This window comes from Erwinia sp. ErVv1, assembly GCF_900068895.1.
In the GTDB taxonomy this organism is placed as follows: Bacteria; Pseudomonadota; Gammaproteobacteria; order Enterobacterales; family Enterobacteriaceae; genus Erwinia.
The window spans coordinates 375519-433189 of record NZ_CDPK01000002.1; the positions used below are offsets into that span (position 1 = coordinate 375519).

45 protein-coding genes and 3 pseudogenes are annotated in these 57671 nt (G+C 55.2%); 26 read left to right on the plus strand and 22 right to left on the minus strand.

What is annotated here, in order from left to right; genetic code table 11:
- Nucleotides 1-657 precede the first annotated feature (657 nt).
- Nucleotides 658-1263, minus strand: a complete 606-nt coding sequence (locus tag A1830_RS03240) for an FMN-dependent NADH-azoreductase (protein WP_067701672.1) — start codon at nucleotides 1261-1263, stop codon at nucleotides 658-660.
- Between the two features lie 234 nt (nucleotides 1264-1497).
- Between A1830_RS03240 and hrpA the strand changes: the two genes are divergently transcribed.
- Nucleotides 1498-5397: an ATP-dependent RNA helicase HrpA gene (gene hrpA, locus A1830_RS03245; RefSeq protein WP_067701675.1), complete on the plus strand. Its 3900-nt coding sequence runs from the start codon at nucleotides 1498-1500 to the stop codon at nucleotides 5395-5397.
- A gap of 140 nt (nucleotides 5398-5537) precedes the next feature.
- On the plus strand, nucleotides 5538-6473 hold the full coding sequence (locus A1830_RS03250; protein ID WP_067701677.1) for a pectate lyase family protein: 936 nt from the start codon (nucleotides 5538-5540) through the stop codon (nucleotides 6471-6473).
- Between the two features lie 124 nt (nucleotides 6474-6597).
- On the opposite strand, the gene A1830_RS03255 is transcribed toward A1830_RS03250, so the two are convergent.
- The 3 genes from A1830_RS03255 to A1830_RS03265 form a co-directional block, all read right to left on the minus strand.
- Nucleotides 6598-7407 carry a trypsin-like serine peptidase gene (locus tag A1830_RS03255; protein WP_067701693.1) on the minus strand — a complete coding sequence of 270 codons (810 nt, stop codon included), beginning with the start codon at nucleotides 7405-7407 and terminating at the stop codon, nucleotides 6598-6600.
- 282 nt (nucleotides 7408-7689) lie between these two features.
- Nucleotides 7690-8193 carry an acid resistance repetitive basic protein Asr gene (gene asr, locus A1830_RS21090; protein ID WP_073980945.1) on the minus strand — a complete coding sequence of 168 codons (504 nt, stop codon included), beginning with the start codon at nucleotides 8191-8193 and terminating at the stop codon, nucleotides 7690-7692.
- 242 nt (nucleotides 8194-8435) lie between these two features.
- On the minus strand, nucleotides 8436-9335 hold the full coding sequence (locus A1830_RS03265) for an NmrA family NAD(P)-binding protein (RefSeq protein WP_067701696.1): 900 nt from the start codon (nucleotides 9333-9335) through the stop codon (nucleotides 8436-8438).
- 145 nt (nucleotides 9336-9480) lie between these two features.
- Here A1830_RS03265 and A1830_RS03270 point away from each other — a divergent pair, with 145 nt between their 5' ends.
- On the plus strand, nucleotides 9481-10062 hold the full coding sequence (locus A1830_RS03270; RefSeq protein ID WP_156484928.1) for a TetR/AcrR family transcriptional regulator: 582 nt from the start codon (nucleotides 9481-9483) through the stop codon (nucleotides 10060-10062).
- Between the two features lie 48 nt (nucleotides 10063-10110).
- Here the strand turns inward: A1830_RS03270 and A1830_RS03275 are convergent, their stop codons facing one another.
- The 3 genes from A1830_RS03275 to rstA are packed head-to-tail and all read right to left on the minus strand — an operon-like array spanning nucleotide 10111 to nucleotide 13655.
- On the minus strand, nucleotides 10111-11601 hold the full coding sequence (locus A1830_RS03275; protein WP_067701701.1) for a carboxypeptidase M32: 1491 nt from the start codon (nucleotides 11599-11601) through the stop codon (nucleotides 10111-10113).
- 27 nt (nucleotides 11602-11628) lie between these two features.
- Nucleotides 11629-12930, minus strand: coding sequence for a two-component system sensor histidine kinase RstB (gene rstB / locus A1830_RS03280; RefSeq protein WP_067701703.1), 1302 nt, complete (start codon nucleotides 12928-12930; stop codon nucleotides 11629-11631).
- Complete coding sequence (rstA, locus tag A1830_RS03285; protein WP_067701706.1) at nucleotides 12927-13655, minus strand: two-component system response regulator RstA; 729 nt, start codon at nucleotides 13653-13655, stop codon at nucleotides 12927-12929. Before rstA ends, rstB begins: the two co-directional genes overlap by 4 nt.
- 177 nt (nucleotides 13656-13832) lie before the next feature.
- On the opposite strand from rstA, the gene A1830_RS03290 reads away from it, so the two are divergent.
- Complete coding sequence (locus A1830_RS03290) at nucleotides 13833-14246, plus strand: hypothetical protein (protein ID WP_067701709.1); 414 nt, start codon at nucleotides 13833-13835, stop codon at nucleotides 14244-14246.
- Here A1830_RS03290 and A1830_RS03295 read toward each other — a convergent pair.
- Both A1830_RS03295 and ydgH read right to left on the minus strand, forming a co-directional pair.
- Nucleotides 14243-15634, minus strand: coding sequence for an amino acid permease (locus A1830_RS03295; protein WP_067702217.1), 1392 nt, complete (start codon nucleotides 15632-15634; stop codon nucleotides 14243-14245). The two genes, A1830_RS03290 and A1830_RS03295, sit on opposite strands and share 4 nt — an antisense overlap.
- 234 nt (nucleotides 15635-15868) lie before the next feature.
- A complete protein-coding gene (gene ydgH, locus A1830_RS03300; protein ID WP_067701712.1) occupies nucleotides 15869-16819 on the minus strand; it encodes a DUF1471 family protein YdgH in 951 nt (316 codons plus the stop codon).
- Between the two features lie 519 nt (nucleotides 16820-17338).
- Between ydgH and pntA the strand changes: the two genes are divergently transcribed.
- On the plus strand, nucleotides 17339-18871 hold the full coding sequence (pntA, locus tag A1830_RS03305; protein WP_067701714.1) for a Re/Si-specific NAD(P)(+) transhydrogenase subunit alpha: 1533 nt from the start codon (nucleotides 17339-17341) through the stop codon (nucleotides 18869-18871).
- Nucleotides 18872-18881: 10 nt separating this feature from the next.
- Nucleotides 18882-20270 carry a Re/Si-specific NAD(P)(+) transhydrogenase subunit beta gene (gene pntB, locus A1830_RS03310; RefSeq protein ID WP_067701716.1) on the plus strand — a complete coding sequence of 463 codons (1389 nt, stop codon included), beginning with the start codon at nucleotides 18882-18884 and terminating at the stop codon, nucleotides 20268-20270.
- A gap of 203 nt (nucleotides 20271-20473) precedes the next feature.
- Here the strand turns inward: pntB and uspE are convergent, their stop codons facing one another.
- From uspE to dalD, 5 genes are all read right to left on the minus strand, one after another.
- The gene (gene uspE, locus A1830_RS03315) at nucleotides 20474-21424 is read right to left on the minus strand and encodes a universal stress protein UspE (protein ID WP_067701718.1); all 951 of its coding nucleotides are present in this window, start codon (nucleotides 21422-21424) and stop codon (nucleotides 20474-20476) included.
- A 165-nt stretch (nucleotides 21425-21589) separates the two neighbouring features.
- On the minus strand, nucleotides 21590-22345 hold the full coding sequence (locus A1830_RS03320; protein ID WP_067701719.1) for an FNR family transcription factor: 756 nt from the start codon (nucleotides 22343-22345) through the stop codon (nucleotides 21590-21592).
- 153 nt (nucleotides 22346-22498) lie between these two features.
- A complete protein-coding gene (locus A1830_RS03325; protein WP_067701721.1) occupies nucleotides 22499-23788 on the minus strand; it encodes an MFS transporter in 1290 nt (429 codons plus the stop codon).
- Between the two features lie 54 nt (nucleotides 23789-23842).
- Nucleotides 23843-25312, minus strand: a complete 1470-nt coding sequence (gene xylB / locus A1830_RS03330; protein ID WP_067701723.1) for a xylulokinase — start codon at nucleotides 25310-25312, stop codon at nucleotides 23843-23845.
- A complete protein-coding gene (dalD, locus tag A1830_RS03335) occupies nucleotides 25296-26717 on the minus strand; it encodes a D-arabinitol 4-dehydrogenase (protein WP_067701726.1) in 1422 nt (473 codons plus the stop codon). Before dalD ends, xylB begins: the two co-directional genes overlap by 17 nt.
- 172 nt (nucleotides 26718-26889) lie before the next feature.
- Between dalD and A1830_RS03340 the strand changes: the two genes are divergently transcribed.
- The 3 genes and pseudogenes from A1830_RS03340 to A1830_RS03350 all read left to right on the plus strand — a co-directional run.
- Nucleotides 26890-27843 (plus strand): sugar-binding transcriptional regulator, encoded by a 954-nt coding sequence (locus A1830_RS03340; RefSeq protein WP_067701729.1) that lies wholly within the window; start codon nucleotides 26890-26892, stop codon nucleotides 27841-27843.
- Between the two features lie 97 nt (nucleotides 27844-27940).
- Nucleotides 27941-28507 carry a DNA endonuclease SmrA gene (gene smrA / locus A1830_RS03345; RefSeq protein WP_067701732.1) on the plus strand — a complete coding sequence of 189 codons (567 nt, stop codon included), beginning with the start codon at nucleotides 27941-27943 and terminating at the stop codon, nucleotides 28505-28507.
- A gap of 129 nt (nucleotides 28508-28636) precedes the next feature.
- Nucleotides 28637-29241 (plus strand): annotated as a pseudogene (locus tag A1830_RS03350) (DUF4225 domain-containing protein); the annotation flags it as partial.
- 38 nt (nucleotides 29242-29279) lie between these two features.
- On the opposite strand, the pseudogene A1830_RS22070 reads toward A1830_RS03350, so the two are convergent.
- Nucleotides 29280-32257 (minus strand): annotated as a pseudogene (locus tag A1830_RS22070) (Tn3 family transposase).
- Nucleotides 32258-32424: 167 nt separating this feature from the next.
- Here A1830_RS22070 and A1830_RS03360 point away from each other — a divergent pair.
- The 6 genes and pseudogenes from A1830_RS03360 to A1830_RS21120 form a co-directional block, all read left to right on the plus strand.
- Complete coding sequence (locus tag A1830_RS03360) at nucleotides 32425-33075, plus strand: recombinase family protein (protein ID WP_067701738.1); 651 nt, start codon at nucleotides 32425-32427, stop codon at nucleotides 33073-33075.
- Between the two features lie 58 nt (nucleotides 33076-33133).
- The gene (locus tag A1830_RS21105) at nucleotides 33134-33655 is read left to right on the plus strand and encodes a PAAR domain-containing protein (RefSeq protein ID WP_073980954.1); all 522 of its coding nucleotides are present in this window, start codon (nucleotides 33134-33136) and stop codon (nucleotides 33653-33655) included.
- An 11-nt stretch (nucleotides 33656-33666) separates the two neighbouring features.
- Nucleotides 33667-34197, plus strand: a complete 531-nt coding sequence (locus A1830_RS21110) for a PAAR domain-containing protein (RefSeq protein WP_073980947.1) — start codon at nucleotides 33667-33669, stop codon at nucleotides 34195-34197.
- 2 nt (nucleotides 34198-34199) lie between these two features.
- On the plus strand, nucleotides 34200-35378 hold the full coding sequence (locus A1830_RS03375) for a hypothetical protein (RefSeq protein ID WP_067701740.1): 1179 nt from the start codon (nucleotides 34200-34202) through the stop codon (nucleotides 35376-35378).
- 2 nt (nucleotides 35379-35380) lie between these two features.
- Nucleotides 35381-35767 (plus strand): hypothetical protein, encoded by a 387-nt coding sequence (locus A1830_RS21115; RefSeq protein ID WP_073980948.1) that lies wholly within the window; start codon nucleotides 35381-35383, stop codon nucleotides 35765-35767.
- Between the two features lie 140 nt (nucleotides 35768-35907).
- Nucleotides 35908-36126: pseudogene (locus A1830_RS21120) on the plus strand (DUF4225 domain-containing protein); the annotation flags it as partial.
- On the opposite strand, the gene A1830_RS03380 reads toward A1830_RS21120, so the two are convergent.
- Nucleotides 36123-36437, minus strand: a complete 315-nt coding sequence (locus A1830_RS03380; RefSeq protein WP_067701742.1) for a hypothetical protein — start codon at nucleotides 36435-36437, stop codon at nucleotides 36123-36125. The pseudogene A1830_RS21120 and the gene A1830_RS03380 overlap by 4 nt on opposite strands.
- A 301-nt stretch (nucleotides 36438-36738) precedes the next feature.
- Between A1830_RS03380 and A1830_RS03385 the strand changes: the two genes are divergently transcribed.
- The 4 genes from A1830_RS03385 to A1830_RS03400 all read left to right on the plus strand — a co-directional run bounded on the left by A1830_RS03385 (nucleotide 36739) and on the right by A1830_RS03400 (nucleotide 43063).
- Nucleotides 36739-38061, plus strand: coding sequence for an MFS transporter (locus A1830_RS03385; protein WP_067701744.1), 1323 nt, complete (start codon nucleotides 36739-36741; stop codon nucleotides 38059-38061).
- 91 nt (nucleotides 38062-38152) lie between these two features.
- Nucleotides 38153-39526: a 2-oxoadipate dioxygenase/decarboxylase HglS gene (locus A1830_RS03390; protein WP_067701747.1), complete on the plus strand. Its 1374-nt coding sequence runs from the start codon at nucleotides 38153-38155 to the stop codon at nucleotides 39524-39526.
- A gap of 113 nt (nucleotides 39527-39639) precedes the next feature.
- Nucleotides 39640-41172 carry a carboxylesterase/lipase family protein gene (locus tag A1830_RS03395; protein WP_067701750.1) on the plus strand — a complete coding sequence of 511 codons (1533 nt, stop codon included), beginning with the start codon at nucleotides 39640-39642 and terminating at the stop codon, nucleotides 41170-41172.
- A gap of 229 nt (nucleotides 41173-41401) precedes the next feature.
- Nucleotides 41402-43063, plus strand: coding sequence for a methyl-accepting chemotaxis protein (locus A1830_RS03400; protein WP_067701752.1), 1662 nt, complete (start codon nucleotides 41402-41404; stop codon nucleotides 43061-43063).
- Here the strand turns inward: A1830_RS03400 and A1830_RS03405 are convergent.
- Nucleotides 43060-43911, minus strand: coding sequence for a LysR substrate-binding domain-containing protein (locus tag A1830_RS03405; protein ID WP_067701760.1), 852 nt, complete (start codon nucleotides 43909-43911; stop codon nucleotides 43060-43062). The two genes, A1830_RS03400 and A1830_RS03405, sit on opposite strands and share 4 nt — an antisense overlap.
- Nucleotides 43912-44028: 117 nt before the next feature.
- On the opposite strand from A1830_RS03405, the gene A1830_RS03410 reads away from it, so the two are divergent.
- Nucleotides 44029-45198, plus strand: coding sequence for a methionine aminotransferase (locus A1830_RS03410; protein WP_067701763.1), 1170 nt, complete (start codon nucleotides 44029-44031; stop codon nucleotides 45196-45198).
- Nucleotides 45199-45223: 25 nt separating this feature from the next.
- Complete coding sequence (locus A1830_RS03415; protein WP_067701765.1) at nucleotides 45224-45997, plus strand: transporter substrate-binding domain-containing protein; 774 nt, start codon at nucleotides 45224-45226, stop codon at nucleotides 45995-45997.
- Nucleotides 45998-46045: 48 nt separating this feature from the next.
- Here the strand turns inward: A1830_RS03415 and pepT are convergent, their stop codons facing one another.
- The gene (gene pepT, locus A1830_RS03420) at nucleotides 46046-47284 is read right to left on the minus strand and encodes a peptidase T (RefSeq protein WP_067701767.1); all 1239 of its coding nucleotides are present in this window, start codon (nucleotides 47282-47284) and stop codon (nucleotides 46046-46048) included.
- Between the two features lie 50 nt (nucleotides 47285-47334).
- The gene (locus tag A1830_RS03425) at nucleotides 47335-47514 is read right to left on the minus strand and encodes a DUF2158 domain-containing protein (protein ID WP_067701769.1); all 180 of its coding nucleotides are present in this window, start codon (nucleotides 47512-47514) and stop codon (nucleotides 47335-47337) included.
- A 144-nt stretch (nucleotides 47515-47658) separates the two neighbouring features.
- Between A1830_RS03425 and A1830_RS03430 the strand changes: the two genes are divergently transcribed.
- From A1830_RS03430 to A1830_RS03440, 3 genes are all read left to right on the plus strand, one after another.
- On the plus strand, nucleotides 47659-48087 hold the full coding sequence (locus A1830_RS03430) for an OsmC family protein (protein WP_067701772.1): 429 nt from the start codon (nucleotides 47659-47661) through the stop codon (nucleotides 48085-48087).
- A gap of 251 nt (nucleotides 48088-48338) precedes the next feature.
- Nucleotides 48339-49583: an aromatic amino acid transporter gene (locus A1830_RS03435; RefSeq protein ID WP_067701775.1), complete on the plus strand. Its 1245-nt coding sequence runs from the start codon at nucleotides 48339-48341 to the stop codon at nucleotides 49581-49583.
- Between the two features lie 65 nt (nucleotides 49584-49648).
- Nucleotides 49649-51241, plus strand: coding sequence for an ABC transporter substrate-binding protein (locus tag A1830_RS03440; protein ID WP_067701778.1), 1593 nt, complete (start codon nucleotides 49649-49651; stop codon nucleotides 51239-51241).
- 13 nt (nucleotides 51242-51254) lie between these two features.
- On the opposite strand, the gene A1830_RS03445 is transcribed toward A1830_RS03440, so the two are convergent.
- Nucleotides 51255-52178, minus strand: a complete 924-nt coding sequence (locus tag A1830_RS03445; protein ID WP_067701781.1) for a LysR family transcriptional regulator — start codon at nucleotides 52176-52178, stop codon at nucleotides 51255-51257.
- A 158-nt stretch (nucleotides 52179-52336) separates the two neighbouring features.
- Between A1830_RS03445 and A1830_RS03450 the strand changes: the two genes are divergently transcribed.
- Together A1830_RS03450 and A1830_RS03455 are read left to right on the plus strand one after the other, a co-directional pair.
- Complete coding sequence (locus A1830_RS03450) at nucleotides 52337-53767, plus strand: M20 family metallopeptidase (protein ID WP_067701786.1); 1431 nt, start codon at nucleotides 52337-52339, stop codon at nucleotides 53765-53767.
- Nucleotides 53764-55041 carry an MFS transporter gene (locus A1830_RS03455; protein WP_067701788.1) on the plus strand — a complete coding sequence of 426 codons (1278 nt, stop codon included), beginning with the start codon at nucleotides 53764-53766 and terminating at the stop codon, nucleotides 55039-55041. Before A1830_RS03450 ends, A1830_RS03455 begins: the two co-directional genes overlap by 4 nt.
- A 96-nt stretch (nucleotides 55042-55137) precedes the next feature.
- On the opposite strand, the gene A1830_RS03460 is transcribed toward A1830_RS03455, so the two are convergent.
- Both A1830_RS03460 and A1830_RS03465 read right to left on the minus strand, forming a co-directional pair.
- Nucleotides 55138-56322 (minus strand): sugar transporter, encoded by a 1185-nt coding sequence (locus tag A1830_RS03460; protein WP_067701790.1) that lies wholly within the window; start codon nucleotides 56320-56322, stop codon nucleotides 55138-55140.
- Between the two features lie 390 nt (nucleotides 56323-56712).
- Nucleotides 56713-57648 (minus strand): VirK/YbjX family protein, encoded by a 936-nt coding sequence (locus tag A1830_RS03465; RefSeq protein WP_067701792.1) that lies wholly within the window; start codon nucleotides 57646-57648, stop codon nucleotides 56713-56715.
- Between the last annotated feature and the right edge of the window lie 23 nt (nucleotides 57649-57671).

The window sequence follows — 57671 nt, forward strand, 5'->3', positions numbered from 1 at the left end:
TCTGCAAATAAGAAAATGGATGAGCATTGCTACAGCTCAAAAGCCTGAATGTTATTAGGGCTTAACTGGACGTCGTGCTGATGATAACTGCGGATAGACAAGCGGTTTTACTGAAAGCACCTCAAATGCCAGCGGATAGACAAGCGGTTTTATTGAAAGCACTCACGTACAGGCGGAAAGCTAAAAGTTTTTACTGGAAGCAGCCCAGAAGCCTGCGGACAGACAAGCAGTTTTACTGAAAGCAGCTCAGCAGCCTGAGAGGTGGATAATCCCTGCGGGTGACGGGCAATCCGCAGCGCTGCGGCGAAGACGGAGGGCCAGGCGAGGGCAGCAGGGATGCTGCACTCAGGGAGCGGCGGGCAGGGATGCCCGCTCGCGACCGGGCCGTCCGGCCCGGAGTCGGAGACAAAGGCACCACGCGGAGCGTGGCGCGAGGACGCCCGGCAACCGCAGGGATTATCCACCGGCACAGCAGGAATTCCAGCCGCCACAACCCAACGTTAACCGCAGGGATTATCCACCGACACAGCAGAAATTTCAGCCTGCACAACTGACATGCCCCCAGCCGAACAGAAGACTACCCCTAAAGAAAAAGCCCGGTGGACATGGGAATTGTCCACCGGGCTATATCGGTCACCGCAACAGCATAAACAAAAATTATGCGGTCACCAGATCTTCCAGCACGGCTTTCGCGTCAGTCGTGGCTTTAGTTGCCACTTCCGGACCATATGCAATCCCCTCGGCGAAAACAAACTTCACGTCGGACATGCCCAGGAAACCAAGGAACAGCTTCAGATAAGGCGTAAGCAAATCGCTAGGGGTACCCTTGTGGATGCCGCCACGGCTGGAAATAACCACCACCTTCTTACCTGTCACCAGGCCTTCAGGACCATTCTCGCTATAGCGGAACGTCACGCCCGCGCGGGCAACCAGGTCGAAATAGTTTTTTAACTGAGTAGGAATATTGAAATTATACATCGGTGCTGCAATAACAATGGTGTCATGCGCTTTCAGCTCGGCAATCAACTCGTCAGACAAAGACAGCGCTTCCTGCTGGCGCGGGGTCAGTGCAGCATCGGAAGGACGCAGCGCACCGACCAGCTCGCCATCCAGCACCGGGATTGGATTCGCAGCGAGGTCGCGAATGGTAATAGTGTCGCTACCGTGCGCGGCTTTCCACTCTTCAACGAAATGATCGGCCAACTGGTTAGACTGAGAATAACCGGCGAGAATACTGGATTTCAGTACTAATACATTGCTCATGATAATTTCCTGTGTGATACGCGGAACACCTTCCGCTCAATGACATACACTCTATGGACAAACCTCCCTCAGGGATAGTGCAATATTCTGAGGTCAACGTTCGAAATTACTGAACAAGCAAACCACGCACGGACAATGGCTAAGTGTCTGTCTGTGCTACACTACGCAAAATTTTTATCCTGATTAGTCCGCTGTTGACCGGTTCAACGGCAACAGAATGAGCGTGTAAATCCTATGTCAGAAAATCCTCAGTCAGCGCTGGCACTTCTGCTGCCGCGACTCGATTCGCTAATGCTGCGCGATCGCCAGCGTCTGCAAAAGCGCTTCAACGGCGCAAAAAAAATGAAAGAGGCCAGCGCTCAGCAGGCCTTAGCCGACGCGCTGGATGCTGAAATCACCCAGGCTGAACAGAAAATCGCCCAGCGACGCGCGGCGACGCCTGCTATTCGCTACCCGGAAGATCTGCCGGTCAGTCAGAAAAAGGACGAAATAGCAGAAGCCATCCGTCATCATCAGGTAGTGATTGTCGCGGGTGAAACGGGATCGGGTAAAACCACCCAGCTCCCCAAAATCTGTATGGAACTGGGCAGGGGCATCACCGGCCTGATTGGTCATACTCAGCCGCGTCGCCTGGCGGCACGTACCGTCGCCGACCGTATTGCCGACGAGCTGGAAACCACGCTGGGCGGCTGTATTGGGTATAAGGTTCGTTTTAACGACAAGGTCAGCGACACGACTCAGGTCAAGCTGATGACCGACGGGATCCTGCTGGCGGAAATACAGCAGGACCGGCTGCTGATGCAGTATGACACCATCATTATTGATGAGGCGCACGAGCGCAGCCTGAATATTGACTTCCTGCTGGGCTACCTGCGCGAATTACTGCCTAAGCGTCCGGATCTGAAAGTCATCATCACCTCGGCCACCATCGATCCTCAGCGCTTCTCGCGACACTTCCATAATGCACCGGTAATCGAGGTTACGGGCCGCACCTGGCCGGTTGAGGTGCGCTACCGGCCCATCGTTGAGGACGCAGAAGACACCGAGCGGGACCAGCTACAGGCGATTTTTGATGCCGTCGATGAACTTGGCCAGCTCAGCCGCGGAGATATTCTGATCTTTATGAGCGGCGAGCGTGAAATTCGCGACACGGCGGATGCGCTGAACCGGCGCGATCTGCCGCATACGGAAATCCTGCCGCTTTTTGCCCGCTTATCTAACGCCGAGCAGAACCGGGTCTTTCAGTCGCACACCGGACGGCGGATCGTACTGGCGACCAACGTCGCTGAAACCTCGCTGACCGTGCCGGGGATCAAATACGTTATCGATCCCGGTACCGCCCGCATCAGTCGCTACAGCTTTCGCACGAAAGTACAACGGCTGCCGATTGAGCCGGTTTCGCAGGCCTCGGCAAACCAGCGTATGGGCCGCTGTGGGCGCGTGTCGGAAGGGGTCTGCATCCGGCTCTATTCGGAAGATGATTTCCTCAGCCGTCCGGCTTTTACCGACCCGGAAATTTTGCGCACCAACCTGGCATCCGTTATTTTGCAAATGACCGCGCTTGGGCTTGGCGATATCGGCGCCTTCCCGTTTGTGGAAGCGCCCGACAAACGCAATATTCAGGATGGCGTCAAGCTGCTTGAAGAGCTGGGGGCAATTACCCAGAACGAAAATCAGCACTATAAGCTGACCTCATCAGGCCGCTCACTGGCGCAGCTACCGGTCGATCCCCGGCTGGCAAAAATGGTGCTGGAAGCGCAGCGCTACGGCTGTACCCGCGAAGTGATGATCATCGCCTCGGCGTTATCCATTCAAGATCCGCGCGAAAGGCCGGTTGATAAGCAGCAGGCCTCCGATGAAAAACATCGTCGCTTTGCCGACAAGGATTCTGACTTCCTCTCCTTTGTAAACCTGTGGGACTACCTTCAGGAGCAGCAAAAGGCGCTGGGTTCCAGCCAGTTCCGACGCCTGTGCAGGACCGACTATCTCAACTACCTGCGCGTACGTGAATGGCAGGATATCTATACCCAGCTGCGTCAGGTTGTGCGCGAGCAGGGGATCCCGCTCAACACCGAGCCGGGTGATTTTCGCAGCGTTCACACTGCACTACTCACCGGGCTGCTCTCGCATCTGGGGCAGAAGGATGCGGACAAACAGGAGTATACCGGCGCGCGTAATGCCCGCTTTGCCATCTTCCCGGGGTCGGGATTATTTAAAAAACCGCCGAAGTGGACCATGGTGGCAGAACTGGTTGAGACCAGCCGCCTGTGGGGACGCATTGCGGCGCGCATTGAGCCGGAGTGGATTGAGCCGGTCGCCGGGCATCTGATCAAACGCAGCTACAGCGAGCCGCACTGGGAGAAGGCCCAGGGCGCGGTGATGGCCAGCGAAAAGGTTACCCTTTACGGACTGCCGATTGTTGCCGCGCGCAAGGTCAACTATGGTCCGATCGATCCCGTGCTGTCGCGTGAGCTGTTTATTCGCCATGCGCTGGTTGAGGGCGACTGGCAGACGCGCCATACTTTCTTCCGGGCTAATCTGCGGCTGCGCGAGGAGGTGGAAGAGCTGGAACACAAATCGCGTCGCCGCGATATTCTGGTAGATGATGAAACGCTCTATGCGTTTTACGACGGCCGTATCCCCCATGATATTGTCTCTGCGCGCCACTTCGACAGCTGGTGGAAGCAGGCCAGCCGGGAAGAACCCGAGCGGCTAAATTTCGTCAGGGAGATGCTGGTGAAGGAGGGCGCCGACGGCGTCAGCCAGCTGGACTATCCCGATATCTGGCAGCAGGGTGATCTTCGCCTGCGGCTGACCTATCAGTTTGAGCCAGGCCAGGAGGCCGACGGCGTGACGGTGCATATTCCGCTGCCGCTGCTTAATCAGGTCACAGAGGCGGGCTTCGAGTGGCAGATCCCCGGTCTGCGACGCGAGCTGGTGGTGGCGCTGATCAAGTCGCTCCCCAAACCGGTGCGGCGAAATTTTGTTCCTGCCCCTAACTACGCCGATGCGTTTATGGGACGTGCCACCCCGCAGGCGTTACCGCTGCTGGAATCGCTGGAGCGCGAATTTCGCCGCATGAGCGGTATAACCATCGATCGTGAGGCCTGGCAGTGGGACCAGGTACCCGATCATCTGAAAATCACCTTTCGGGTGGTCGATGAAAAAAATCGTAAGCTGGGTGAAGGGCGAAGCCTGACGCAGCTTAAGGATGCGCTGAAGGGCAAGGTCCAGGAAACGCTGGCGGACGTGGCGGATGACGGACTGGAGCAGAGCGGTTTGCAAAGCTGGAGCTTCGGCAACCTGCCGGACCACTTCGAGCAGAAACGCGGCAGCTACAGCGTGAAAGCCTGGCCAGCGCTGGTGGATGAAAAGGAGAGCGTCGGCATTCGTCTTTTTGACAGCCAGCATGCCCAGCAGAAGGCGATGTGGCGAGGTCAGCGCAGGCTGCTGCTGCTCAATATCCCTTCGCCGGTGAAATACCTGCATGAGAAACTGCCCAACAAAGCCAAGCTGGGACTCTACTTCAACCCCTACGGTAAAGTGCTGGAGCTGATTGACGACTGCATTTCCTGCGGCGTTGACCGGCTGATTGCGGAGTTCGGCGGTCCGACCTGGCAGGAAGAGGCCTTCAGCCAGCTTCATGAGCGGGTACGCGCCGGGCTGAATGATACGGTGGTGGATATCGCCAGCAAGGTTGAACAAATCCTGACCTCCGTCTTTACCATTAACAAAAAGCTTAAGGGAAGGGTGGATATGACCATGGCCCTGGCGCTCTCGGATATCAAGGCGCAGATGGGTGGCCTGGTCTACCGCGGTTTCGTGACGCAAAATGGCTGGAAAAGGCTCTCTGATACGCTGAGATATCTGCACGCCATCGAGCGACGTCTCGAAAAGCTGCCGGTGGATCCCCACAGCGATCGCGCCAGAATGCTGAAGGTTGAAAAAATTCAGCAGGCCTGGAGCAGCTGGTACAACAAATTACCTGAAGTCCGGCGCGATGATGAGGAAGTGAAAGACGTTCGCTGGATGATTGAAGAGCTGCGCGTAAGCTACTTTGCTCAGCAGTTGGGAACGCCCTATCCGGTCTCGGAGAAGCGTATCCAGCAGGCGATGGATGACATTTCATCCTGATCGGCGACCCTGCGGGGTCGCGTTTAATTAGTTAAGTCAAATTAATCAATTAAGCGGGAAATAACTGGCCTGCTCTCTACCGTTAGGGCTATAACTTAAGGGAGATCCCCCTTAGGGGCCATTAATGAAAGGAGAGTAATATGAGTTATCCGGATAGCAAATTAGCGGGCATTAGCGGTTTTGCTAAAGCACAAGGTGTGACCGGTGGATGGGCAGGTTCAGTAGTCTATGTTGAAACGCTGGATCAGTTGCAGAAGGCGCTGGAGGATACAACGCCGCGCGTGGTGGTGTTAAACCGTAATATTCGGGCAGACAGCCTGACAAAAGTTTATCTGGGGGCAAATAAAACCCTCGTTGGCTCGTATGAAAACCGCACGCTTAATAATATTCATTTCCGCAGCACGGAAGCCTCCGGGAATATTATTTTTCAAAATCTGGTATTGCAGCACAGCCGTGAGATTAACCAAAACGATGATATTCAGCTCTATCTCAGCCATGGTAATAAATACTGGATCGACCACGTTACCTGGGAAGGTCATGAGTGGGCCGACAGTGACCACAGCACGGATAAGCTGCTGTATATTGGCGCGAAAGCCGACTGGGCGACCGTCAGTAACTGCCTGTTTAAGAATCATCGCTATGGCTTGATTTTTGGCTGGCCGGCTGATGACCAGACGGGTTATGACGGTTTTCCGCATTTGACCGTCTGCCACTGCCATTTTGAAAATGTTTATACCCGTGCGCCCGGCCTGGCCAGGTACGGTTACTTTCATTTCTACAATAACTATATTAATAACTTCGCGCTGGGGTTCACTATTGCCACCGGGGCAAAAATTGTTTCCGAAGCGAATTACTTTGGTGCCGGAAGCGAAAAAAATGGCATGCTTGATGATAAAGGCACCGGAACCTTTACCGACAGCGGAAGTTATCCGGCGCTGCCGAATAAAACGTCGCCGCCGAGCAAGTGGACGCCTTCCTCTAATTACGCTTATGTGGTGAAAACCGCGCAGGAGGCGAAACAGTTTACGACAGAATATGCCGGTGCGCAGAGCGCCAGACTGGTATTTGGCGGCTAACTAACGCATCAGGCACCCGCCGTAAACGTAAGCTTATCTTCAGCAAAAGACGGCGAAATGCCGTTAAAGAGAGCCGCAGGTAAAAAAAAACCTCTCATGTGAGAGGTTTTTTTATTGATGCACACTACTGGGCCAGTGCTTCAAGGCTGTCGCGGAAGGCGGTGACGGCAATTGCGCGGTTGTCGGCAAGATAGCGGTCTTTTGCCGCGGGTGCAGAGCTCTGCACGGCAATCAGCTGCCAGGCATTATTCACCTTCAGCAACAGCGGGGAGCCACTATCCCCTGGCAGAGTATCGCATTGATGCGACAGAACGCTTTTCTGCGCCCAGCCGGTGATTGCACAGTCGGTATGGGCATAAAGCGCGTCGAGATGATCCTCGGGGTAGCCTGCCTGCGTCACCTTACGCTCATCCAGCTTCAGAGCGGCAGTCAGGTCGCTGCGGCTGCCGTCAAAGAGGGGAATCGGCGTGATCCCGGACGGTGGATTATGCAGGATAATCAGCCCGAAGTCGTAGGGGGCGGCAGAAGAGGGAACAATCCAGCCGTCGCCATCTGCTTTCAGTTTCTTACCCAGGGCGGGATCGACACGCGCCTCGATATCGTGGATCTCATAACGCCAGCCGCCTTTGCCATTGGCAATAAAGCGCAGGGCGACGGCTTTGTCGATTTTACCGGGCGGGGCCAGCAGACAGTGGCCGGCCGTCAGGGCCAGGTGGGCAGAAATAAGGGTGGCGCTACAGAGGTTACCGCTGGCGGTTTCGAGCTGGCCGATGGCTTCCCACGGCTGGCTTGCAGCGTTATCAACGGGTTTACGATCGTCTTTACCGAAGAAGAGGGTTTTGACGTCAGCTTCATTAAGCCCGTCATCATCGTCTGCGTGGGCATAGTGCGAAAAGGCGAAACATCCGATTAAAAAGGCAGCAGTTAGGCGCATGTCTCTCTCTGAATGGAGAATTATTGTGAGGTTAGTACCACGTAACAGTAGTAACTATAGACGGATAGTGGCTTAAAAGGGAGATTAATTTGGAATATCAGCACGCTACAGGAGTCAGAGATAGAAGCTGGCGGCAACAACACCGCAGGCAATCATCGTCAGCAGGATAATTTCGAATAAGTAGCGACGAATCATCATCCGATACTCCAGAAAGAAACACCCGGAGGATCCGGGTGTTTTAGTGAGTCAGTATTGAGTGGGAGCGGGCTCCCGCACGACAAATTACGCTTTTTTAGCGACTTTTTTGTGGTGCACTTTTTTAGCAGCCTGAGCTTTCTGTGCTACAGCTTTGTGAGCTGCTTTTTTGTGGTGCACTTTTTTAGCAGCCTGAGCTTTCTGCGCTACAGCTTTGTGAGCTGCTTTTTTGTGGTGAACTTTTTTAGCAGCCTGAGCTTTCTGCGCTACAGCTTTGTGAGCCGCTTTTTTGTGGTGCACTTTTTTAGCGGCCTGAGCTTTCTGCGCTACAGATTTTTTAGCCACTTTTTTGTGGTGCACTTTTTTAGCAGCCTGAGCTTTCTGCGCTACAGCTTTCTTAGCCGCTTTTTTATGTTTTTTATGATGCTTAGTCGTGGTGGTCGTTTTAGCCGGTGCAGCGGTAGTTGCAGCAGGCGTTGCAGCAGCAGTTGTAGTGGTGCTGGCTGGTGCAGCAGTTGTGGTTTCAGCAGCGAAAGCAACTGAAGACATACCCATTGCAGCGGCTACAACCAGAGCAAATAATTTTTTCATTGCAAAACCCTCAAATGTTAGTTCACATGTCAGCCCACTGCGGGGCCGGTAGGAGAACTATATGAGAAGGGACGAAGGCTTTCAGTGAGTGATTGGTATCGGCGTGTAACGGATTGTACAACGGACTTGTACGCATTGTACCAGGGCAGCGTAGGGGTTAGCGGCGGCAGGCGAAAGCAGAAGGGTAGTATACCCTGTTCTGTGCCGCCACAGAACACCGGCTTACATCCTCTCTGGGTGTCTCAGATAAAGAGATGGCGATGGTGCCTGATATAGTCCTGCACGGTCACCTGTGGACGCCCCAGAAGATCCACAACGGTTTCATGGTGGGTAACCTCACCGTAGGCCTGGGTTTCATGACGAAAATAGGTCATCAGCGTGTCGAATTTGTCCCCCATCATTTCACGCAGCGGGCCTTCCTCATCCACAAAGGTTACCTGTTCTCCCAGTTCCTCAGTGAGGATACCGGCGATTTGCGGGTAATTATAACGTTGGGCCGCGGTAAGGACGTACTCGCGACCGATGTGATCTTCAACTGAACCGCGCAGAAGCCTGGCGGCGACCTCGCTGATATCACCCTCAGAAACCCACATTCTGGAGGCATCGGTAACCGCAGGCATGGCAAGCTGACGATGTTTTTTCACCTCCGGCGCGAGAAACCAGGGGAGGTTGAACATGATCCAGGCGGGGACGTTCAGAAAGGTGACGGGAAGCCCGCTTGCTACCAGTAGCGGCTTAGCAATAACGTGCAGATTTGCCCCACAGCGCGTCGCGAGGAATTCAGGCGACAGCCGATCGGCGGTCAACCCATCCGGGATAGCGATCAGACGGACAATCTGCTCAATATCGCCAACTGACTGCGCCGCACTAATTATGTTAGGCGTGACGAGGTGCTCATCGGTGTAAAAATCAGGTGTGGCGACGAAAACCCGGTTAACGCCCTGCATAGCCTTAACAAGGCTCTCGCGATCGTACCAGTCAGCGATGACCACTTCAGCATGGGGAAAACGCGCTTTAAGACGGTCATAACCACTTCTGCGGCTGCTGGCGACGCGTAACGTTACCTGGGGATCCGAGGCCAGCGCATCTGCTGTAAGCTGTCCAAGATTTCCTGTCGCGCCCAGGATTAATATCCTGCTCATTTTTCGTCTCCTTAATAAGGTTTGTCAGACGGTGGATGGTTTTAACTTAGCCAGTCGTTGCTATATACTAAGAGTACATAAACAGGCGAAAATTATCTACCTTTGGTATATAACTATGTCAGACAGCACCCCGAAAGGATCGGAAATGCCCCTGGAGACCCGCCAGCGATGGAGCCGCGAAGAGCGTTATAATCAGTTAATCTCCAGAGCCTGGCAGATTATTAAGTGCGAAGGGACCGACGCATTAACGCTTGGGCATCTTGCAGAATCAGCAGCAGTATCAAAACCTGTGGTTTACAGCCACTTTAAAACCCGGCAGGCGCTGCTTGGCGCGCTCTATCTGGCATTTGTGGAAAAGCAGAATGACATGATCGACCGGGCGCTGTTTACCAGCGATGACACACTGGATGATAAAGCTCAGATTATCGCCAGCGCACATATTGACTGTGTTCTGGCGCAGGGGCGTGAAATACCCGGGCTGGAAGCGGCGCTGCTTGGCTCACCGGAGCTGGAATCGCTGCGGCTGAATGCGGAAGAGGCCTATATTGAGAAGTGCCGTCTGGCGCTGGCACCTTTTCACCGCGCGGGGGGCCTTAAAAAAGTGACGCTGTGTGCGATATTCGGCGCGGCCAACGGCCTGGCTTACTACGTCTCATCCGGTAAACTCGCCCGCGATGAGGCGCAGCAGGAACTCTGTCTGACAATAATGGCAATGGTTCGGCGATAAGGGCGAACAAAGCGGCACCGCGACTGCGGTGGCCGCTTAACTCAAGGCTCAGAGGCCGTTCAGGTAGCGATTTTCCAGATGCTCACGGAACCACCGTGGGTTAAGGTCTTCTCCGGTGGCATTTTCAATCAGCTGCCGGGTAGTGAAACGGCTGCCGTGCTGCCAGATATTTTGTGAAAGCCAGTCAAATACCGGCTGAAGGTTGCCCTCGCGGATCAGCTCGCTCACCTGCGGCAGGGCTTTTTTAACGCCCTGGAACAATTGTGCCGCGTACATTGCGCCGAGCGTATAGGTAGGGAAGTAGCCAAAGGCGCCATCGGTCCAGTGAATATCCTGCATACAGCCGTCACGGTAGTTTCCTGTGGTATCCAGCCCCAGCAGTGCCTGCATTTTTTCCTGCCACAGGGTCGGGATATCCCTGACCTCAACCTCACCCGCAATCAGCGCACGCTCAATCTCATAGCGCAGGATGACGTGGGCGGGATAGCTCACCTCGTCGGCATCGACGCGAATCAACCCCGGCTTCACCCGCTGATTCAGGGCGATAAAGTTTGCGGATTCCAGCGCAGGCCCGTCACCCAGCAGCTGCTTAACGTGTGGCAGCAGCAGGCTGAGAAACTCGGCACTGCGTCCCAGCTGTTTCTCAAAAAACAGGCTCTGCGACTCGTGGATAGCGGTTGAGCGGGCGAGGGCGACCGGCTGACCTGCCCACTGCTTCGGCAGATTTTGCTCGTAGCGTGCGTGACCGGTTTCGTGGATCACGCCCATCATCGCGCTGATAAACTCATTTTCGTTGTAGCGGGTGGTAATGCGAACGTCTTCGGGAACGCCGCCACAGAAGGGATGACTGCTGACATCCAGGCGGCCAGCGTTGAAATCGAAGCCCAGCTGTTTCATTACTGCCAGAGCAAGGTGCTTCTGCGACTCGACGGCGAACGGGCCTGGCGGCACCGCGACCTGCTCCCGCGACTGTTTTTCAACGATGCGCTGGAGCAGTTCCGGCAGCCAGCTCTTGATGTCGCCGAAGGTTTTATCCAGTTTGGCGCTGGTCATACCTGGTTCAAAGACATCCAGCAGCGCATCATAGCGGGAACAGCCGTTGGCCTGGGCGCGAATTTCAGCTTCCTCGCGGCTTAGCCTGACCACCTCCTGTAAATTTTCAGCAAAACCCTGCCAGTCATTGGCAGGACGCTGTTGACGCCAGGCATGTTCACAGCGCGAACCGGCGATGGATTTAGCCTCTACCAGTGAGGCGGGAAGCAGCGCGGCCTGCTGATATGCACGGCGCATCTCAAACAGATTGGCCTGTTCGACATCGTTGAGCGGGGTCTGTTCGGCCTCATCCAGCCACTGCCCCACCTGCTTTGCGGTCAGGATTTCATGCTGAAGGACGCTTAGCTCAGCCAGTGCGGCACCGCGTGGGGCACTGCCGCCCGGCGGCATCATGGTCATCATATCCCATCCGGCGATGGCAGAAAGATGGCCAAAGCGGGAGAGGCGGGTAAAGGTTTTTGTCAGATTCTCATAGGCACTGGACATGGGATTCCTTGCTATCAACAGGCGCCGTCAGGCAGCGCGGGGAGGCGATAAGGGTAGATCAACGGGCCAGCAAAAGCGAACGCTGGCGCCGCCAAGTGGGCTGGCATCAATCACCACGTAGCCGCCAAATGCCTGTGCGACCGAGTGCACGATAGCCAGTCCAAGGCCACAGCCGCCCGTCGCGCGGTCGCGGCTGGGATCAAGGCGGACAAAGGGTTCAAATACCCGCTCCCGTTCGTCAGGAGGAATACCGGGACCGTCATCCTCCACCTGCAGACAGGCGGTATTGCCGTCAAACCACAGCCCGACGCGCAGACGCTGACCGGCATAGCGCAGCGCGTTATTCACCAGGTTATCCAGAACGCGCTCCATCAGGCGGGCATCAGCCACGCCGTGGTTTTGCCGCTGTGGCGTATCCAGCTCAATCTCCACCTCAGGATGAACGGATCGAATATCATCAAGACGTTCAGCCAGCCACTCAGCGAGATCCAGCGACTGCAAATTTAAATCTACCTTTGGACGATCGAGCCGCGCGTAGGTCAGCAGCTCCTCGATCAGCGCTTCCAGCTGGCCAATATCGCGATTTAGCGCCGACGCCTCGGCATCGGTCAGATTATCGCTCATCTCCAGCCGGTAGCGCAGCCGCACCAGCGGCGTGCGCAGCTCATGGGCAATCCCGTCAATCAGCTGCTTCTTACTGGCAACCAGCGTGTTGATGTTATCCGCCATCTGGTTAAAGGCCACGCCCAGCCTCAACAGGCTGGAGGCGCTGTCGAAATGGATGCGTTCATCCAGATGCCCCTGACCAAAGCGCTGTGCGGCCGACTCCAGCCGCAGCATGTCTTTCCAGTGTGGCCGCATCCAGATAAACACCGGCAGCGCCAGCGAAATGCCGATGAAGGCCAGCAGCACAATGTCCAGAATGCGCATCTCATGCAGGAAAAAGAGATAGGGGATAGGGCCGACGGCCAGCACGTAATGGCTGCGCGGAATATGCTGCAAAAAGGTGTATTCATCATCCAGCGCCACGATTTCACCGGCGCGCAGGCGGCGCAGGGTAGTCGGGTCGAGCTGATATTTGCTCATCGGCTCAATATGCAGCTTAAACGACAGGTTCAGCTCCAGATTATCAATGGTCTTGTTCCAGTCGCGCGGCGGGATCTCCCGCAGCTCACTGCGCATCAGATAGAGCGAGCTTTTCATCAAATCATCCATCGACTCGCGACCGGCCCGCTCGGCGGTAAATTTGTAGACCAGACCAACCAGCATCGCCATCACCAGAAAGCAGACGAACAGCAGCAGATAGAACTGGATAAAAAGCTTTTTCATTCTGCATCCCAGGCGTGTGGTGCAAACAGATATCCTTTATTACGAATCGTTTTGATTCGGTAAGGTTCCGTCGCGCTGTCCAGCAGCTTTTTGCGCAGGCGGGAAATGGCGACGTCAATGCTGCGATCCATACCGTCATAGCTGACGCCGCGCAGCGTTTTCAGCAGGGCGTCTCGGTTCAGCGTACTACCTGCATGCGTAGCCAGCTCCCAGAGTAAATCAAAGTCGGCGGTAGAGAGGGCGACAATCTCGCCGCCGAGCATCACCTGTCGGTTTAGCGGATCAATAGAGAGCGTGCCGAAGCGCAGCGCCTTTTGACCGGTTTGCGCCGGCGCAATATCGTCGCTCTGGGTGGACACACCCGCCTGACGCAGATGCAGCCGCAGGCGCGCCAGCAGAACGGCGGGCGGGGTGGTCTTCAGAATGTAGTCATTGGCGCCCATTTCGAGCGACAAAATATGGTTCATATCACTGTCCAGCGACGTCAGCAGCACAATGGGGCCTGACCAAATCTTGCTGGTACGCAGATCGCGGCACAGCGTCATCCCATCCTTGCCCGGCAGCATGATGTCCAGCATCACCAGGTCAGGGTTGGCCTCGGCGATAGTGGCTTCGGCGCGGTCGCCCCGACTTTCCACAATCACCTCAATGTCATGACGGTTAAGATAAGCGGCAATCAGCTCGCCAACGTCCTGATCGTCTTCAACAAATACTATTCTGTTCATAGGTTTTTTTATCTGAAGAGGGAAAGTAAGATTACCCAATGTTTACCGTGACTACTATTACCCGCTGCTAAATAATGCTGGATATATAGTATATCCCCCTTAAAATATGCCATTATATTAGCAGGGTTGTTCTGACAACTTATCGGATAACACGTACCAGAGAAAGGAGCATAAAGGGTGTCGGATAAAGAGCAGGTTTCTGCGCTGCACAGTAACCATATCTGCCTGAATTATACGGATTTTCTCTCCGCATCCTGTAAAAAACGCTGGAGCTTCGTCGACGCCATTTATGGGGTGATGCCTATCTTCGGCATGGTGACGAAAAACTCGCCCGATCTGCCCACCGCGCCTTCTGAAAGACTTAAGGCCCTGGCGTTACAGATCATTTCTACCCAGGTCAGTGACGAAATTAACATCGCCCGATTGATAACCCTTGCTGAACAACAGCATATCAATGCCTTCGATATTTTGCTGCCCTATACGCTATCCGATCAGCAGCTTGACGCGATCCGTATGGAGTACGTCAAACCGCTTAACCTTAACCAGCAGAATGACTGCTTAACGGTAAGGGTACCCGCCTTATCCCATTAATGCATCAGCGTCCACAGGGCAGGGGCTGAACCTGCCATCAGCAGCACGATGGCCACCCTTTCCATGCCGTTGAGATTTTTCTCCGCGCGACCGCCACGCCGGGCGAACATAAACAGCAATACGCCCGGAGCGTACAGCACGACCGACAGCAGCAGATGCAGCGGGCCAGAGGCATACAGCAGCCAGATGCCATAGGCCGTAGCCCCCACGGCAATGGCGGTCACCATCGGCCTGTTTAGCGATCGAGAGACCTTTATCAGATACATTCCCACCAGCAGATAGGGCACCAGAATCATTTCAGACGCGATATTCAGCAGGGTGTTGTAATCCGAATGGGTGAGCCAGATCAGGATCAGGCAAATCTGTACGCTGCTATTGGTGAGCCAGAGTGAGGCAGAGGGCGCACCACGCGCATTTTGCTTCGCCAGCGAGCGCGGAAAGGCACCCTGTCCGGCAGCCAGCATAGGCACTTCGGCCGCCATGATCGTCCAGCTCAGGTAGGCGCCGCAGACGGACACCACCAGCCCGACGGCAATGACCACGTCTCCCCAGGAACCGATCAGCCGCGTCATCAGACCCGCCATCGAAGGGTTACGCATCTGTGCCAGCTCGGCACGGGGCACAATACCCAGAGAGAGCAGTGTCACCAGCAGGTAGACCAGCAGGGCGGTTGTCACCGCCAGCAGCGTTGCCCGGCCCACGTCTTTTTTGTTGCGCGCGCGCGCAGAAACCACCACCGCCCCTTCAACGCCGATAAAGACCCACAGGGTAATCAGCATGGTGTCCTTCACCTGCTGCCAGACCGGCTTGCCGAGCTGAATGCCGCTAAAATCCAGCCTGAAACAGTCAAGCTTAAACGCCACTACCGCCAGCACGATAAACAGCCCCAGCGGGATAAGTTTGCCCAGGGTTGCCACCAGATTGATGCTGGCCGCCGTCTGCACGCCGCGCAATACCAGCCAGTGAACCAGCCACAGCAGCAGGGACGCGCCCAGCACCGCCTGCCAGGTATTGCCATCGCCAAAGACGACGTGTCCCGGCGAATCGGTAAAAAAGCTCAGCGCTGAAAAGACGATGACCAGATAGGAGACATTGGCGATAACCGCGCACAGCCAGTATCCCCAGGCGGAGCAGAAGCCCACCAGCTCCCCAAAGCCCTCCCGGGCATAGGTATAGATACCGCCGTCCAGTTCCGGTTTGATGCGGGTAAGCAGCAGTAGCGTCAGGGAAAGCAGAATAATTCCCACGCCGGTTATCGCCCAGCCAATCAGCAGCGCGGCCGGGCTGGCTACGGCCGCCATATTTTGTGGCAGGCTGAATACGCCAGCGCCGAGCATTGAACTGAGTACCAGCGCCGTAAGGGCGGTAAGACCTAATTTTTTGTCCAAAAAATCGTCCCAATAGCAGAATAAAAAACCATGTTCAGCCTGATGTTGCGATTTTGAGCGACCTGGGCGCAGCAAAAACGGCGTTTTCATCTGAAACTGGCTGGCGATTTTACGGAGTGAGGGGGGGAGATGCAATGAGACCGAGGGTGAAAGGTGCGTTTTTATGCATAATACATGCGAAAATTATGCAATAAAAAGTAAAGACGGCGGAGCCGCCGTCTTTACCTGATGAAATTATTTAAACAGATCGGCCGAAACGGTCAGGTTACCACCGCTCTGATTCGACCACTGGCGGGTGATGTGATAATACTTCGCCCCTTTAGCGATCGCGGCACGGCCTACCGCTTCTGAAATTTCAGTCGGAGTACCGAAGTGGCCGGTGAAGGTAACGCTGTCATAGGGCTGCATCTGTGCGGCGGTAATGGCGCTCACTTCCTGTACGCTTTTACCTTCCGGCGTTCTGACGGTATAGCGTTCGCCGGTAGATGACTGGGTTTCATAGAAACGGCCAACCTTGTTACTTGGCGTTTCAGAAGAGGCAACGCCTGGGATCTGTACGGTTTTAGCGGCCGCGCCACCTGCTGCCAGGGCGGCTTTACCTGCCTGAGAATCCGCTGGCACCGCATCCGGAGACTGTACCCGACGGGCTGGCGCATCTTTCTTGTAAATATAGGCCGTTATGTACTGATTGCCACCGCTGTTCGCATCGACCTGACGGACGATAAAGAACGAGGCCGCGCCTTTTTTAGTGGCTGCTTTGGTAATGGCATCATTTACATCGGGCTGGCTGCGATAGAAGCCGCTGATGGAAACGGTATCATAGGGCTCAAGCCGGTAGGCTTCAGATTTGGTCAGCTCACGGACGCCGTTAATAATGCGGTCTCTGTTTTTAACCGCAACCGGTGCGTTGGCATGGTAGAGATCCGCCACGACGCGCCAGTTACCGCCATTGCCGTTGGTATCGTTAATTCCCTGAATAATATAGGAAGCAGCGCCCAGTTCATCAGCACGTTTTGAGACGGCTGCACTGGCTTCATTGATCGCATTAAAACGACCCGACAGGGCAATACGGTCAAATGGTTTCAGCGAGGCTGCCTTTTCTGGGGTCAGCTCCTGTGCCGCATGCGCGGTTAATGATATGAGCGACAGCAGGGCTGATGCCAGAATGGTGTTCTTCAGCTTCATAGAAATAATCCTTCGCCTTACGCAAAAAATGAGTACAAAAACGTGCTGGACTCTTGATGTGTAACAGATTAGCAGCCGATTATTGCATGTAATAATACGTTCTGTCTCAGCCATTTTGAGCGAAAGCGCATCGCGGGCTTCTCCCTCTAAAATAATAATTAGAGCGCGAGGTAAAATCCCCCTTCTCAAACGGGCTTTACCGCAAATAGTGGTAATTGTTACCGGTAATCAGGTTAATTCATTGTTAAATCTTATTTTTTAGACGTTAAATTTACGATCTAATCGTGGGCAAGCCAGCACAGTCTGCCTTATAAACGCGTAAATTCAGTCGGTAAATAGCGTTTTTCGTACTTGCCTCTGAATTTTTATATGAAATCATCAGAAACCCTCGGGTACTGGCTGGATCGCGGGACATAATTTCAGTAGTTTATAAACAGTTTGATACAGTTCCTTTTATGGCCTGCGGGCCATGACTGACCGAACTCACCATCATCCCCATTGTTGATGAAAGGGAATATTATGTTAATCGGAATACCCAGAGAACGATTGCCCAACGAAGCGCGAGTCGCTGCCACGCCGAAGACGGTTGAGCAGCTGCTGGCGCTGGGTTTCAGCGTTGTGGTAGAGAACGGGGCCGGCAAACTGGCCAGCTTTGATGATGCTGCCTTTGTTGCCGCCGGTGCCACCCTTGGTGATACGCACGCAGCCTGGCAGGCTGACATCGTGCTTAAGGTGAATGCGCCAAACGACGAAGAGATATTGCTAACGCGTGAGGGCAGTACGCTGGTCAGTTTTATCTGGCCTGCGCAGAACCCGGCCCTGCTGGAGAAGCTGGCGGCCCGTCATGTCACCGTGATGGCAATGGACGCCGTGCCGCGCATCTCGCGTGCGCAGTCGCTGGACGCGCTCAGCTCGATGGCGAATATTGCTGGTTATCGTGCGATTGTCGAGGCGGCTCATGAGTTTGGTCGCTTCTTTACCGGGCAGATCACCGCCGCCGGTAAGGTGCCGCCCGCCAAAGTCATGATTATTGGCGCAGGCGTGGCCGGTCTGGCCGCCATTGGCGCCGCAGGGAGCCTGGGCGCCATCGTCCGTGCCTTCGATACCCGCCCGGAAGTGAAAGAACAGGTACAGAGCATGGGTGCCGAATTCCTCGAGCTCGATTTTGAGGAAGAGGCCGGCAGCGGCGATGGCTATGCCAAAGTGATGTCCGAAGCCTTTATTAAAGCTGAGATGGCGCTCTTCGCCGCTCAGGCAAAAGAGGTGGATATTATTGTCACCACGGCGCTGATCCCGGGCCGGCCGGCACCGAAGCTGATCACCGCTGAGACGGTCGCCCTGATGAAGCCCGGCAGCGTTATCGTCGACCTTGCTGCCCAGACCGGCGGTAACTGTGAGCTGACCGTTGCCGATCGGGTTACCACCACGGATAACGGCGTGAAGATTATCGGCTATACCGATCTGCCCAGCCGACTGCCCACACAGTCCTCCCAGCTGTATGGCACTAACCTGGTGAATCTGCTCAAGCTGCTCTGTAAAGAGAAAAACGGCGAAATTAACGTCGATTTTGACGACGTGGTTATTCGCGGTGTTACGGTGATCCGCGCGGGGGAAGTGACCTGGCCTGCACCGCCGATTCAGGTCTCTGCGGCACCGAAAGCCGCCCCTGCTGCTGCCCGCGCGCCGGAAAAGGAGGAAGCACAGCCCGCTTCTCCGCTGCGTAAATATGCGCTTTTTGCCCTGGCCATTATCCTGTTTGGCTGGTTTGCCAACGTGGCACCTCCCGCATTCCTCTCGCACTTTACCGTCTTTGCGCTCTCCTGCGTGGTCGGTTACTACGTGGTCTGGAACGTCAGCCACGCGCTGCACACTCCGCTGATGTCCGTCACCAATGCCATATCGGGCATTATTGTGGTGGGCGCGGTGCTGCAAATTGGACACGGCGGCTGGGTCAGCTTCCTCTCCTTTATCGCCGTGCTGATTGCCAGCATAAATATCTTCGGTGGTTTCACCGTCACTCAGCGCATGCTGAAAATGTTTCGTAAGAACTAAGGGATAATCAATGTCTGGCGGATTAGTTACTGCAGCATACATTGTTGCCGCAATTCTTTTTATATGCAGCCTTGCCGGGCTGTCGAAACATGAAACGTCCAAACAGGGGAACCTGTTCGGCATCAGCGGAATGGCCATTGCGCTGCTGGCAACCATACTGGGGCCGGACAGCGGTAGCGTGGGCTGGATCATCGTCGCGATGATTATTGGCGGCACCCTCGGGATCCGTCTGGCGAAGAAGGTTGAAATGACCGAGATGCCGGAGCTGGTGGCGATTTTGCACAGCTTTGTGGGCCTCGCCGCGGTGCTGGTCGGCTTTAACAGCTACCTCGATCATGCCCCCGGTATGGATACCGTGCTGGAAAATATTCATCTTACCGAAGTCTTTATTGGCATCTTTATCGGTGCGGTAACCTTCACCGGTTCAATCGTGGCGTTTGGCAAACTTCGGGGCAAAATCTCTTCACGTCCCCTGATGCTGCCTCACCGTCACAAGCTTAATCTGCTGGCGCTGGTAGTATCGCTGTGCCTGCTGATTATCTTTGTGCGCACTGACAGCACGGCGACGCAGGGCTTTGCGCTGGTGGTAATGACCCTGATTGCGCTGGCCTTCGGCTGGCATCTGGTGGCCTCCATCGGTGGCGCAGATATGCCGGTAGTGGTGTCAATGCTGAACTCCTACTCGGGCTGGGCGGCAGCGGCGGCAGGCTTTATGCTGAGCAACGACCTGCTGATTGTCACCGGGGCGCTGGTAGGCTCCAGCGGGGCGATCCTCTCTTACATTATGTGTAAAGCGATGAACCGTTCGTTTATCAGCGTGATTGCGGGTGGCTTTGGTACTGACAGCAGCTCAACCGGTGAAAGCGACGAACAAGGCGAATACCGTGAAATCGACGTGCAGGGCACCGCTGAGCTGTTGAAAAACTCCAGCACGGTCATTATTACCCCCGGCTACGGGATGGCCGTGGCGCAGGCCCAGTACCCGGTAGCTGAAATCACCGCTAAGCTGCGCGCCCTCGGCGTGAAGGTGCGGTTTGGTATTCACCCCGTAGCGGGCCGCCTTCCGGGTCATATGAACGTTCTGCTGGCTGAAGCGCGCGTCCCCTATGACATCGTGCTGGAGATGGATGAGATCAACGACGATTTCAGCGATACCGACACGGTGCTGGTCATTGGCGCTAACGACACGGTAAACCCGGCTGCGCAGGACGATCCTCGCAGCCCCATTGCAGGGATGCCGGTGCTGGAGGTGTGGAAGGCGCATAACGTGGTGGTGTTTAAACGCTCAATGAATACCGGCTATGCCGGTGTGCAGAACCCGCTATTCTTTAAAGAGAATACGCAGATGCTGTTCGGCGATGCTAAAGCCACGGTTGAAGCCATTCTGAAAGCGCTGTAGCGGGCAGGGTGCGGGATGCATTCACCTGGCGTGGATGCATTTAACCACTTTACCTGCGTATTAACGCGTCACAGCAGCTTAACAAGGTTGTTGAGCCGGAAATAAAAGGGAAATGCTTAAGCATTTCCCTTTTTAATGAAGCTTCTGAGATCTGAAGCGTCTGATCTAACCCACACCGCTCTTATCCTGCCGCTTTGGGTGCCTTAATCGTCCGAATCGTCGTCCAGCTCAATAGGGGACACAAAGCCATCGGGTTTAATTGCCAGCAGATCGCAGCGAAGGTGATCGATAACCTGTTCAGCGGTATTGCCGAGGAAGGCGGCTGACAGCCCGGTACGGCCAATGGTGCCCAGTACCACTACGCCTGCGTCAAGCTGCTCTGCCAGTCCGGGGATCACATCTTCCGGCAGACCTTTTTCAACGTGGGTAAACTTTTCATCAATGCCAAACTGCTGGCGCAGCGCCTTCATTGCCAGCAGGTGCTGGCCGCGAATGGCATCGTTATAGACGCTGGGGTCAAAGTCGGGCAGCTCAATAGCAATATTGATCGGCGTAACCGGGTAGGCGCCAATAAGATGGACATCGGTATGATTAACCATCTCTGCCAGCTCCAGCGTCTCCTTCACCAGCCGGGTATTCAGCGGGTCGTGATGCGGCTCCTCACTGGCGAGGTTCACGGCAACCACGGCTTTACCGCCCTCCGGCCAGGGCTGGTCTTTCACCATCCACACCGGGCACGGGCACTTACGCAGCAGATGCCAGTCGGTTGGGGTGAAGACCACCGACTGGAGCCTGTCGTGCTGATGTGTCATTTTCAGGACCAGATCGTAATGGCCGTTGAGCACTTCCTGAATAATCGCCTCAAAGGGACGGTTATGCCAGACGACCTTGATATCAATCGTGACCCCGGCATCCAGATAGGCCCGGGCCTGTTCACGTATCCATTCGGTTCGCTGGCTTACCACGCCCTGGCGCATCGTGGATCGTTCATCAGGAGAGAGCAGCGTGGTCATCTCGTAGGAGAAGTCATAAATTGGCAGGAAGGCAGTGATACGGCCTCCCAGGCGCTGATTAAGATAGACAGCACGTCGGAGCGCGGGCTGATCGTCCTGCTGAGGATCGATCGCCACGAGAATGTTTTGATACTTAGCCATAACGGTTTCTCCATACACTGAGCGTGTCAGCTTAAAGATAGCCTAATCAGGTCAGGGGAAGAAGTTAAAAGTTATAGCGGGATCAATATTATAACAAATAATCATAAGCCTGAGGCGTCGCCAGGCTAAGAGGGCGTCGGGCTGGCAGGCCAGCCCGACGAAGGTTCAGGCGATAGCGCGACTCTGACCGGCAAGCTCGGCCAGCAGGTCGTGGTTTTCAATCGTAATATACTTACCCTTTACCGCCAGCATACCGCTCTTCTGGAAGCGGCCCAGCAGGCGGCTGATGGTTTCTACCGTCAGTCCCAGGTAGTTACCGATATCACCGCGGGTCATGGTCAGACGGAACTCACGCTGCGAAAAACCACGCTGTCCAAAGCGGCGCGACAGGCCGTAAATAAACGCAGCGAGGCGCTCTTCGGCATTTTTCTTCGACAACAGCAGGATCATCTCCTGATCGCCCTTAATCTCGCCGCTCATCAGACGCATCATCTGCTGACGCAGGCTGGGCATCTTACCGGAGAGGTCATCGAGCGTTTCAAAGGGGATCTCACACACCATGGCGGTTTCCAGCGCCTGAGAGAAGCTGGGGTGTTCGCCCATGCTGATGGCATCAAAACCCACCAGGTCACCCGCCAGATGAAAGCCGGTGATCTGCTCGTCACCCTGTTCGGTGATGGTATAGCTCTTAATTGTCCCTGAACGAATAGCATAAAGCGATTTCAGCTCATCGCCTGCCTTAAACAGGGTCTGGCCTTTCTGGATCGGCTTTTTGCGTTCAATGATGTTATCCAGCTGATCGAGCTCGTGTTCGTTCAGCGTGAAGGGGATACAGAGCTGGCTGATGCTGCAATCCTGACAGTGAATTGCACACCCGCCAGACTGAATACGCCTGCTGATAATACGCTTTTCAGGGATCATAGTGATACGCTCGACTGATTATTGACTAAGGTCAATTTTAACATTTTTTAGTTACAAAAAGGAACTCATCAGAGCAGTTTTAGCCACATAAAGCAAAAGGGATAGCCCACATTCAGGCTATCCCTTTACGTAACTTACTGATTCAATGCAGGACTACTTGTTTTGTAGCGGAACGGCTTCGCCATAGCCTTTTGACTCCTGACTTGCCGATATGCGTGCGGGCTGCTCGACGCGGATAATCAGCGTCAAAATCCCTGCAAACAGGTAGAGACCAGTATAGGTCCAGACCACGCCGACGATATCAAAGAAAGGCAGCACCAGCGAAGCGATTGCTGGCGCAAGGAAATTACTGAGACCTGCCGAAAGATTATAAATCGAGATGGCCGCGCCTTTATGCTTTGGTTCCAGCACCGGGAAAACGGCCGTCATCGGCACAAATGCCGCCACGGTAATGCCCAGCATCACGGCGGGTATCATCGCCACCCAATAGTTGTGGCCGAAGGTGACGGGCAGATAATAGAAGGCGAGGCTCGATATCGCACAGCCAAGGCAGCCAAACCAGCGTACCTGGCGGATCCAGCCAATGTATTCGCCCAGCACGCCCCACATTATATTGGTGAAAATGGTGATGAAGAAGAACACCGCCCAGATTTGCAACCACTCGGACATGGTAAAGCCCAGCCTGCCAACAAACAGCAGCGGCATAACCACCGCAAAGCCGAACAGCGAAAGCGTGTTAATGATGCGGATCAGACAGGCAAGGAAAATATTGCGATTGGTGAACAGGATGGTCACTGCCCGCGACAGCTCGGTGAGTTTTTCCCGCGTGGAGAGGTTAGCTTTCTCACTTTCCCCCCCGACGTTACGCAGCAAAAACATCGCCATCAGGCCGCCGACGACCACCCAGGCAATGGCAAACCATAGCGTACCCGTTTCGCCCATCCAGGGAATGGTAAAGCTGGGAAGATAGCTACCGACGCAGCCAATACCAATAGAATACATCGCCCAGAACCACCCCATCGCGGAGGAGAGCCGGTGCTTCGGTACATTCTGCACGACCAGCATAACAAATGAGTAAATAAAAAGCGGATAGGCCAGTCCGCGAATGCCGTAAAACAGCAGCATCAGCGGATAGTTGCGCATTCCCAGTCCCAGGGTCATAAACAGAATATGCATGATCACCCACAGGAAAAAGCCGATACGCATGGCCCGCTGCGGAGTGATAATTTCTGCCACCACCCCGGAGCTCCACGCCGCCAGTGCGGCTGCGGCACCATAAAGGGTAAAGACCAGCGCCGACTGAGACGGGGTAAAGCCCATATCGGTAATATGTTTGGAGAGAAAGGCCATCTCAAAGCCGTCGCCGCTCATAAACACGGCTATAGCGATATAGCCCCAGAACAGAGAGAGCGGCAGTCCGAACCAGTGTTTTTCTGATTTCATAATAATTCCTCTGATGCATGCAGGGCCCGGACGGACATGGCGGCCGGGTAGAGTTTAGAAACCGAGTGCGCGGGCCTCGCGCTGTTGTTGGTAGAGCAGGCGAAAGTGAGCAAGGCGCTTGCGCAGCATCACCTGGCGTCCCGCATCGGGCAGATACCGTTTCAGCTCCGGCGGCTTGCGGCAGACGGTGGTCTGTTCCCCACCATCCGCCAGCCAGCCCAGCCGCGCGGCACCGAGCGCGCCGCCCGCTTCACCGCCCTGGTGGGTTATAATGGGAAGATCCAACACGTCGGCCATCAGCTGTGCCCACCAGGGACTGCGGGCGCCGCCGCCCGTCAGGGAACAGCATTCCAGCGAGGTGCCCGCTTCGCTCAGCACTTTCATGCCGTCGGCCATGCCAAAGGTCACGCCCTCCAGCACGGCATAGGCCAGCGCGGCGCGCTGCGTACTGTGCGTCAGGCCATGAAACGAACCCGTGGCATCGGGATCGTTATGCGGCGTGCGTTCGCCCGAAAGATAAGGCAGAAATAGCGGGGCGATCTGCTGTTCGGACAGGCTTAAGGTCGCTACTTCAGAGAGCAGCGTCGTTTCAGATGCACCCAGTAAATCACACAGCCAGCGCAGGGCGCTGGCGGCGGTCAGCATCACGCTCATCTGATGCCAGCGGTCCGGGATAGCATGGCAAAAGGCATGGACCGCAGAGGCGGGATTCGGGCGAAAGCGATCGTTGACGGCAAACAGCACCCCGGAGGTCCCCAGCGAGATAAAAGCATCACCGGGTTCCACTGCGCCAATGCCTACCGCGCTGGCGGCGTTATCCCCGCCGCCTCCGGCTATAATCACCTCTTCGCTCAGTCCCCAGTTTCGTGCCAGTTCAGCCTTAAGCTTCCCGGCCGGCTGCGATCCCTCGACGAGGCGGGGCATATGGTCACGCGTCAGACCGCAGGCTGCCAGCAGGCTGTCTGACCAGTCACGTCTGGCCACATCCAGCCACAGCGTACCTGCGGCGTCGGACATATCGCTGATTTTTTCACCGCACATTTTCCAGCGCAGATAGTCTTTTGGCAGCAGCACGCTTGCGGTCTGCGCGAAGATCTGCGGTTCATGCCGTGCCACCCAGAGCAGCTTAGGCGCGGTAAACCCTGGCATGGCGAGGTTGCCCGCGACAGCCGCAAGGTCAGGGGCCATCGCCGTCAGCTCCGTGCACTCCGCCGCGCTGCGGGTGTCGTTCCATAATATACAGGGGCGAAGCACGCGGTTATCTCTGTCCAGCAGCACGGCACCGTGCATCTGGCCCGACAGGCCGATAGCACGTATCTGCGACCACTTGTCGCCCACTTTCTGCCGCAGTTCACCTATCGCCTGCTGAGTCGCCTGCCACCACTGTGCCGGATCCTGTTCTGACCAGCGCGGATGAGGGCGCTGGACACTCAGCCTGGCCCCGGCGGTGGCAACCACGTCGCCCCGATCGTTAATCACCAGCGTCTTGATTTCCGAGGTTCCGGCATCAATTCCCAGATACATAATCGACTCCCTCGTCGCTTACCGACTGGGGCTGTTTTGCCCAGTCGGTCAGGCTGGTTACGGTGTCCTGTAGCAGGGTGGCAAATTCCGCTTTATGGGCGAGGGGACCAAACAGCGTCTCATCGCTGGCAAAACGCTGTAGTGCATCCTCCCGGCCCAGCAGGGCATGCAGTTCGGGCGCATTGAGCGCACCATCCTGATAGGCATACGGGAGTGCCTCAGCGTGCCAGCGCTGGAGGAAAAGAAAGAACAGGGCGGGAAGAACCGCGGTTGCACGCGGCGTCTCGCCGCTGGCATAGCGTTCCATTAGCGTAGGGGTGATGAAGCCCGGTATTTTAGAGAGGCCGTCTGCCGCCACGCGCTGGTTGGTGTCACGTATCCAGGGATTCGCAAAGCGGGCCAGCACCACATCACGATACTCTTCAAGGTCAAGCGGGCTGGGCAGAAGCGAGGGGATAACATCCTGCGTGACATACTCCCACGCCATCTCCTTGATCTCCGGAGTTTGCGTACTCTGATGGATGCAGAGCTGCCCCACCAGCGTGCCTGCCCAGGCAATGCAGCTGTGGCTGGCGTTCAATATACGGATTTTCGCCTCTTCCCAGGGCAGAACCGAGTCCACCAGTTCGACGCCGACATTTTCCAGCGCCGGGCGGCCCGCAGCGAAATCATCTTCGATTACCCACTGAATAAACGACTCGGCCATCACCGGTGCGCTGTCGCGAAAGCCGGTGGCCTTCAGCACGCGCGGTGCGATATCGTCGGTCGGGCGAGGAGTGATGCGATCGACCATAGTATTGGGCGACGTGGTCTGGTCACGCACCCAGGCGTACAGCGCTTCCTCTTTGCGCAGCGAAAGGAAGGTCAAAAAGCCCTGGCGGAAGCGCTCACCGTTATGGCGAAGATTGTCACAGTTCAGCAGGGTGACCGGATCCCCGTGCGCGGCCATACGCGCCAGCAGCACGCGGGTCAGCGCACCATACAGGGTACGCGCTTCGCCCTGCAGGTCAGCCTGAATATCGGGATGCTGAGCATCAAGCTGATGATCGTTATCCAGATAGTAGCCGCTCTCCGTCACGGTAAAGGCAATTACGCGCGTTGCCGCATCGGCTCCCTGAGCAATCATCCCTTTCAGCTCAGCGTCCCAGGGGACAATGGTTCTGATCGAACTGATTTTTTCGTAGGCGCGATCCCCTTCCGGCGTCACGGTCTCCAGCACATACTCCCCTTGCTGCGCGGTCAGTGCCGTCAGCAGCGGGACGGCGTCGTCACGAATATTACTCAGTGCAATATGCCACGTTTTGTCCCCCTGTTCGCGCAGGCGGTGGAGATACCAGGCCTGATGGGCGCGATGGAAAGAGCCAGCACCGATGTGCATCCAGACGGAATGGGTTGAAGCAGTCATCATACTCTCCTGTTAATTGGGCATTTGCTCTCACCATGAGCTTTTGCCTGATGTGCTATAGCCTGCTGTCAAACTGAGCTGTTGTCTGCGGAACCGATCACACAATTTGCTTTTGCCCGAAAGCTGGGCAATTATTCAGAGTAAGCTTAGAAAAAAGTTGCAGAGCACACTCATGAGCAAGCACGACAGGAAGCTGGACCAGGCTGCCCGGGCCGCCTGGCTGTACTACGTTGCGGGGGAAACCCAGCATCAGATTGCCGACAGGCTGGGCGTTTCCCGCCAGGTGGCGCAGCGTCTGGTCGCCATGGCCAGCGAGCAGGGACTGGTTAGCGTCACCATTGCGCATCCGGTCGCAGACTGTATGACGCTGGCCGGGCGCCTTAAAACGCGCTTCAAACTCGATTTTTGCCAGGTGGTGCCCTCGTCAGGTGCGGGGCCAGAGGGGCTTCAGCAGATGATTGCCGTGGCAGGGGCGGAGGTGATGGGGCAGACATTAAAGCTCGAAACGCCACAGACCATCGCCGTGGGATCGGGCAGAACGCTACGCGCCACGATAGATGAATTGCCGCTATTCGATCGTCCGCAACACAGCTGCGTCTCGCTGATTGGCGCGATTGCCAGCGATGGCTCCTGTACCCGCTACGACGTGCCGCTGTGGATGGCGGAGAAAACGCAGGGACGCTATTTTATTCTGCCCGCGCCACTCTACGCCGACAGCGAACAGGATCGCGCGCTGTGGTGCAACCACCGGATCTACCGTACGGTCACCGAGAAAGCCGCGCAGGCGGATGTGCTCTATGTCGGGATCGGGCAGGTTGCGCCTGGCTGTCCGCTCAATGTCGACGGTTTTATCAGCGACGAGCAGGTCGCCATGCTGGAAAAACAGCAGGTAGCCGCCGAAATGCTCGGGCATTTCATCGGTGAGGACGGACAGCGGGTCAGCAGCGATCTGGATGCGCGGCTCACCAGCGTCAGGCTGACCTCCGCCACCTCGCGCAGCGTCATCGCTTTTGCCGGAGGGCAGGAGAAGCATCGGGCAATCTGCGCCGTGCTGAAAGGGGGATGGATATCAGGCCTGGTGACGGACGAAGAGAGCGCCAGATTTGCCCTGGCGGCAGAGGATTAGGGAAAGACGCTCGCCCGGAAGATTTGCTAAACTTGTCCGGCAGTCATTTCCGCGTGAGTCGCCCTCCGCCTCACGCTGACCCCATCGGAGGCATGCGATGACAAATCCTGATGATAACGCGCTGTTCAGAGAGGCAATGGGCGACGTTACGCCGCTGAGTGATGGTGAGAATGTTCTCTGGTTAAGACCTCCCACGCTCACTCCTCCACGATTGCCCGACGACGACACGCCAGATAATCCGCTGATCGACAGCCTGGACGATCTGCTGCCGCTTATCACCCCGCTGGAATATAAAGCCGAGGGGATCCAGCAGGGCGTGCTGGACAAGCTGCGCCAGGGAAAGTATCGCCCCCAAGCCAGCCTGAATCTCATCCGCCAGCCGGTTGAATCCTGTCGTCAGTCGCTCTATCAATTTATGTGCCAGTCGGAAAAGGACAATATTCGCAATCTGTTAATTATTCATGGTAAAGGCCGGAATACGACCTCTCATGCCAATATTGTGCGCAGTTTTCTCTCACGCTGGCTGCAGCAGTTTGAAAACGTCCAGAGTTTCTGTAGTGCACAGGTTCAGCACGGCGGAAGCGGGGCCTGCTACGTGGCGCTGCGTAAAAGTGAACGTGCGCGACTGGATAATCGTGAGCGTCATGCTAAACGCAGCCGCTGATTGACAGGACGACTGAGTCACCGAAAAGCGTTATTAACGTGCATACGGCGACGAGGCGTCGCTTTGTTTAACCGCATCTGTGGTCTGACTAGGGGTATCATCAGCGATGTATATACAGGGAGAAATAAAATGGATGCGGCATTGCTTGATATGATGCGCTCTGGCGGAAGAAATAAAGCCTGGGCCAAAACAATGGTTAATCTTGAGGCAAGAAAGCTTATCAATACAGCTAATACACTGTCTGCTTTCAATCTCAGAGACGGGCTGACCCGGATGAAATTTGTCCAGGAAATAAAAGAGGTTGTAGAGCAGCAGTTCACCGCCGTACGACGCGCAAAGTCTGATGAAGAGTGCATGGCCTGCATAAAAACCCTTAGGGCAGAGACCGAAAATCTTGAAGAGCAGGATCGAATGCTGCGCACGAAAGTAGCGAAACTTTATGCCAAAGTGGAGTTTGTCCGGGAAAATAATAAGATTGTCGGGTATGTGATTTCGGCGGTAAATGTAGTGCTATCAGGCGTGGTGCTCTTCGGTGGGTTTGTGATGTTATCCACAATGGGTCCGATAGGAATGCTGGCCGGTGCGGTCTTAATTGTTGACGGAATTAACGGTTTATTAAGGAAACAATCAATTTTACACAGCCAACGGGCTACAGACATTCACAGGGAATTGTTGCAGATTCCGTGATGCAAACAGCCCAGTTTATGGGATTCAGTCCGAAAACAGGGTTGGCTTTTTAGGGCTCCGTTTGGGAAACGGAAAATATTGTACGTTACGATGATTTTTTGTACTGACTGACATCAACTGGCCGCAAAGGACGATACTTCCCTTCAGCCAGTTTTTTATTGTTTCGCCAGATAAAGTCTCCAGTCAGATTAATATGCTCCCAGCCCAGCGGAGACAAGTGTGACAACAATTGCTCATTGAGATGTAGCCCCTTTTTTTTCAGCAGGTTAATGGCGTTTTCTATATATACGGTATTCCACAATGTGATCGCGGCGGTAATCAGCGTCAGTCCGCTGGCCCGGTAACTCTGGTTTTCCAGACCTCGATCCCTTATTTCGCCAAGACGATGCATGAAGACGGCTCTGGCAACGGCATTCCGGGCTTCTCCTTTATTCAGACCGGCCTGAACCCTGCGACGCAATGCTGGATCGCGGAACCAGTCCAGCATAAACAAAGTTCGCTCAATACGGCCAATTTCCCTCAGCGCCTTGGCAAGTCCATTCTGTTTCGGATAGCTGGCCAGTTTTTTCAGCATCAGAGAAGCGGTCACCGTTACCTGTTTGATTGAGGTCGCCAGCCTCAGAATTTCATCCCAATGGGTTTCTATCTCTTTGATATTCAGTCGGGTTGTGGAAATAATAGACTATAGAGCCGGATATTTATCAGCCTTCCCCTGAATAAATAACCGTTTGTCGTGAAGATCCCGGATCCTTGGTGCAAAAGCGAACCTCAGCAGATGCATCAGCGCAAAAATATGTTCCGTGAAACCTGCCGTATCGGTGTAATGCTCCGTGATTTCAAGATCACTTTCGTGATACAGCAGGCCATCAAGTACGTGGGTGGAATCACGAACACGGCTGATCACTTTGGTGTAAAACGGACTGTACTGGTCAGAAATATGGGTATAAAACTGACCCCCCGGCTCCTGACCGTACTTCAGATTAACCTGACCCGCATAGCGGCCGTGGCTGCCAATCCGAAAATTCTGGACGTCAGAAGATGAGGTTGAACCATCTCCCCATAATGCCGCCAGCGGACGTGACTTCTGGGCATTAACCCGTTCGGCCAGTGCAGCAGAGTACGTTTCATCACGGATATACCATGCCTGCATATTTTCCAGCGAAGCCCGTGTGGTTCCCGGACAGGACTCTGCCATTTTAGTCAGCCCCAGATTGATGCCATCCGCCAGGATGGTGGTGAGAAGCAAACGATCATCCTGCGGGCGGGTAAGCGGGTTCTTCAGGTGGGTAAAATGACGCGTGAAGGCTGTCCATCGTTCAACTTCATCCAGTATTTCTTTAATTTTGGGGTGCGGCAACATGTTGTAAATCAGGTCAGCCAGTGGTGAGACTGTTGAAGGAACGCTGTTATCCAGCGGGGTGATCTTTACACCTTTATCTGAAATATCCACATCGGGAAGATCCCCGGCAGCGGCCATTGCATTAACTTCCTCCAGCCGGGTGGCCAGTAGCGTCCGCCTCGCCTTAAGATAAGCCCCGCACTCTGTTTCAACAGGTAAATTTAACTGGTTATTATTTAATAACTTTTCGAAATCGTCGTCAGGCATAAGATAGTCATCAAAGTCTTTGTAGCGCCGGGAGCCCCGGACCCATATATCACCGGCCCGCAGTGCCCCCTTCAGCTCGTTCATTGCGCAAATTTCATAGTATTGTCGGTCAATACCTGAGGGAGTGACCACCATCTTTTTCCAGCTCTCAGGAATGAAATCCAGCGGTGCCGATGAAGGAACCTTTCTTAGCTGTTTACGGTACATCTCACGGATAGTATCAAGGGCATTATTAAGTGGTAAGGCGGCCGGAGTGGCCCTCAGTTGCAGGGCCGATAACAACCGGGAAGAATATTTGCGCAGTGTGCTGAATTTTTCGGTAATAAGATGAAGCGGTTCGAAATTATCCTTGCGTGCTAGAATTCGGGTTTCCTCCAGGCTGGCGGCAAAATCTTCCCACGGTAATATCTGTCCAACAGCAGACAGAGGATCTTCGCCTGCGTTGCGTGCATCCAGGATAGCCTGTCCAACGGAAACATACTGACGTAATTTCTGCTGCCCGTTTTCTGAAGGCATTCGGCCTGCTGACGTTTTGCCCGGCTGAACATACTGCCCAGTATACGTTCATGCAGTTCTATAATTTCATCAATGATTGTGGCTCTGGCCTCAGTCAGTACACAGACCATCGTTGCATACCGACGTGCAGAGACAAAATCAGCTAAATCGCGACTGCTCATTTTGCGACCTTCCCGCGCGAGTTTCAGCAGCCGGTTCTGGTGAACGGTTCTCTCCACACCTTCCGGTAGCGTCAGTGCTTCAATGGCGTTAAGGCGGTCTATGTGTTGCAGGACATTCTTTCCATTGATCTTCCCCGGAGGCTGAAGCAACCACGTCAAACGGGGGATTTGTTTTTCAGTTGTCACCAGTAGCGAATCAAGCGCTGATTTATGCGTGACGCCAAGGTGCGTATTCAGCGTGGTATAAACCGCTTTATCACCCAGCGTCATTGCTTCAGCACAGGTACGTTCCACAACATCAATACCAGGAACAATAATTCGCTGTTGATGCAGATGTTTCAGTAATTCCTCTGCGATAAGCATTCCCCGGTCAGTCCGGGTAGATAGAGGGAGCAGATACTGGATACATTCTTTCTGAAATGCCCCATTAAAAGCCTTCAGTTCCAGATAACGATAAAGTTCCCCCGGGTGTTCACGCCGGGTCGTATCACGGCCGGAAATATATTCCTGCCAGAGTTCTGCTGAAAGTTTAAGGCGGTTGCCAATGACTCTGAGCAATTCTGCCGGCGGAGACGATTTTTTATCCGGAGCAAACCCGATATTTTTCAGATAACAGAGAAGGACGGCAAAACCAAACCGACTGGCGGGTTTACGGTGAGCATTAATAAATGCCAGATCCTGCTCGCTGAAATAGGCCATTCGGGTTAGCGTTAACTCATCGTCTGGTAATGCCAGTAATGATTCTCTTTCCGACAGAGAAAGAATTTGCCTCCTTGCCATATAGTTTCCCTCATAAATTATTCGATGCGTTATTTTTAACAAAAATGGTTATCGCATAAGGGTACACCCTGACGCCATAAGCAAAACGTGGCGGCACACGATAAATGACATAACCTATATGCGATAGAATAAATGCAATAACCTAAATGCGATAATATGGTCAAAAAATGTTCATCAGAGCTTATTTAAGGGCATCGACGGAAGATCAGTTCGCCGATCGGGCAAAAGAGATGCTGGAGCAGTTCGTCCAGGAACGGGGGCATAAAATCGCCAGCTACTATCGGGAGAACATCAGCGGTACAAAACTTGACCGTCCGGAGCTGGGCCGCTTACTAATGGACAGTCACCGTAATGATATTTTGCTGGTCGAGCAGATAGACCGCCTGACCCGTCTCAGCAACAGTGACTGGATGACGCTGAAAAAGCAGATAGAACAACACGAGTTGCGGATTGTCAGCCTGGATGTCCCCACTTCATGGCAGGCACTGTCAGATAAAGACCCTTCGCAGGTCGACCCTATCACCCGCGCCGTGATAACCGCCATCAATAATATGCTTATCGATCTGATGGCCGCGATGTCGCATAAGGACTGGCTGAGTCGCCGCCAGCATCAAAAGCAAGGAATTGAACGGGCCCATACGCTGGGTAAATACCGGGGAAAACAGGCCGATCAGGAACGGCATCAGAAAGTCCTGTACTACCGGCAGGTCAAGAAACTCAGTATCAGGGACACAGCGGATGCAACGGGATACAGCCCTTCCCAGATATGCCGCATTCAGGCGCTGTACCGACAATCAGAAGCGAGTGATTTTGGTTAAGTCGTGATTGCTGTATGATGCCGATGAGTATAACCGCTTATATATTGAGGGATTAATAATGGCAAGAGCACTGGCCTGCCTGGGCGACAAAACAAGTTATGGGGAAATCATTTCTGCCACTGCGACCTGGTTTGAGGGAAATAAAGCAATAGCCCGGACCGGTGACAAGGCATCATGCAGTAAATGTGATGGCTACTTTGAACTTCTGGCTTCGGCTCAGGACTGGGCCGAAGAAGGGCGGGCTTATGTTGCCACGGGTGACAGAGTGTTATGCCATTGCCCGGACCATTACGTTTTCGGCTCTGCCACACAGTATACCAGCACGATGCCGGGTACCCTGACCTCCCGCAATACCCATCATACCTCCATTACTGCACAGCAAGCTCAGGACTCCAGCGCCCGGAACTGTATTCGCTTTCAGTGCGCCAGTGACGAGGGGCAGCTAATGGCCGGTTGCCGTTATACCCTGATGTTCGCGGACGGACGCTCTGAAGCTGGCGTTACCGATGAGCACGGGGTTACTGGATGGCATTATGCCGAATCGGCAGACGATATCAGCCTGCATATTCTTACGGACTGAGGAAAACATGTATGTCAGACAACAGATGGAGCGGTGTGCACGGCAAAAACTCCGGGCTTGATGGTGATAAAACGTCAACAGGGGCAGTCTGTTATGCCGGGAGTCAGGGCTGGTCGGTGAACGGAAGGCGAAAGCTCTACGTGGGCGATAAAACGTCACTCTGCCCGAAGTGCGGGCAGCCAGGAGTGATTGCTTCCGGCGATCTCCGGCAGACCAACCCACAGGGACGGGCCGTAGCCGTCGATGGTTCACCAGTACGCTGTGGATGTGCGACCGGAACGAACTTCGTTATTGCGGTGGGAAATCCGTCAACGGCAAAAATTGTCAGCGCACAGAGCCAGCCGGCACAGCAACCTTCTTCACGTAACACCCTTCGTTTTCAGTGTGCCGATGATGACGGCAGGCTGATGGTGGATTGCCGGTACGTTCTGATATTCCCGGAAGGCCACACCGAAACGGGGAGTACGGATAACCAGGGGATGACAGAGTGTCATTTTGCTGAATCCGCTGAAAATATTAACCTGCATATATTAATGGATTAATGATGGCTGTTTACCACCTCAGTACCCGTATTAACTCTAATGTCCCGGCTGATTCTTTGTTGTATGACCTGTGCATTTATCGCATGGACTCCAGCAGGAATAAATATCCTCTGGTGGATGTGAAACAACAGCCGTTTCTGGGTAATTATGAAACACATAGTCACATGGCCGGAAATATAAATGAGTCACTCTCGACCATTTATATTATGGAAATGAGGCTTTACCGAAAAACCATGTTACACACGCACTGTGTAACGCCTGTTCCGTTCACTAAGATGTACACGCTGGAAGAATTTGCATCAGGCAAAGCCTGGTCTCCGGTGAAGCGGGAAAACCCCTGTTATTTTGAGTCAAAAGGGACAATGAAGCCTGAAAGTCAGGGGGGCGAAACAAAGCAGATAAAAATCACCATTCCTGAACGACCGTTTATTGCTAAAGAATACTCCATTGGTAATCCCAGAGACCCTTTTGAAAAAAACAAAATTGAATCTGAGATAAACGACAGATTTTATCATTATTCTTACCCTTATCAGGATAGGGCAAGTGTATGTGGACCTGCTGCATTTTTTTACTGTGTTCAAATGGACCGTCCTGATGTATATGCACAAGCTGCCAGGGAACTATGGCGGTATGGAAAGACTAAAATAGGTGCACTGACAATCTCCCCTGGCGAAGGGTGTAAACACCCTTCAGGTATGTTTTATACAAGTGGAGGTCAGCCAAGGATCTTAGGGCTTGACTGGATGACACTGGCTGGACTCAGGGATTCAGAGAATACCATGCTGAGCTTTGAAGCTCTTGATTCTCCAGTTGCTGGCATCACAATGTGGCAAACACTAACGGAATGGTTTGAAAAGGCCGGTTATGAAAAGGTGTTCAGTAATGTAGGAATCACTCAGGCAGGCGTCCAGGGAATCAGAGATTTAAATAAGTATGTAGAGCAAGGCCATAAAGTTGTGACATTAATAAATGATGGACTGCTTGAAGGTAGTACAAACAACACGACATTACCTACGCACTGGGTTGTATGGGATGGTTCTGTAACACAGGATGATAATGGGTATGTTAATTTAAAATTATTTTCCTGGGGAAGGTCAGCTAATTGGATTAAACAGAAAAAAGATTTGCAATTTTTTATCAATAGATTCTTCGGGGGGATGGTTTTCAAACCATTAAAATAGCCATGAGGATATTTTCTGTTATTTATATTTCATTTTCAGTATCAGCATGTACTTTACATGCTGATGTTACTCCTGATGGTAATTCACTTAACTATGCTATAGTAGGAACGCCGTATGCCAGTGAAATAAATATAAATGGTGGTGCTGTATCATCTTTAGATTCTAGTGGGAAAGAAAGATTCGTAGGTGAAATAATTCCCCCCGATACAGGATTAACTTTAAGGTATTGTAATGATTCTCCTGCTCACAATTGCGTCAGGATTCAGGGAGTACCAGTAAAGCAGGGGATCGTCACCATACGAGTAGCAGGCGGATTGTTTGGCACTAATGTAGCGACAGGCGGGGAATTTGATAAAACATATACTATTAAGATCAAAGATTCAGAATGATCTTCTTAAGATCGTTTGAGTGGTGCGCAGTATCGAGATTCCCCTCAGAATACGAGAAGCCGCTCAGGTAGCGGTTCTCTCGTATCGAGATGGTCAAATTTTAGTCCTAGCGTACAATATTTTCCGTTTCCCAAACGGAGCCCTTTTATAACGGGGTCACTCTGGGGGCGAGTGCTTACAGTATTTTGGGGCTGGCACGAAATCCGGGGGCATGGAGATTATTTAGATGGATGCCGCGGGACTATTATCGCAAAGTAGAAACGATGAGCCGCCCCAAATTAACAATGAAGACTGTTGGTTACGGTGTGAAAGCAAAAGTGATTTTCGACCTTCTTACGACAGAAAGTGGCAATAGTTAACCTTTGAAGATTTTCCGGTAACGCCAGGATTTGTATGAAAGTTTCGGGGGCTGAGCAAATGACATGATGGTGATTCCAACGATAATCGCCAGCCCTCCCGCCATTACTCTGATGGGTGAAGTGAAAGCAACCAGTAATAGAAAAACAACAATACATACCCCTGTGACCCAGAGCAACGTACTAAATCGGCGGGCGAGATCATTGACCGCTTCTTCAAGAGTTCCGCCATAACTTTCCACGTTATTTTTGATTTTTTGAAGATCAGCATGGCTAAATCCTGACTCCAGCAATGCAGTTTCACTCACTTTCATAGCATTCCACCTTTCATCCCTAAAACTTGCAGATACTTCATGGCGAGTATACACGAAATAACTGACAAAACTGAACTGTCAGCGATAGCAAAGAAATCTAAATTTTTTGTAGACGAATCAGAGAATTGACTTACTAACGTGGTTTCTTGCGCGATTGGCCTTCCATTCCCGACGAGTATTGTTGCACACAAAATGGCCCTATTTATTCAGGAGAAATCGCGCGCAATCCGTTATCATAGCCGGCACTTTTTTGGGGTCACCGCCAGCCGATTGTGACCCGCCGGAACCAGGGAGCGATAACGTGGAGAGCACCGCCGCGATTGATGTACGAACCTTGATTAATGAGGGCAGCCTAAGCCGCTATCAGCAGCGCATTATCCTGCTCAGTTTTGCCGTCGTGGCGATGGACGGCATGGATATCGCCCTGATGGGGTTTATTGCCCCCGCGCTGAAAACGGCATGGGGCGTCAGTACCCAACAGCTGGGGGCGGTGATTGGTGCCGCGCTGGTGGGGCTGGCGTTGGGCGCGATGACGGCAGGCCCGCTGGCGGATCGCTTTGGCCGCCGGGTGATTATCATTAGCAGCGTGCTCTTTTTTGGCCTGCTAACGCTGGCGACGGCGTTTGCGAACAATCCTGAGCAGATGATGTTGTTCCGCTTTCTTACCGGGCTTGGCCTGGGCGCGGCCATGCCAAATGTGGGCACCCTGGTTGCAGAATACTCTCCGGCGCGCAGGCGCGCATTTCTGATCACCGTCGTATTTTGTGGCTTCACCTTCGGTGCGGCAGCAGGCGGCTTTGCCGCATCCTGGCTTATCCCCACGGCTGGCTGGCACGCGGTACTGATTTTGGGTGGCGTGCTGCCGTTAGTCATCGTTCCTTTTTTGCTGAAGTGGCTGCCGGAATCGGTGCAGTTCCTGCTTTCACGCGAGGCGCCTGCGCCGCTGATCCGCCAGATTGTCGAGCAGATGGCGCCGGGAACAACGGGGCCGGACAGCCACTTTGCCTGCGGTGAAAAAAAGGCTGACCGGGGCGCGGTCGGTCTGGTACTGACGCGACCTTACCTGTTTGGCAGCACTATGCTGTGGTGCGGCTACTTTATGGGGCTGTTTCTGGTTTATCTGATCGGCAGCTGGCTGCCGACGCTGATAAAAGACATGGGAATGACGGTGACGCAGGCGGCGCTGGTGACCGCTGTATACCAGGCTGGGGGGACGCTTGGCTCGCTGTTTGCGGGCTGGTTGATGGACCGTTTCAATGCCAATCTGGCGCTGGCGGCGATCTACTTCGTCGGTGCTATCGCCACGGTAGCGATTGGCTATGTGCCCGCGCATACGCTTACGCTGAGCCTGGTCGCCTTCGGCAGCGGTTTTTGCCTGAACGGTGCCAATACCGGAATGAATGCGCTCTCTGCCAGCTACTATCCTACCCATGCCCGGGCAACCGGGTCCAGCTGGATGCATGGAGTGGGGCGCATGGGGGCCATTCTCAGCGCCTTTGTTGGGGCGCAGATGCTGGCGATCGGCTGGCATATCACCGAGGTATTTACCAGTCTGGCCCTCCCGGCGCTGCTGACCACGCTGATGCTGCTGGCAAAATACCGCTATGGCTATCGTCGCGATTAGCCTTGCCGGATCACAGTTTGCTCATTTTTTTCTCTGTGCCGCTGAGTTTCCAGTAATCTGAGCGCATTCCCGCAGCAGAAAAGGTCAGACGATGGCAGACTCATGGGTTTCAGCAGACAGTATCCGCGCCGGGTTCGCCAGCGCGATGTCAGACATGTATCAGCGGGAGGTGCCACAGTACGGCACGCTGCTGAAGCTGGTCGCGCAGGTGAATAGTGAGGTGCTGGAGCAGGATCCGGCGCTGAAAACTCAGCTCGCCGCAGCCGGGGAGCTTTCCCGTCTCAGCGTAGAGCGCCACGGCGCAATACGCGTCGGCACGGCGGCGGAGCTTTCCACGCTGCGTGAACTGTTCGCCATTATGGGTATGTTCCCGGTCGGCTATTACGATCTCTCCCAGGCCGGCGTGCCGGTGCATTCAACGGCCTTCCGGCCCATCGACGATCGCGCGCTCAGTATCAATCCCTTCCGGTTATTTACCTCGCTGCTGCGTCTGGATCTGATTGACGATCCGCATGTGCGGGCAAAAGCCACAGAGGTGCTCGCCGCCCGGGATATTTTCACCGCTGACTGTCGTGAGCTGATTGCCCTGCACCAGCGGCAGGGTGGTTTTAGTCAGGCGCAGGCCAGGGCCTTTATTCACGAATCGCTGGAGACGTTCCGCTGGCATCAGCAAACAACCGTTGATAGCGACACCTATGAGGCGCTGAGCCAGCAGCATCGGTTAATTGCCGATGTTGTCTGTTTCCCCGGCTGCCACATTAACCACCTTACGCCGCGCACGCTGGATATCGATCGCGTGCAGGCACGGATGCCGGAAGTGGGGATCAGCCCCAAAGCGATTATTGAAGGCCCGCCGACACGCCGTGTGGGATTGCTGCTTCGGCAGACCAGCTTTAAAGCGCTGGATGAACCGGTTAACTTTACCGATCGCATCGCGGGCACGCATACCGCGCGTTTTGGCGAGATCGAACAGCGCGGTGTGGCGCTAACCGCTAAAGGACGGGCGCTTTACGACAGATTACTGCAGGAAGCGGGCACTTCCAGTGACAACGTCACGCATCAACAGCGGCTGACGGCAGCATTCACTGCTTTTCCAGATGATGCACGTAAGCTCCGCCAGCAGGGGCTGGCATGGTTTAACTGGGCACTGACCGAGAAAGGCCAGGCCAGTCCCGCAGCGATAGCCGCTGACGCAGACCCTGAAGAACTGATCGATCGCGGCCTGGTTGTTGCCACTCCGATGGTCTATGAGGACTTTCTGCCGGTCAGTGCGGCCGGAATTTTCCAGTCGAATCTCGGTGAACAGGCCCGCGTGCAGGCTCGGGGACGATCTGAACGCGAGGTGTTTGAAGCCGCTCTGGGGGCCGAAGTGGCTGATGAACTCACCCTGTACCAGCAGTGCGAGCAGCAGAGCCTGGGGCGCTGCGGTCTTACCCGGCCAGTGAGTCAGGATGCAGAAAGGTAATGCCAGCCTGCGCCCGTACCGGCGTTTAAGCATAATCTGCAAATAACGCGCTTGAGTGGACTTTGGTCCTGGGTCTGCAAATACTAGTCAGCAGACTTGTTACAGGTGAGATAATGAAAAACGCGCGTTTTATAAGGACAGAGACGGCGGAAGGCCGGCTGAAAGGGGAGCAGGAGAACGATGTTATTGTGTTTCGCGGCATACCCTATGCTGCTCCTCCTGTGGGCGCCCGGCGATGGCAACCCCCTAAGCCGGTCCAGCCCTGGCAGGACGAGCGCGATGCGACGCAGTGGGGTAACGCCAGCTGGCAGAATCGTGATTATTGCTCGGCCATCGGTGGCGGGGACCCGGGTGCACTCAGCGAGGATTGTCTCTATTTAAACGTCTGGACACCCGACCTGACGCCTCCATCTGCGCTGCCGGTAATGGTGTGGATCCACGGTGGGGGATTCGCTATCGGCTCCGGCGGGCTGCCGCCCTACAGTGGCCAGCCGCTGGCCGCGCGCGGCGTGGTGGTGGTGACCCTCAATTACCGACTCGGCCATCTTGGTTTTTTTGCCCATCCGGCGCTGGATAAGGAGTATCAGGCGGGCGAAAACGTTAACAACTTCGGTCTGCTCGATCAAATCGCCGCCCTCCAGTGGGTGCAGCGCAATATCTCGGCCTTTGGCGGTAATCGTGACAACGTCACAGTTTTTGGCGAGTCTGCCGGTGCGCGGAGCGTGCTTACCCTGTTTGCCTCTCCGCTGACAACTGGGTTATTCCATAAGGGAATTGCGCAAAGTGCCTACACGCTTGCCGATATGCCTCGCGAAAAGGCGCTGAAGAACGGCGTGGCGGTGGCCGCCCATTTCACATTAAAGGATGCCACGGCGGAGCAGCTGCGCGCGCTCCCGGCGGAAGCGTTTTATCAGCTGGACGGCGCAATGGGAAGCGGGCCGGTGGCGATAGCGGGCGATCGGGTGCTGCCCGTGCCGATGCTTGACGTGTTCAGTGCCGCCCGCCAGCACAGGCTGCCGTTAATGATCGGCAGCAACAGCGATGAAGCCAGCGTACTGAGCTATTTTGGGCTCGATCCGGCAAAGGTGATTGCCGATATCCGCAAAACGCAGCGCATTGGGCTGCGGTTAAAAATGATCCGCCTGCTTTACAGCGGCATCAGTGACGACAGCGAACTGGGCCGCCAGGTTGCGCGTGATATGACCTTCACCACTATGGGACACATCGCCGCGCTGGCACAGCATCGACGGGGGGCACCCGTATGGCGCTACTACTTTGACTACGTCTCAGAAAACGCCCGGGAGATCTATCCGTACGGCACCGCGCATGGCAATGAAATCCCCTACACCATGGATACGCTCACGCCGCTTTCAGCGCAGAGCGAGGAACCGCCTTTTAGCGACGCCGACCGCACATTCGCGCAAAAGGTCAGCGAATACTGGCTGCGCTTCGCCCGCGATGCATCCGCTTCCACTCAGACGCTTTCCGGTGAGGTGACCTGGCCCGCCTGGCAGCCCGGGCAGGATGAGATCATGCGCTTTGGTGAGCAGGGACGCAGCGTCATCAGGCTGGAGAAGCGATTTATGCGGCGGCGCACTCAGCTCTTTCGCCTGCTGGTCAGCAGGATGGTACGCCTGGATGGATAATCAATTAACAAAAGAGCCACTTTTTTAAAACAGGTTTTAATTAGCTGAGTGTAACCTTCCATGAATAAACAACTTTAACTACAGTCATTTAACAAATTATCAGGGCAGCTAACGTTCTGACCCATATAGAAAATTAACTCATACTTTGCTCTGACGTGCCGATAAAAGGAGATATGCGTCCCTCAGACTGGGACGAAGGATTCAGTATTCCTTTAGCGTTGGAGAAGTTATGAGATTGTTAAAAGATTTTACCGTCCGAAGCGTTATGCTGTGGGTGCTCGGCCTGTTCTGCCTGTTATGGCTGGGGGTCGGATTGTACAGCGTCTATTCCCTCAGCTCGGTAGGCAAAGGGAATGAGGTCGATCGCCTGCTGGTAAACCAGATGACCACCCTCAGTAAGGGTAACGACCAGTATTTCCGCTTTATCACCCGCCTTACCCGCGCCATTGAATCACGCCAGGCTGGCAGTGCCTCTGCCGCAGCGGATATGGCTTCCGCGCAGAAGGCGCTCGACAGCATGGCGGCGCAGCTTGCCAGTTTCAAAGCCGAAGCGCCCGGCCCCCTCAGTCCGGCCTACGCCAGCACAGTGATCGCCAGCTGGCAGAAGCTGCTGGATGAGGGCGTTCTGCCGCAGATGCACCTCGCCCAGCAGCCGTCTCTGGACGAATTTCGTCGTCATGCTGCCAGCGTCACGCCGGCACTGAGCCGCGGGTTTGGCGTAACCGTGGATAAATTTAACGTCGCAGCCGGGGAAAAGCTGGATATCACCCGCATCACGGTCGATCATCTGACCAGGGTAACCAAAACGGTCATTGTTCTGGCCGTCATAATTGGTCTGCTAATTTTGCTGTTTACTGACCGTTACCTCGTCAATATTCTGGTGCGTCCGCTGGAGGGCATTCGCCAGCACTTTCGGCAGATTGCCGAAGGCGATTTGAGCCAGCCCATTGACGATATTGGCCGTAACTGCGTCGGTAAACTGGTGCCCCTGCTGCGAGAGATGCAGGAGAGCCTGCGTAACGCGGTTAGCGCAATTCGCCAGGGTACCGACAGTATTTATCGCGGCGCGACGGAAATTTCATCCGGTAATAACGATCTCTCCTCACGTACCGAACAGCAGGCGGCGGCGCTGGAAGAGACGGCGGCAAGCATGGAACAGCTGACGGCCACGGTGAAGCTCAACGCCGATAATGCCCACCAGGCCAGTGAACTGGCGCAGAACGCGTCGGTTACCGCCGGGAAAGGTGGCAGGCTGGTCGCGGATGTGGTCACCACCATGAAAGGCATCACCGACAGTTCGAATAAAATCGCAGAAATCACCAGCGTGATTAACAGTATTGCCTTCCAGACCAATATCCTCGCGCTGAACGCCGCCGTCGAAGCCGCGCGGGCCGGTGAGCAGGGGCGTGGTTTTGCCGTTGTGGCCAGCGAAGTACGTAATCTGGCACAGCGCAGCGCAGGTGCGGCAAAGGAGATTGAAACGCTGATCGCAGACTCCGTGAGCCGCATCGACAGCGGATCACGCCTGGTCGGCGAGGCCGGAAGTACCATGGATGAGATGCTGAAATCAGTCGCCGAAGTCACGGAGATCATGAAACAGATCGCCTCGGCCTCGGAAGAGCAGAGCAAAGGGATCTCACAGGTCGGCACCGCCATTACTGAAATGGATAGCGTCACCCAGCAGAATGCCTCGCTGGTTGAACAGGTCTCTGCCGCCGCCAGCTCGCTGGAACGCCAGACCGAGGAGCTGACGCTCTCCGTCTCCCGATTCCGGCTTTCTGCCGGAACGGATGACGATCGTCGCGCGCCGCCGGCGGTCAGAGTCACGCCGGTGAAGCCCGTCTCTGCCGCCAGGTCAGTGGCCGCCGCCGATGAGTGGGTCTCTTTCTAAGGCTGTTGACACAGCCACGCCACCACTTCCGCAAGCTGGGGTGGCGCCTCTTCCTCCGGGCGCTGGATCAGACTGTAGACCGCGCCCGTCTTCACCGTTTCGCGAAAGGGTGCCACCAGCCGGCCCATCGCCAGATCGGACTGGATCAGCGTGATATCGGCTATCGTCACGCCAAACCCCTGGATCGCCGCACCGATCGCCAGATCCATGGTGTCGAAATGCTGGTTGCGCTTCATCATCAGCGCCTGACGCCGCCCGGCCAGCCACAGCGCCCAGTCCCGGCCATCGGCGGTAGGATGCAGAAAGGTAAAACGGGTTAAATCTTCGAACGACAGGCCGCCTGCGGGCAGTAAACTGGCGGCCATCACCGGCGTCAGCACCTCGTCAAACAGACGGTAGCCCGCCACCGACGGTGCGCCGTAAAGGATCGCAGCATCAAAATGTCCCAGGCCTGAGCCGTGGTCAACCGTGGTGGTCAGCGCCACATGGAGTTCGGGACGGGCCTGCTCCAGCGCCACCAGCCGTGGTACCAGCCAGCGCATGGCACAGGTGGGTGCCTTAAGGCGCAGGGTCGTATGCCGGGTGCTGGCCTGCTCAGCGGCCTGTGCGATCTGTTCAAATCCACTTTTGAAAGAGGGGAGCAGGCTGCTGCCCTGCACGGTCAGCCTTAACCCACGGGCGTGCCGCTCGAAGAGAGGGAATCCCAGCCAGTTCTCCAGCGCGGCTATTTTACGGCTCACCGCCCCCTGGGTAATACAGAGCTCCCGTGCCGCGTGGGTTAAATTAAGGTGGCGTGCAGTCACAATAAAGGTATGAATGGCGTTTAACGGCAGCGGACGACGGGGCATAGGGCGTCTCTGAGCAATGTCGAAAAGTCATAGCTATTATGACAACAATTCGCTTGTCGGCTCAAGAGTCCTCACGTTGAATAAAGCATCGCGTTTTTCTCAGTGACCGGAGCGTTAATGACTATCCTCTCAGCCGTACCTCAGCGATCGAAACTGCCGGACGTCGGTACGACCATCTTCTCGGTGATAGGCCAGCTTTCGGCGCAGCATAAGGCGATAAATCTCTCGCAGGGCGCGCCGGATTTTCCCTGCGATCGCGCACTGATTGAGAGTGTGACCCGCGCGATGGAGCAGGGACATAATCAGTACGCGCCGATGACCGGGCTGCTGTCGCTAAAGGAGGCGCTGGCCGACAAGGTTAAGACCCTCTATGGGCAGCAGTACGATACCGACAGCGAAGTGCTGATTACCGCCAGCGCCAGTCAGGGGCTTTACGCCGCGATCGGCGGACTTGTCCACGCCGGAGACGAAGTGATTTTTTTCGAGCCGGCCTTCGACAGCTACGCCCCGGTGGTGCGGCTGCAGGGGGCTACGCCGATTGGGCTGAAGCTGCATCTGCCTGATTTTACGATCAACTGGGATGAGGTGCAGGCAGCTATCACGCCGCGCACCCGCATGATTATTATCAATACGCCGCACAATCCCAGCGCCCAGGTGCTCAGCCCTGAGGATCTCGACCAGCTGGCGCGGCTTCTGCGCCATACCGACATCGTGGTGCTTTCCGACGAGGTATATGAACATATCCTCTTCGACGGGCGTCAGCATCAGGGCATGGCAACCCATGCCGAACTGGCGCAGCGCAGCGTTATCGTCTCATCGTTTGGGAAAACCTTTCACGTCACCGGCTGGCGCGTGGGCTACTGCCTGGCCCCCGCCGAACTGATGACCGAGCTGGTCAGGGTGCATCAGTTTATGATGTACGCCGCGGACACACCCATGCAGGTGGCTTTTTCAGAATACCTTCGTCACCCTGATAACTATCTGGGGCTGGGGGCGTTTTACCAGCATAAGCGCGATCTGCTGGCTTCGCTGCTGAAGGCGTCACCTTTCCGCCTGCTGCCGTCGGCGGGATCCTTTTTTATGCTGGCAAGCTATGCAGAATTCAGTGACCTGCCGGACAGTGAAATGGTCAAAAAGCTGATTGTCGAAAACGGCGTGGCGACCATCCCACTCTCGGCCTTTTATACCGACGGCACCGACAATAAATTAATCCGTCTCTCGTTCGCTAAAGATGAAGCCACACTGCGCGCGGGCGCCCAGGCGCTGTGCCAGGTAAAGCCGCGCTAATAACTATCAGGGGAAGTTGAAGTTGATGAAGAAGCTGAATGCACTGTTTGTGGTTGCGGGCCTGATCACCTCGATGTCTGCCGCAGCGGATACGCTGCGGTTTGGGCTGGAGTCGGAATATCCCCCGTTCGAGAGTCGCAACGCGGCGGGCGAATTACAGGGATTTGATATTGAACTGGGAAAAGCGGTCTGCCAGGCGGGGAATTTTTCCTGCAGCTGGGTGGAAAGCAGCTTTGATGCGCTGATCCCGGCGCTGGCGGCCGGGAAGTTTGATGCGATCAACTCGGCGATGAATATCACCGAGGCGCGGTTAAAAAGCATTGGTTTTACCCGCCCAATCTATCGTATTCCCAGCCAGCTGATCAGCCGCAAAGGGGCAGGGCTTGCGCCTGACGTTGCGGCGTTAAAGGGCAAAACGATCGGCGTATTGCAGGGTTCCGTACAGGAAACCTTCGCCAGGAAACACTGGGAATCGCAGGGGGTAACCATAACCGCTTATCAGGATCAGAATCAGGTCTATAACGATCTGCTCGCGGGCCGCCTGGACGGCACGCTGGTGATGTCAGCCGCGGGTCAGTCCGGCTTTCTTGATAAGCCTCAGGGCCAGGCCTATGGCTTTGCGGGTAAACCGGTGGAAGACTCGCAGATACTGGGTGTCGGCATAGGATTTGGCCTGCGCAAAGACGACGTCAGGCTGAAACAGCAGCTGGATGCGGCCATCGCCAAGGTGCAGGCTGAGGGTACCGTCACCCGTCTGGCGGCGAAGTTCTTCCCCGGCATTGATGTTGCGGTGAAATAACCCGGTTTGACGGGGTTAAGCCGGGGTTTCCACAGGGATGGCCGAGCATCAACGGCTATCCTGAGCAGCCAGCAGGCAGAGCTTCTCCGCGACCAGGTATGATTTGACGAAGGAGGGCACCGGCAAAAACTCAAACTTTGAGTGGAAGTTGTGCGCGCCGGTGAAGAAATTAGGGGTCAGCAGGCCTTTGGCGGATAACGCGGCCCCATCGGTGCCGCCGCGCATCGGGGTGATTTTAGGGACAATATCCAGCTGTTCCAGCGCCGTCAGCAGCAGATCGATCGCCCGTCGATCTTCCCCGATCGCGTTGCTGATATTGCTGTAGGTATCGCTGATGTGCAGGCTGACCTCGCCCGTGGGATACTGTGCGGCAATCTGTGCTGCGATGTCGGCCATCGTCTGCTTGCGCTGCTCAAAGGCATGACGGTCGAAGTCACGAATCGACGCTTTCACCCGTGCTTCACTGGCATTGGCGGTCATCTCGTTGAACCACACGTAACCCTCGCGCCCCTCGGTATGCTCTGGTGTTTCGTGGCGATCAAAATGACCGATATAGTCCAGGGCCATCAGCAGAGGGTTAACCAGCACCCCTTTACCGGACATGGGATGTGCCGTCACCCCGGTAAACAGGAGTTCAGCCGATGCGGCGTTGAAGTTCTCATAGACCACTTCGCCCAGCTCGCAGCAGTCAATGGTCCAGGCGAAGTCAACCTTAAAGCGGCGCTCCAGATCCAGCGCCTTAGCGCCGCGCAGGCCAATCTCTTCATCCGGCACGAAGGCGACGACGATATCACCGTGGGGCGCATCCTGCAGATTTTCCATCAGCGTCATCACCACGGTGACCGCCGCTTTATTGTCCGCGCCCAGCACGCTGGTGCCGTCGCTGAAAATAATCTCCTGTCCCTGATAAGCCTCGATCTCCGGGTGTTCCTCCCGGCGCAGCCAGATATCCTGCCCGGCGTTCAGGCAGAGATCCTTACCCTCATAGCGCAGTGTCTGCGGATGAATATGAGGCGAGAGGCCGACGTCAACCGTATCAATATGGGTGATAAAGCCGATGCGCGGCGCAGACGGGCAGTTGCCGGGCTTAACGGCGGTGACCGTGGCGAATTCGTCGATAACAACGTCCCGCAGGCCCATCGTTCGCAGCTCGCTGGCCAGCAGCTGGGCCATATCATGCTGCCCGGGCGTGCTCGGCAGCGTCGTCGCCGCGGCATTGCTCTGGCTGGTGACGGCAAGGTAGCGATAAAAACGGGTGGTAAGCTGTTCAGCCAGGCGCTGCGGCATTTGGCACTCCCTTATGGATTAATGGAAAGTGAAAACGGGGAAAGGTGAATTCAGCACACGCCGAAGTCGCCCTCTTCGTGATACGGATTAACCGAATCGGCGGCCACCTCAATGGCTTTTCTGTCGGCATCATCAACGCGTGCGCAGGTCAGGGTGGTATCCCCTACCTGCAAAACAACCATCTTAGGGCCGCCGGTTTTAGACTGAACGATATCGCCTTGCGTAAACATACTTCGATTCCTTACAGAAGAGTGGGATTGAGTAGCAACCCTCTAATTAATGGTCAAAGAACGGCCATTTGCAAGCCCGGCCCGAGCGAAGTGCTGAGAAGCTACTATACTGAATCCCATTGATAAACACACAGGAGGATAATCATGACCATTCATAAGAAAGGGCAGGCACACTGGGAAGGCGATATTAAAAAAGGCAAAGGCACCATCACCACCGAAAGCGGTGCGCTCAAAGAGCAGCCTTATGGTTTTAATACTCGCTTTGAAGGCAAACCCGGTACTAACCCTGAAGAACTGATTGGTGCCGCTCATTCGGCCTGTTTTTCCATGGCGCTTTCACTGATGCTGGGCAACGAAGGTTATGTGCCTGAAAGCATTGATACCGTGGCGGATGTCTCACTGGATAAAGTCGGTGACGGCTTCAAAATTACCAAAATTGCGCTGGAAAGCCAGGTTAAACTGCCGGGTATCGACAGCGAAACGTTTGATAAAATCATCAATCAGGCCAAGCAGGGCTGTCCGGTGTCTCAGCTGATTAGCGCTGAAATCACGCTGGATTATAAGCTGAACTAACTGCCCGTTAGGTTCATTTCCCCGCCCGTCCCGGCGGGGTTAACTCCCTTCACATTATTCACCACTTGATCTTGTCTACACGCCTTTCATCCCTTGTGCTTGCGCACTCACAATCTGTCATTCCCTGCCAAACGCGATACGTCATCAGTCATACCCTGGAGAATCAAACCTTATCCCCAAAGCCTTTTTGTGGCAGGATACGCCTGCCTGCGTCCCAGGTGACAAAGAGTTAATTTCACTAAGGTTTCTATATGACAGATTCGGCCATTTCCTCGCATCGCCCCTCAGTATGGTGGGGTGCCATGATAATCTGCGGCACGGTAGTGGGGGCGGGCATGTTTACCCTGCCGGTGGTGATGGCCGGAGCATGGTTTGGCTGGTCGGTTTTAGTCCTGCTGGGCAGCTGGGCAAGCATGCTCTTTTCAGGTCTGCTGTTTCTGAAGGCTGCCCGCTATTACAAGCCCGGTGAAGGCTACAACACGCTTACTCACGACCTGTTGGGCCGACGATGGGCAGCGATTAACGCGATCAGCATTCTGTTTGTGCTCGGTATCCTCACCTATGCCTATATATCAGCCAGCGGTCCGGTCTATCAGCACTCGTTAAACCTGGCGGGCCTGTCGGTCACCCAGGGCGAGGCGAAGATACTGCTGACCTGCTGCGTGGGGGCGGTGGTCTGTCTGGGAACGAAAGAGGTCAGCCGCCTGATGACCTTCTGTCTGTTAGCCAAAATCGTACTGCTGGTGATCCTCTTCGGCGGCTTACTGATGCAGGTGAAACTGCCGGTACTCCTTAACAGCGAAGGGGCCTCTGCCGCTTACTGGCCCTACGTTTTAGCCGTGGTGCCGTTCTGCCTCGCGTCGTTTGGCTACCACGGCAATATTGCGGGGCTGAATCAGTACTACGCAGGCGATCGCAGGCAGGTAGGGAAAGCCCTTATTTTTGGCACATCGCTGGCGCTGGTTATCTACCTGTTCTGGCTGACCGCGACGATGGGAAATTTGCCCCGCGCTGAATTTCCGGCGATTATCGCCCAGGGGGGGGATATTGAGGCCCTGCTGGAGGCGCTGCACAACCACCTTCCGGCGGGTGGGCTTCAGCTGCTGATGAATGTTTTTTCTCACTTTGCCGTTCTCTGCTCTTTCCTCGGCGTCACCTCCGGGCTATTTGATTTCATCGCCGACCGGTTAAAACTGGGGCGCTCGTTTCTGCAACGGCTGAAGGTCTGCGCGCTAACCTTTTTACCCCCGCTGCTGGCTTCGCTGTGGTTCCCCGACGGTTTCCTTGCCGCCATTGGCTATGCGGGCCTGCTGGCGACCGTCTGGGCTGTTTTTATCCCCGCATTCCTGGCGATCAAGGCCCGGCAGAAATTCGCGCCGGGCGTGGCACACAGCCGGTGGGAAAAAATAATCATCGTTACCGTCATCGCTTTTGGTACAGTAAATCTCGCGGCCTGGCTTTTGAACAAAGCCAGCCTGCTGCCGCTTTATCAGTAATTAACTCAGTCAGTCAGTGGATTGTTGTTGCGTCAGGGACAAAAAATCATAACGAGAGGGTATAAATGAAAAAGTCGGTATTGAGAGCGGCCGTTGCTGCGCTGGCACTGGCCGCTGCCTCAGGCGCTGCGGCGAAAACGCTGGTCTATTGTTCAGAAGGGTCACCCGAAAACTTCAACCCCCAGCTTTACACCTCCGGCACCAGCGTGGATGCCAGCGCGGTGCCCATTTACAACCGACTGGTCGATTTTAAGCCGGGCACTACCGAGCTTATCCCCAGCCTGGCTGAGCGCTGGGACATCAGCCCGGATGGCAGGATCTACACCTTTCACCTGCGCAAAGGGGTGAAGTTTCAGAGCAACAAAGCGTTCAGGCCCTCACGCGACTTTAACGCCGACGATGTGATCTTCTCGTTTATGCGACAGAAAGATCCGCAAAACCCCTACCATAACGTCTCAAACGGCGTCTATTCCAACTTTGAAAGCCTGGAATTGGGTTCGCTGATCCAAAGTATTGAGAAAGTAGACGATAACACCGTGCGATTTACGCTGGCACATGCTGAATCCCCCTTTCTTGCCGATCTGGCGTGGTACTTTGCCTCGATGCTCTCGGCAGAATACGCCGATGCGATGTTAAAGGCCGGCACGCCGGAGAAGGTGGACAGCGATCCGATCGGCACCGGACCTTTTGAGCTGGTGCAGTATCAGAAGGACTCACGCATTCTTTTCCGGGCGTTTCCTGACTACTGGCAGGGCAGAGCAAAACTGGATCGGCTGATCTTCTCCATTACGCCGGATGCGTCGGTACGCTTCGCACGGCTGGAAAAAAATGAATGCCAGGTGATGCCGTTTCCTAATCCGGCAGATCTGAAACGCATCGGCGAAAACAAAGATATTACCCTGATGCAGAAGGCCGGGCTGAACACCGGGTTCCTGGCCTTTAACACCCGTAAACCGCCGCTGGACAATGTGAAGGTGCGTCAGGCGTTAACGATGGCGATAGATAAAACGGCGATTATTCACGCGGTGTTTCAGGGAAGCGGCACCGTAGCGAAAAACCTGCTGCCACCCGGTGTCTGGAGTGCTGACCAGGACCTTAAGGATTATGATTACGATCCCGAAAAGGCCAAAGCGCTGCTGAAAGAGGCGGGCATCGCGCCCGGCACGGCGATCGATCTGTGGGCGATGCCCGTTCAGCGACCTTATAATCCTAATGCCCGCCGGATGGCGGAGATGATTCAGGCAGACTGGGCGAAAATTGGCATCAAAGCCAATATCGTCAGCTTTGAATGGGGTGAGTACCTTAAACGGGTGAAGGATGGCGAGCATCAGGCCGCGCTGATGGGCTGGACGACGGCGACGGGCGATCCCGATAACTTCTTTGGCCCGCTGTTCAGCTGTACGTCGGCCAACGGCGGCTCTAACTCTTCAAAGTGGTGCTATAAGCCTTTCGATACGCTCATTAGCGAAGCCCGCGTGGAGCCCGATCATAACAAACGCATCGCGCTGTACCGTCAGGCCCAGCAGATTATGCACGATCAGGCCCCTGCGGTAATGATTGCTCATTCGACAATCTTTGAGCCGGTGCGCAAAGAGGTCAGCGGCTATCAGATTGACCCTTTCGGTAAGCATATCTTCTATGGTGTCGATATCAAATAACGCTAAGGGGGAGTCAGTAACCGTACTCGCGACGCAGGCTCTGGCTCTCCTCGAGTAGCTGCTGGCTGACGAAAGCCAGAAACAGCTGAAGCGCCGCCGACCGCTGACGGCCCACCACCGTCTGAACCTGTAGGGTACGCTGGGTAAGCTGATCGATACCCAGCGAGCGCAGGATCAGGCCCTGTTTACGCGCCTGAAAGAGCACGGTGAAGGGGCTGCAAATGGTCACCGCCAGCGGGTTTTGCTGCATAAAGCTGTACAGCGTACCAAAGTTACCGCACACCATGACCGGTTCAATAAAGGTTCCGCTCATCTGGCAGCTGAGGTCGAACAGCTGTCGCACCGTTGAACCCCGATCCGGCAGGGCGACGGGAAAGGCAGAGAGGTCCGTCAGTCGGAAAGGACGCCCGGCGAGAGGGTGAGATGCCTGCATCACCATCAGCACCGGCGCAGGATAAGAGGCCACCACATCCACCCCTTTTTCGGGATGCAGGCTGAACTGAAAAGCGATGTCACATTCCCCCTGACGGAGCGTCTCAGCCACCTGACCAGCCGATCCAACCGTGAGGGTAAAGCTGACCGCCGGATTCTGCTGGCGAAAGCGTGAGCAGAGCGTCGGCAGCAGATCCCATGCCATCCCCTCGGTACAGGCCAGCCGCAGCGCGGTGCGGCGTACCGCTTTTAACCCCTTTATTTCCGCCAGCGCATGTTCCATATCCAGCAGGCTTCGCCGGACGTGGTTTTCAAAGATTTTCCCCGCATCGTTCAACACCATGCCTCTGGCATGCCTGTCAAAAAGCGGCGTGCCGATATCGGCTTCCAGCCGCTGGATCTGTCGGCTGATAGCCGAAACCGCAACAAACAGCTGCTGGCTGGCGGCACTGAGCGAACCACAGCTGGCGACCGCCAGAAAATAACGAATTTCAGTGCTCTGCATGGTTGTGCCTCATTCAGGTGCATGCCTGTTCACTGTGCAATTAACCTTTGCTTTTAGAGCAAGGCTTATTTGATATTTTGATAATTGTGGCAAAGCGGGATTTTAGCTTAGATGGAACGCATAACAAAATAACTGATAAACACACAACGGACGATCGAATGACAGGTGAACAGGCGGTAGCGCTGGCAACAGCATATTTTGACAGCGGGGAGTTTAAGCGGGTTCTGGCCCGTCGGGTGGCTATCCGTTCGGAGAGCCAGCAGAAGGGAAGCCGCGAGGCATTAGCGCGCTATCTGGATGAGGAGATCGCACCGGCGATGCGTGCAATGGGCTTTACTCTGCGCGGCCTGGATAATCCGCAGGCGGATGCGCCTCCCTTTCTGCTGGCGACGCGGATTGAGGATCCCGCGCTGCCAACGGTGCTTTGTTATGGTCACGGCGACGTGGTTTTTGGCGATGACGAAAACTGGCGTGAAGGACTTTCTCCCTGGCAGCTGACGGAAGAGGGCGATCGCTGGTACGGGCGCGGCAGCGCCGACAACAAAGGACAACACTCGGTCAATATCGCGGCGCTGGAGCAGATTTTCATCGCGCGTGGTAACCGGTTGAACTTCAACTGCAAGTTCCTGTTTGAGATGGGTGAGGAGATCTCCTCCCCGGGGCTGGCCCAGCTCTGTCGCGAACAGCGGGCGCTGCTTAGCGCCGATATCTTTCTTGCCTCTGACGGCCCGCGCGCAGATGCGCATCAGCCAACGCTGTTTCTCGGCTCGCGTGGAGCGGTTAACGTACGGCTAAGCATTGATGCGCGCGAACGTGATTATCACTCCGGCAACTGGGGCGGGCTGTTAAGCAATCCCGGGGTCCAGCTGGCTAACGCGCTGGCCTCACTGGTCAGCCCGCACGGACAACTGCTGGTTAGCGCACTGAAGCCGCCAGCCATTGGCGCGGACGTGCGGGCCATACTGAGCGAAATCGATCTGTACGAGAGCGAGGACGGGCCGCACATTGATGTGCAGTGGGGCGAACCCGGCCTGACGCCGGTTGAGCGCCTCTATGGCTGGAATACGTTTGAGGTGCTTTCGCTGATTGCTGGCAATCCGGCGCAGCCCATGAACGCCATACCGGGGAGTGCGACAGCGGTTTGCCAGCTGCGTTTTGTGGTCGGCACCGACTGGGAAAATATTGCTCATCATCTTCGTACGCATCTGGATGCACAGGGGTTCCAGCAGGTTGACGTCGGGGTGCTCAGAGGGTCGCCCGCCACGCGCCTTAATCCGAAGGATCCGCTGGTAAGCTGGGCGCTGAACGTCATGCGCAACGCCAGCGGCAAAAAGCCCGTCCTGCTGCCAAATCTTGGTGGGTCACTGCCTAACGATGTGTTTGCCCATATCCTGGATCTGCCCACGCTATGGGTGCCGCACTCCTATCCAGCCTGCGGCCAGCATGCGGTCGATGAGCATATGCTGAAATCTATCGCCCGCGAAGGGTTGCAGATTATGACCCGGCTATTCTGGGAACTGGGCGAGCAGGGCGATGCGCTTATCGAACAGCACCGGCGCTTTCGTCAGCAGACGGGCGGTGCAGCATGAGCACGCTAACGCAATCGCAGGAAGCCATTACTGCGCCTCCCAGCCTGTACAAAACGCTGTTCGCGACCTGCGTCGGCAATGCGCTGGAATGGTTTGATATTGCCGTTTACGGATTTTTCGCCAGCTATATCGCTCAGGCTTTCTTCCCGACGGAGGATCCCTCGGTCTCCCTGCTGCTCACCTTCGGCAGCTTTGGCGTCTCCTTTCTGATCCGCCCGTTGGGGGCCATTGTACTGGGAACATGGGCTGACCGGGTGGGGCGCAAAAAGGCGCTGATGATGTCGATTTCGCTGATGATGCTCGGCGGAATAATCATCGTAGTGATGCCGTCGTACGCCACAATCGGGCTGACGGCGCCGATCCTGATCCTGATTGCGCGGCTGATTCAGGGGTTTTCCGCCGGAGGCGAGTTTGGCAGCTCAACGGCTTTTCTGGTGGAGCATTTCCCACACCGGCGGGCATTTATTGCCAGCTGGCAGTTTGCTACCCAGGGTGCCAGTACGCTGCTGGCCTCCGCGTTCGGGCTGGGACTTACGCACTGGCTGAGCGAACCGCAGATTCAGGCCTGGGGATGGCGTATCCCGTTTGCCTTTGGCCTGCTTATCGGCCCGGTGGGGCTCTATATCCGTCGACATCTGCATGAGCCTGACAGCTTTATCAAACAGGATAAAGCCGCCTCGCCGCTGCGCACGCTCGCGGGTCAGCAGAAAAGCCTGCTGCTGCTGGCCATAGGGTTGATGGTCATCTCCACCGCCATTAACTATATGCTTAACTATGTGCCTACCTATGCGACAAAAACGCTGCATCTTCCCGGTTCAGCGGCGTTCAGCGCGACCCTGATGGCGGGCGTGATCCTGACGGTGGTCACCCCCCTGATGGGGCTGTGGGCTGAGAAAGTCGGGCGCAGACGGCTAATGTGGAGCGCGCTGCTGCTGCTCATTCTGACAATCTATCCGGGATTTTTGCTGGTCGTTAGCCATACTACGCCCGCGACGCTGCTGTTGCTGGTGGGTTGGATGGCGCTGCTGAAATCGGTCTATTTCTCTACCGTGCCCTCAATGATGGCCGACCTGTTCCCGGTCAGTACTCGCGCAAGCGGTATGGCCATCAGCTATAACGTGGCGGTCACCGTTTTTGGTGGATTTGCCCCGCTGATTTGCACGCTGTTGATTACCGCCACCGGCACGCGGCTAGCCCCGAGCTATTACCTGATGCTGCTGGCGTTAATCAGCGGCTGGGCGCTGTATAAAAGTCAGAGCCGCCTGAAAAACTAAGAGAAGAAGCGGGAGGAGAATCATGCCCGCAGAGGCGGGGAGTTGTCCGGCACAGGGTGGTGCGTAACACCCTGTGCCGGACAAAGGAGGAAAGGGTTAGCCGTTAATGCGCAGCTGCGGGTAGCGCTTCATGCTCCACGCGCACCACAGCAGCGACAGCAGGCCAATGCCGCCGCCCACATAGCCGATATTGACCATATCCAGATGCAGGCTGACCTGATTACCCAGCAGGGCACCCCCGCCAATGCCGAGGTTATAAATCCCGGACATTAATGACATGGCCACATCGGTTGCATCCGGTGCCAGCGCCAGAACCCTGACCTGCACCGCCAGGCCGATAATCATCATCGACATACCCCAGATGATACACAGAATGGAGATTGCCACGCTGTGGGTCACGGCCAGATAAAGGCTCAGCATACAGGCCGACACCAGGAAGATGGCGCCCAGCAGGAACGTGGCCGGATATTTATTGCCCAGCGAGCTGAACAATATGCTGCCCAGGATACCCGCCGCACCGAATATCAGCAGCAGGAAGGTGGTGAAATTATCCCCCATTGAGGCGACGCCCTGAATAAACGGCTCAATATAGCTGTAGGCCGTATAATGCGCGGTCACCACTACGGCGATCAGCAAATAGAGTGCCACCAGCGCCGGACGCTTAAATAGCATCGGCACGCTCTTAAGCGATCCGGTATGTTCGCTTGGCAGCTTCGGCAGCAGCTTAATCAGGCACAGCAGGGTGATCAGCGCAACAATGCCGATGATCCCAAAGGTGATACGCCAGCCAAGATACTGACCAATCAGACGACCAATCGGCAGTCCGAGTACCATAGCCAGCGCTGTCCCTGTTGCCAGCATGCTTAACGCCTGCGTCTTTTTCCCCGCCGGTGCCACGCGAATCGCCAGAGAGGCGGTAATTGACCAGAATATCGCGTGTGAGAAGGCGATTCCGATACGCGATACCACCAGAATATTGAAGCTCCACGCAAAGGTAGAGAGAATATGGCTGGCAATGAACAGCGTGAAAATGCAGGTTAGCAGCAGGCGTCGTTCAATTTGCCGGGTCAACAGCATCATTGGCAGCGACATCAGCGCCACCACCCAGGCGTAGATAGTCAGCATCAGCCCCACCTGCGCCGTCTTCATTGAGAAGCTGGTGGCGATATCGGACAGCAGGCCAACCGGAGCAAATTCGGTAGTATTAAAAATGAATGCAGCAATGGCTAACATAATGACGCGTAGCCATGCCGTTTTACGTGAAACGGTAATTGATTGCATTGAGGTAAACGACTTGTTGGTAGAAAGTTAATTTCGTTGTGACGAAATCAAGAAAAAGAGCGCATATTGTGTTTTATTTATCTGTCAGATGACATCAAAATATTACCTTTTTTGTAAATCAGAATAACAACCCGGTGCCGGACAAGCTGACGCCCTCCGGAATTGTATTCCCTCCGTAATGCCTTTAAATAGCGAATAAAACGCTGAGAACAGCAGGATAAAAGAGTATAGACAGGTTCTGGAATTCTACCAGCAGGATATTGGCGGAAGGGTGGCGATAAGAAAGTGAGTATATTGCGGGGACGACGGGCATAAAGAGACGTCGGTTATCGCCCCCGCTGTCCGTTATTTAACGGGGCGATAACCGCGTTTATTGTGGCGTGGAGAGCCTTAGCAGAGCAGTCCGGCCTGGAGCCGATCGAGCAGGTCATAGCGGCGGCGATACTCGGCGCGCTTTTTACTGGCGATCTCGCTCTCTGGCTTGCGTTCCAGCCGTAACGGCAGGGCAAAGAGCAGGGGCGTCTCCGGCTCTGCGCCAATTGACTGCCAGAACTCGCTGTAGCTGGCCAGAAAAACGCCTCGCTTCTTACGCTGGTAGCGGGCGCTCTGATGGATATGCCCCTTATCGCTGACGGCCAGGATGCGTGTAATGCCGTTAGCAGTAAAAATCAGCTGCAGCGCCTCCAGCAGCAGACGTTTGGGAAACAGGCCGTAGCAGGATTTCGTCGCCTGCCTGATCAGCTCGTGGGGAATGTGGCTGTCTGCCCCCTGTAGGCCACCGATAAACAGGGTTTTCTGCTGCGCGTAGTCAACCACCGAGAAGGTGATGCGGGCCAGCGCAGTCCCCTCACGCAGCAGTGACAGCGTGGCTTCTCCTTCCTTGTCAAACTTCACGCCGCCGCCGAGAGTAATGCTGTAAGCGTCACCCTCTTTACCGCTAAAGCTGCATATGAGGGTGCTGTCGCGCGTACTCAGTGCCTGGCGCAAGTCGGCATTTTGCAGCTGTTCAACCCAGGTGTAGTGCGCATTGATCGCCCTGAAGCGCTCAGCCGCTGAAAACTGTACGGCAAGATAGGGACGATGAATTTTACCCGGCAGGCGATCCTGCACCTTCAGCAGCCCGGCAATCAGCGGATCGCTGGCGATACGATCGAGCCACTTCAGCGTCAGTACCGGGTGGAAGCAGGATCGCCATAAAAACTTCGCACGGAAAATGCCTTTATCCCAGGACTTGCCGGGCCGAAAACCGCCGGAAACAAGGGAAAAAAACAGGTCGCTGCCACGGTCAGGCCGTGCGGTTAACACAGTTAGCGGTTGATCGGTCATGATTTATTCGGGCTCACGAGTTG

Bases quoted from the DNA above. Each gene is read 5' to 3' on its own strand.
- A1830_RS03240 (WP_067701672.1), bottom strand. From the start codon at position 1,263: ATGAGCAATGTATTAGTACTGAAATCCAGTATTCTCGCCGGTTATTCT.
- hrpA (WP_067701675.1), top strand. From the start codon at position 1,498: ATGTCAGAAAATCCTCAGTCAGCGCTGGCACTTCTGCTGCCGCGACTC.
- A1830_RS03250 (WP_067701677.1), top strand. From the start codon at position 5,538: ATGAGTTATCCGGATAGCAAATTAGCGGGCATTAGCGGTTTTGCTAAA.
- A1830_RS03255 (WP_067701693.1), bottom strand. From the start codon at position 7,407: ATGCGCCTAACTGCTGCCTTTTTAATCGGATGTTTCGCCTTTTCGCAC.
- asr (WP_073980945.1), bottom strand. From the start codon at position 8,193: ATGAAAAAATTATTTGCTCTGGTTGTAGCCGCTGCAATGGGTATGTCT.
- A1830_RS03265 (WP_067701696.1), bottom strand. From the start codon at position 9,335: ATGAGCAGGATATTAATCCTGGGCGCGACAGGAAATCTTGGACAGCTT.
- A1830_RS03270 (WP_156484928.1), top strand. From the start codon at position 9,481: ATGCCCCTGGAGACCCGCCAGCGATGGAGCCGCGAAGAGCGTTATAAT.
- A1830_RS03275 (WP_067701701.1), bottom strand. From the start codon at position 11,601: ATGTCCAGTGCCTATGAGAATCTGACAAAAACCTTTACCCGCCTCTCC.
- rstB (WP_067701703.1), bottom strand. From the start codon at position 12,930: ATGAAAAAGCTTTTTATCCAGTTCTATCTGCTGCTGTTCGTCTGCTTT.
- rstA (WP_067701706.1), bottom strand. From the start codon at position 13,655: ATGAACAGAATAGTATTTGTTGAAGACGATCAGGACGTTGGCGAGCTG.
- ydgH (WP_067701712.1), bottom strand. From the start codon at position 16,819: ATGAAGCTGAAGAACACCATTCTGGCATCAGCCCTGCTGTCGCTCATA.
- pntA (WP_067701714.1), top strand. From the start codon at position 17,339: ATGTTAATCGGAATACCCAGAGAACGATTGCCCAACGAAGCGCGAGTC.
- pntB (WP_067701716.1), top strand. From the start codon at position 18,882: ATGTCTGGCGGATTAGTTACTGCAGCATACATTGTTGCCGCAATTCTT.
- uspE (WP_067701718.1), bottom strand. From the start codon at position 21,424: ATGGCTAAGTATCAAAACATTCTCGTGGCGATCGATCCTCAGCAGGAC.
- A1830_RS03320 (WP_067701719.1), bottom strand. From the start codon at position 22,345: ATGATCCCTGAAAAGCGTATTATCAGCAGGCGTATTCAGTCTGGCGGG.
- A1830_RS03325 (WP_067701721.1), bottom strand. From the start codon at position 23,788: ATGAAATCAGAAAAACACTGGTTCGGACTGCCGCTCTCTCTGTTCTGG.
- xylB (WP_067701723.1), bottom strand. From the start codon at position 25,312: ATGTATCTGGGAATTGATGCCGGAACCTCGGAAATCAAGACGCTGGTG.
- dalD (WP_067701726.1), bottom strand. From the start codon at position 26,717: ATGACTGCTTCAACCCATTCCGTCTGGATGCACATCGGTGCTGGCTCT.
- A1830_RS03340 (WP_067701729.1), top strand. From the start codon at position 26,890: ATGAGCAAGCACGACAGGAAGCTGGACCAGGCTGCCCGGGCCGCCTGG.
- smrA (WP_067701732.1), top strand. From the start codon at position 27,941: ATGACAAATCCTGATGATAACGCGCTGTTCAGAGAGGCAATGGGCGAC.
- A1830_RS03360 (WP_067701738.1), top strand. From the start codon at position 32,425: ATGTTCATCAGAGCTTATTTAAGGGCATCGACGGAAGATCAGTTCGCC.
- A1830_RS21105 (WP_073980954.1), top strand. From the start codon at position 33,134: ATGGCAAGAGCACTGGCCTGCCTGGGCGACAAAACAAGTTATGGGGAA.
- A1830_RS21110 (WP_073980947.1), top strand. From the start codon at position 33,667: ATGTCAGACAACAGATGGAGCGGTGTGCACGGCAAAAACTCCGGGCTT.
- A1830_RS03375 (WP_067701740.1), top strand. From the start codon at position 34,200: ATGGCTGTTTACCACCTCAGTACCCGTATTAACTCTAATGTCCCGGCT.
- A1830_RS21115 (WP_073980948.1), top strand. From the start codon at position 35,381: ATGAGGATATTTTCTGTTATTTATATTTCATTTTCAGTATCAGCATGT.
- A1830_RS03380 (WP_067701742.1), bottom strand. From the start codon at position 36,437: ATGAAAGTGAGTGAAACTGCATTGCTGGAGTCAGGATTTAGCCATGCT.
- A1830_RS03390 (WP_067701747.1), top strand. From the start codon at position 38,153: ATGGCAGACTCATGGGTTTCAGCAGACAGTATCCGCGCCGGGTTCGCC.
- A1830_RS03395 (WP_067701750.1), top strand. From the start codon at position 39,640: ATGAAAAACGCGCGTTTTATAAGGACAGAGACGGCGGAAGGCCGGCTG.
- A1830_RS03400 (WP_067701752.1), top strand. From the start codon at position 41,402: ATGAGATTGTTAAAAGATTTTACCGTCCGAAGCGTTATGCTGTGGGTG.
- A1830_RS03405 (WP_067701760.1), bottom strand. From the start codon at position 43,911: ATGCCCCGTCGTCCGCTGCCGTTAAACGCCATTCATACCTTTATTGTG.
- A1830_RS03410 (WP_067701763.1), top strand. From the start codon at position 44,029: ATGACTATCCTCTCAGCCGTACCTCAGCGATCGAAACTGCCGGACGTC.
- A1830_RS03415 (WP_067701765.1), top strand. From the start codon at position 45,224: ATGAAGAAGCTGAATGCACTGTTTGTGGTTGCGGGCCTGATCACCTCG.
- pepT (WP_067701767.1), bottom strand. From the start codon at position 47,284: ATGCCGCAGCGCCTGGCTGAACAGCTTACCACCCGTTTTTATCGCTAC.
- A1830_RS03425 (WP_067701769.1), bottom strand. From the start codon at position 47,514: ATGTTTACGCAAGGCGATATCGTTCAGTCTAAAACCGGCGGCCCTAAG.
- A1830_RS03430 (WP_067701772.1), top strand. From the start codon at position 47,659: ATGACCATTCATAAGAAAGGGCAGGCACACTGGGAAGGCGATATTAAA.
- A1830_RS03435 (WP_067701775.1), top strand. From the start codon at position 48,339: ATGACAGATTCGGCCATTTCCTCGCATCGCCCCTCAGTATGGTGGGGT.
- A1830_RS03440 (WP_067701778.1), top strand. From the start codon at position 49,649: ATGAAAAAGTCGGTATTGAGAGCGGCCGTTGCTGCGCTGGCACTGGCC.
- A1830_RS03445 (WP_067701781.1), bottom strand. From the start codon at position 52,178: ATGCAGAGCACTGAAATTCGTTATTTTCTGGCGGTCGCCAGCTGTGGT.
- A1830_RS03450 (WP_067701786.1), top strand. From the start codon at position 52,337: ATGACAGGTGAACAGGCGGTAGCGCTGGCAACAGCATATTTTGACAGC.
- A1830_RS03455 (WP_067701788.1), top strand. From the start codon at position 53,764: ATGAGCACGCTAACGCAATCGCAGGAAGCCATTACTGCGCCTCCCAGC.
- A1830_RS03460 (WP_067701790.1), bottom strand. From the start codon at position 56,322: ATGCAATCAATTACCGTTTCACGTAAAACGGCATGGCTACGCGTCATT.
- A1830_RS03465 (WP_067701792.1), bottom strand. From the start codon at position 57,648: ATGACCGATCAACCGCTAACTGTGTTAACCGCACGGCCTGACCGTGGC.